This is a genomic window from Thermosporothrix hazakensis (assembly GCF_003253565.1).
GTDB lineage: Bacteria > Chloroflexota > Ktedonobacteria > Ktedonobacterales > Ktedonobacteraceae > Thermosporothrix > Thermosporothrix hazakensis.
On record NZ_QKUF01000006.1, the window covers coordinates 1 to 57,195 of the forward strand.

53 protein-coding genes and 1 pseudogene (1 of these 54 only partly in view) are annotated in these 57,195 nt (G+C 50.7%); 25 read left to right on the plus strand and 29 right to left on the minus strand.

What is annotated here, in order from left to right:
- Positions 1–317 precede the first annotated feature (317 nt).
- The 3 genes from EI42_RS10695 to EI42_RS10705 form a co-directional block, all read right to left on the minus strand.
- Positions 318–1,163 (minus strand): cytochrome c oxidase assembly protein, encoded by an 846-nt coding sequence (locus EI42_RS10695; protein ID WP_170142533.1) that lies wholly within the window; start codon positions 1,161–1,163, stop codon positions 318–320.
- A gap of 175 nt (positions 1,164–1,338) precedes the next feature.
- On the minus strand, positions 1,339–2,025 hold the full coding sequence (locus EI42_RS10700; RefSeq protein ID WP_170142534.1) for a class I SAM-dependent methyltransferase: 687 nt from the start codon (positions 2,023–2,025) through the stop codon (positions 1,339–1,341).
- 150 nt (positions 2,026–2,175) lie between these two features.
- A complete protein-coding gene (locus tag EI42_RS10705; protein ID WP_111321704.1) occupies positions 2,176–2,988 on the minus strand; it encodes a leucine-rich repeat domain-containing protein in 813 nt (270 codons plus the stop codon).
- A gap of 515 nt (positions 2,989–3,503) precedes the next feature.
- Between EI42_RS10705 and EI42_RS10715 the strand changes: the two genes are divergently transcribed.
- The gene (locus tag EI42_RS10715; RefSeq protein WP_111321708.1) at positions 3,504–3,896 is read left to right on the plus strand and encodes an HAD family hydrolase; all 393 of its coding nucleotides are present in this window, start codon (positions 3,504–3,506) and stop codon (positions 3,894–3,896) included.
- An 81-nt stretch (positions 3,897–3,977) separates the two neighbouring features.
- Entirely contained in the window at positions 3,978–4,175 is a 198-nt protein-coding gene (locus EI42_RS10720) for a hypothetical protein (RefSeq protein ID WP_111321710.1), read from the plus strand.
- A gap of 159 nt (positions 4,176–4,334) precedes the next feature.
- Here the strand turns inward: EI42_RS10720 and EI42_RS10725 are convergent, their stop codons facing one another.
- The 4 genes from EI42_RS10725 to EI42_RS34305 all read right to left on the minus strand — a co-directional run bounded on the left by EI42_RS10725 (position 4,335) and on the right by EI42_RS34305 (position 7,700).
- Entirely contained in the window at positions 4,335–5,183 is an 849-nt protein-coding gene (locus EI42_RS10725) for a GNAT family N-acetyltransferase (RefSeq protein ID WP_111321712.1), read from the minus strand.
- A gap of 176 nt (positions 5,184–5,359) precedes the next feature.
- Positions 5,360–6,385, minus strand: a complete 1,026-nt coding sequence (locus EI42_RS10730) for a PP2C family protein-serine/threonine phosphatase (protein ID WP_111321714.1) — start codon at positions 6,383–6,385, stop codon at positions 5,360–5,362.
- A gap of 99 nt (positions 6,386–6,484) precedes the next feature.
- Complete coding sequence (locus EI42_RS34300; protein ID WP_281279030.1) at positions 6,485–6,904, minus strand: PadR family transcriptional regulator; 420 nt, start codon at positions 6,902–6,904, stop codon at positions 6,485–6,487.
- Positions 6,905–7,565: 661 nt separating this feature from the next.
- Complete coding sequence (locus EI42_RS34305) at positions 7,566–7,700, minus strand: hypothetical protein (RefSeq protein WP_282957317.1); 135 nt, start codon at positions 7,698–7,700, stop codon at positions 7,566–7,568.
- 898 nt (positions 7,701–8,598) lie between these two features.
- Here EI42_RS34305 and EI42_RS10745 point away from each other — a divergent pair.
- The 3 genes from EI42_RS10745 to EI42_RS10755 all read left to right on the plus strand — a co-directional run bounded on the left by EI42_RS10745 (position 8,599) and on the right by EI42_RS10755 (position 10,918).
- Entirely contained in the window at positions 8,599–9,558 is a 960-nt protein-coding gene (locus EI42_RS10745; RefSeq protein WP_111321718.1) for a zinc-binding dehydrogenase, read from the plus strand.
- A gap of 228 nt (positions 9,559–9,786) precedes the next feature.
- Positions 9,787–10,377, plus strand: coding sequence for a GNAT family N-acetyltransferase (locus tag EI42_RS10750; protein ID WP_111321720.1), 591 nt, complete (start codon positions 9,787–9,789; stop codon positions 10,375–10,377).
- 145 nt (positions 10,378–10,522) lie between these two features.
- Entirely contained in the window at positions 10,523–10,918 is a 396-nt protein-coding gene (locus EI42_RS10755) for a VOC family protein (protein WP_111321722.1), read from the plus strand.
- A 159-nt stretch (positions 10,919–11,077) separates the two neighbouring features.
- Here EI42_RS10755 and EI42_RS10760 read toward each other — a convergent pair whose 3' ends face one another.
- The 4 genes and pseudogenes from EI42_RS10760 to EI42_RS10770 all read right to left on the minus strand — a co-directional run bounded on the left by EI42_RS10760 (position 11,078) and on the right by EI42_RS10770 (position 15,090).
- Entirely contained in the window at positions 11,078–12,103 is a 1,026-nt protein-coding gene (locus EI42_RS10760) for a ParB/RepB/Spo0J family partition protein (protein WP_111321724.1), read from the minus strand.
- Between the two features lie 3 nt (positions 12,104–12,106).
- Positions 12,107–13,048, minus strand: a complete 942-nt coding sequence (locus EI42_RS10765) for a ParA family protein (protein WP_246046565.1) — start codon at positions 13,046–13,048, stop codon at positions 12,107–12,109.
- 96 nt (positions 13,049–13,144) lie between these two features.
- A pseudogene (locus EI42_RS33840) lies at positions 13,145–13,306 on the minus strand (MerR family transcriptional regulator); the annotation flags it as partial.
- Positions 13,307–14,202: 896 nt separating this feature from the next.
- Entirely contained in the window at positions 14,203–15,090 is an 888-nt protein-coding gene (locus tag EI42_RS10770) for a Vgb family protein (RefSeq protein ID WP_346268190.1), read from the minus strand.
- 329 nt (positions 15,091–15,419) lie between these two features.
- On the opposite strand from EI42_RS10770, the gene EI42_RS10775 reads away from it, so the two are divergent.
- On the plus strand, positions 15,420–16,181 hold the full coding sequence (locus EI42_RS10775) for a glucose 1-dehydrogenase (RefSeq protein WP_111321730.1): 762 nt from the start codon (positions 15,420–15,422) through the stop codon (positions 16,179–16,181).
- Between the two features lie 53 nt (positions 16,182–16,234).
- Here the strand turns inward: EI42_RS10775 and EI42_RS10780 are convergent, their stop codons facing one another.
- Both EI42_RS10780 and EI42_RS10785 read right to left on the minus strand, forming a co-directional pair.
- Positions 16,235–16,954: a CPCC family cysteine-rich protein gene (locus EI42_RS10780; protein WP_111321732.1), complete on the minus strand. Its 720-nt coding sequence runs from the start codon at positions 16,952–16,954 to the stop codon at positions 16,235–16,237.
- Positions 16,955–17,133: 179 nt separating this feature from the next.
- Positions 17,134–18,027 (minus strand): LysR family transcriptional regulator, encoded by an 894-nt coding sequence (locus tag EI42_RS10785; RefSeq protein WP_111321734.1) that lies wholly within the window; start codon positions 18,025–18,027, stop codon positions 17,134–17,136.
- Between the two features lie 165 nt (positions 18,028–18,192).
- Here EI42_RS10785 and EI42_RS10790 point away from each other — a divergent pair, with 165 nt between their 5' ends.
- Complete coding sequence (locus tag EI42_RS10790) at positions 18,193–19,431, plus strand: MFS transporter (RefSeq protein ID WP_111321736.1); 1,239 nt, start codon at positions 18,193–18,195, stop codon at positions 19,429–19,431.
- A 290-nt stretch (positions 19,432–19,721) separates the two neighbouring features.
- Here the strand turns inward: EI42_RS10790 and EI42_RS10795 are convergent, their stop codons facing one another.
- From EI42_RS10795 to EI42_RS10810, 4 genes are all read right to left on the minus strand, one after another.
- Positions 19,722–20,573, minus strand: a complete 852-nt coding sequence (locus tag EI42_RS10795; RefSeq protein ID WP_137686400.1) for a hypothetical protein — start codon at positions 20,571–20,573, stop codon at positions 19,722–19,724.
- Between the two features lie 237 nt (positions 20,574–20,810).
- Positions 20,811–21,932: a winged helix DNA-binding domain-containing protein gene (locus EI42_RS10800; RefSeq protein WP_111321740.1), complete on the minus strand. Its 1,122-nt coding sequence runs from the start codon at positions 21,930–21,932 to the stop codon at positions 20,811–20,813.
- A gap of 99 nt (positions 21,933–22,031) precedes the next feature.
- Positions 22,032–22,454, minus strand: a complete 423-nt coding sequence (locus EI42_RS10805; RefSeq protein WP_111321742.1) for a hypothetical protein — start codon at positions 22,452–22,454, stop codon at positions 22,032–22,034.
- Between the two features lie 184 nt (positions 22,455–22,638).
- The gene (locus tag EI42_RS10810; RefSeq protein WP_111321744.1) at positions 22,639–23,088 is read right to left on the minus strand and encodes an HIT family protein; all 450 of its coding nucleotides are present in this window, start codon (positions 23,086–23,088) and stop codon (positions 22,639–22,641) included.
- A gap of 155 nt (positions 23,089–23,243) precedes the next feature.
- On the opposite strand from EI42_RS10810, the gene EI42_RS10815 reads away from it, so the two are divergent.
- Together EI42_RS10815 and EI42_RS10820 are read left to right on the plus strand one after the other, a co-directional pair.
- Positions 23,244–23,963 carry a class I SAM-dependent methyltransferase gene (locus EI42_RS10815; protein WP_111321746.1) on the plus strand — a complete coding sequence of 240 codons (720 nt, stop codon included), beginning with the start codon at positions 23,244–23,246 and terminating at the stop codon, positions 23,961–23,963.
- A 604-nt stretch (positions 23,964–24,567) separates the two neighbouring features.
- Positions 24,568–25,086 (plus strand): DinB family protein, encoded by a 519-nt coding sequence (locus EI42_RS10820; RefSeq protein ID WP_170142535.1) that lies wholly within the window; start codon positions 24,568–24,570, stop codon positions 25,084–25,086.
- 45 nt (positions 25,087–25,131) lie between these two features.
- On the opposite strand, the gene EI42_RS10825 is transcribed toward EI42_RS10820, so the two are convergent.
- From EI42_RS10825 to EI42_RS10840, 4 genes are all read right to left on the minus strand, one after another.
- On the minus strand, positions 25,132–26,439 hold the full coding sequence (locus EI42_RS10825) for a glutathionylspermidine synthase family protein (protein WP_170142536.1): 1,308 nt from the start codon (positions 26,437–26,439) through the stop codon (positions 25,132–25,134).
- Between the two features lie 5 nt (positions 26,440–26,444).
- Positions 26,445–26,921 carry a hypothetical protein gene (locus EI42_RS10830; RefSeq protein ID WP_111321752.1) on the minus strand — a complete coding sequence of 159 codons (477 nt, stop codon included), beginning with the start codon at positions 26,919–26,921 and terminating at the stop codon, positions 26,445–26,447.
- Between the two features lie 576 nt (positions 26,922–27,497).
- Positions 27,498–27,977 (minus strand): ABC transporter permease, encoded by a 480-nt coding sequence (locus EI42_RS10835; RefSeq protein ID WP_170142537.1) that lies wholly within the window; start codon positions 27,975–27,977, stop codon positions 27,498–27,500.
- A 79-nt stretch (positions 27,978–28,056) separates the two neighbouring features.
- Entirely contained in the window at positions 28,057–28,920 is an 864-nt protein-coding gene (locus tag EI42_RS10840) for a class I SAM-dependent methyltransferase (protein WP_111321756.1), read from the minus strand.
- Between the two features lie 458 nt (positions 28,921–29,378).
- Between EI42_RS10840 and EI42_RS10845 the strand changes: the two genes are divergently transcribed.
- The 3 genes from EI42_RS10845 (at position 29,379) to EI42_RS10855 (ending at position 30,705) form a co-directional block, all read left to right on the plus strand.
- Positions 29,379–29,900 (plus strand): helix-turn-helix domain-containing protein, encoded by a 522-nt coding sequence (locus tag EI42_RS10845; RefSeq protein WP_111321758.1) that lies wholly within the window; start codon positions 29,379–29,381, stop codon positions 29,898–29,900.
- 13 nt (positions 29,901–29,913) lie between these two features.
- The gene (locus EI42_RS10850; protein WP_111321760.1) at positions 29,914–30,330 is read left to right on the plus strand and encodes a VOC family protein; all 417 of its coding nucleotides are present in this window, start codon (positions 29,914–29,916) and stop codon (positions 30,328–30,330) included.
- 165 nt (positions 30,331–30,495) lie between these two features.
- Positions 30,496–30,705: a hypothetical protein gene (locus EI42_RS10855; RefSeq protein ID WP_111321762.1), complete on the plus strand. Its 210-nt coding sequence runs from the start codon at positions 30,496–30,498 to the stop codon at positions 30,703–30,705.
- An 84-nt stretch (positions 30,706–30,789) separates the two neighbouring features.
- On the opposite strand, the gene EI42_RS10860 is transcribed toward EI42_RS10855, so the two are convergent.
- Both EI42_RS10860 and EI42_RS10865 read right to left on the minus strand, forming a co-directional pair.
- Positions 30,790–32,544: an ATP-binding cassette domain-containing protein gene (locus EI42_RS10860; RefSeq protein WP_111321764.1), complete on the minus strand. Its 1,755-nt coding sequence runs from the start codon at positions 32,542–32,544 to the stop codon at positions 30,790–30,792.
- Entirely contained in the window at positions 32,541–34,268 is a 1,728-nt protein-coding gene (locus EI42_RS10865) for an ABC transporter ATP-binding protein (protein ID WP_111321766.1), read from the minus strand. The genes EI42_RS10860 and EI42_RS10865 overlap by 4 nt, the downstream gene beginning before the upstream one ends.
- Positions 34,269–34,710: 442 nt before the next feature.
- On the opposite strand from EI42_RS10865, the gene cofH reads away from it, so the two are divergent.
- From cofH to EI42_RS32440, 7 genes are all read left to right on the plus strand, one after another.
- A complete protein-coding gene (gene cofH / locus EI42_RS10870) occupies positions 34,711–37,170 on the plus strand; it encodes a 5-amino-6-(D-ribitylamino)uracil--L-tyrosine 4-hydroxyphenyl transferase CofH (protein ID WP_111321768.1) in 2,460 nt (819 codons plus the stop codon).
- A 58-nt stretch (positions 37,171–37,228) separates the two neighbouring features.
- Positions 37,229–38,374 (plus strand): bifunctional diaminohydroxyphosphoribosylaminopyrimidine deaminase/5-amino-6-(5-phosphoribosylamino)uracil reductase RibD, encoded by a 1,146-nt coding sequence (gene ribD / locus EI42_RS10875; protein WP_246046535.1) that lies wholly within the window; start codon positions 37,229–37,231, stop codon positions 38,372–38,374.
- Positions 38,352–39,464, plus strand: a complete 1,113-nt coding sequence (gene ribA / locus EI42_RS33845) for a GTP cyclohydrolase II (protein WP_246046533.1) — start codon at positions 38,352–38,354, stop codon at positions 39,462–39,464. Before ribD ends, ribA begins: the two co-directional genes overlap by 23 nt.
- 633 nt (positions 39,465–40,097) lie before the next feature.
- The gene (locus tag EI42_RS10885; protein ID WP_111321770.1) at positions 40,098–40,715 is read left to right on the plus strand and encodes a metallophosphoesterase family protein; all 618 of its coding nucleotides are present in this window, start codon (positions 40,098–40,100) and stop codon (positions 40,713–40,715) included.
- A gap of 215 nt (positions 40,716–40,930) precedes the next feature.
- Positions 40,931–41,344: a nitroreductase family deazaflavin-dependent oxidoreductase gene (locus EI42_RS10890; RefSeq protein WP_111321772.1), complete on the plus strand. Its 414-nt coding sequence runs from the start codon at positions 40,931–40,933 to the stop codon at positions 41,342–41,344.
- A gap of 513 nt (positions 41,345–41,857) precedes the next feature.
- A complete protein-coding gene (locus EI42_RS10895; RefSeq protein WP_111321774.1) occupies positions 41,858–42,832 on the plus strand; it encodes a universal stress protein in 975 nt (324 codons plus the stop codon).
- Between the two features lie 142 nt (positions 42,833–42,974).
- Positions 42,975–43,142, plus strand: a complete 168-nt coding sequence (locus tag EI42_RS32440) for a hypothetical protein (RefSeq protein WP_170142538.1) — start codon at positions 42,975–42,977, stop codon at positions 43,140–43,142.
- Between the two features lie 32 nt (positions 43,143–43,174).
- Here the strand turns inward: EI42_RS32440 and EI42_RS10900 are convergent, their stop codons facing one another.
- The 3 genes from EI42_RS10900 to EI42_RS10910 form a co-directional block, all read right to left on the minus strand.
- Positions 43,175–44,968 (minus strand): serine/threonine-protein kinase, encoded by a 1,794-nt coding sequence (locus EI42_RS10900; RefSeq protein ID WP_111321776.1) that lies wholly within the window; start codon positions 44,966–44,968, stop codon positions 43,175–43,177.
- A gap of 418 nt (positions 44,969–45,386) precedes the next feature.
- The gene (locus EI42_RS10905) at positions 45,387–48,752 is read right to left on the minus strand and encodes a glycosyltransferase (RefSeq protein WP_111321778.1); all 3,366 of its coding nucleotides are present in this window, start codon (positions 48,750–48,752) and stop codon (positions 45,387–45,389) included.
- A 196-nt stretch (positions 48,753–48,948) separates the two neighbouring features.
- Positions 48,949–49,431 carry an aminoacyl-tRNA deacylase gene (locus EI42_RS10910; protein ID WP_111322153.1) on the minus strand — a complete coding sequence of 161 codons (483 nt, stop codon included), beginning with the start codon at positions 49,429–49,431 and terminating at the stop codon, positions 48,949–48,951.
- Positions 49,432–49,728: 297 nt separating this feature from the next.
- Between EI42_RS10910 and EI42_RS10915 the strand changes: the two genes are divergently transcribed.
- The 5 genes from EI42_RS10915 to EI42_RS10935 all read left to right on the plus strand — a co-directional run bounded on the left by EI42_RS10915 (position 49,729) and on the right by EI42_RS10935 (position 53,239).
- On the plus strand, positions 49,729–50,190 hold the full coding sequence (locus tag EI42_RS10915; protein ID WP_111321780.1) for a hypothetical protein: 462 nt from the start codon (positions 49,729–49,731) through the stop codon (positions 50,188–50,190).
- A 66-nt stretch (positions 50,191–50,256) separates the two neighbouring features.
- Positions 50,257–51,213: a GNAT family N-acetyltransferase gene (locus EI42_RS10920; RefSeq protein WP_111321782.1), complete on the plus strand. Its 957-nt coding sequence runs from the start codon at positions 50,257–50,259 to the stop codon at positions 51,211–51,213.
- A gap of 195 nt (positions 51,214–51,408) precedes the next feature.
- A complete protein-coding gene (locus EI42_RS10925) occupies positions 51,409–51,609 on the plus strand; it encodes a YHS domain-containing protein (protein ID WP_111321784.1) in 201 nt (66 codons plus the stop codon).
- A 145-nt stretch (positions 51,610–51,754) separates the two neighbouring features.
- Positions 51,755–52,846, plus strand: coding sequence for a hypothetical protein (locus EI42_RS10930; RefSeq protein ID WP_137686399.1), 1,092 nt, complete (start codon positions 51,755–51,757; stop codon positions 52,844–52,846).
- 69 nt (positions 52,847–52,915) lie between these two features.
- Complete coding sequence (locus EI42_RS10935; RefSeq protein ID WP_170142539.1) at positions 52,916–53,239, plus strand: ArsR/SmtB family transcription factor; 324 nt, start codon at positions 52,916–52,918, stop codon at positions 53,237–53,239.
- A 68-nt stretch (positions 53,240–53,307) separates the two neighbouring features.
- Here the strand turns inward: EI42_RS10935 and EI42_RS10940 are convergent, their stop codons facing one another.
- Entirely contained in the window at positions 53,308–54,705 is a 1,398-nt protein-coding gene (locus EI42_RS10940; protein ID WP_111321790.1) for an MFS transporter, read from the minus strand.
- Positions 54,706–54,858: 153 nt separating this feature from the next.
- Here EI42_RS10940 and EI42_RS10945 point away from each other — a divergent pair, with 153 nt between their 5' ends.
- Positions 54,859–55,812, plus strand: a complete 954-nt coding sequence (locus tag EI42_RS10945; protein WP_111321792.1) for a LysR family transcriptional regulator — start codon at positions 54,859–54,861, stop codon at positions 55,810–55,812.
- On the opposite strand, the gene EI42_RS10950 is transcribed toward EI42_RS10945, so the two are convergent.
- Both EI42_RS10950 and EI42_RS10955 read right to left on the minus strand, forming a co-directional pair.
- Entirely contained in the window at positions 55,778–56,353 is a 576-nt protein-coding gene (locus EI42_RS10950) for a GNAT family N-acetyltransferase (protein WP_111321794.1), read from the minus strand. The genes EI42_RS10945 and EI42_RS10950 overlap by 35 nt on opposite strands.
- 22 nt (positions 56,354–56,375) lie before the next feature.
- Positions 56,376–57,195: the 3' portion of an RNA polymerase sigma factor gene (locus EI42_RS10955; protein WP_346268189.1), read on the minus strand. 77 nt of this gene lie beyond the right edge of the window; the window shows 820 of its 897 coding nt (coding positions 78–897); the start codon falls outside the window, past its right edge; it ends in the stop codon at positions 56,376–56,378.

Here is a 57,195-nt window from a genome sequence, read left to right on the forward strand (position 1 = left end):
TCCGAGCCAAGTGAGTGAGAAGTTTCAGAGAGCTGTTCCCGGGCGAAACGGAGCGATTTCTGATAGTCTGGCGTCGACGTTGAACGAGTCGTATGGCTGAAGGATGCATGCGAAACGAACGGCAGGTGATGGTGATAAACGGTTTTCATCCTGGACAATCCACAATGCCAAAAATAAAGAAGCAGCCAGGGGAGGGACCGCCTGGACTGCTTCTCGACGTCAGCCTTCTGAGGCATGACAGTGAACGACAAAGAACCCTGTTCGTACCGAAAACAGGGACCTGCTCTATGAGAAACTATCTGTCTGCTAAGAGTTCCTCACGAGAGCTCAGTTGCCCGATAGAGTTCTGCCATACGTGCCGCTTCTGCTCGCTCTTTCTTTTCAAGATCGAGAATCCAGCGCAGAAAAATGATGCTGGCAATCACGATAAAAAGAATGCTACCTGGTATCCACATCAACGCCCCGCCCAGATGCTGATCTACAGCGGGATCAAGCAGCTTCGTAGGATTGTTGATATAGACTGAATACAGCGGCGGCATCAGTGTAAGTCCAGCGCTCAACAGGACCATTGGCATATCATTTGAAAAGATATAGAGCAGTTTTGCTGCAATATTGAGTGATGGCAAGGCTTTTGTTGCTGGCGTCAGGAGTGGCCACCAGAACAGAGCGCCTGTTATCAGGAACAGGAATTGCGCTAGAAGGTGCAAGTACGTGTTTTGCATCATCGCGTTAAGAATTGGCTGTGCGTGCCAGAGCCAGAGGTTCCCGTTGAACAGGAACGTAGTCACAAAGATATTCGTCAGCCCTTTCATGACAACGCGTATAGAACGGACTTCCAACGCAGCCTCAATCAGCCATGCAGGCAAACCAAGCACAAGCAGTGGAGCCGCGACAAGTGCCAGTAAAAGGTGTTGTGCCATATGCCCGGTAAAAAGCATATGCGAAAAGCTATTCAAGGGCGAAACAAGCGCAATAAAGATCACAAGCAGCCCGAGTAAAAAAGAAATGAAGCGCCCTTCTGGCATTCGAGCCGCGAGTTGTCGCCGCTGTCGCCACGGCCCTATCATGTAGAGATATGAGCCAAGCAAGAGCAACAACCCGAGGATAAGAAGCGGGTGCCAGTTCCATTGCAAAGCGAGTGTTCCGTGCTCATGGGTTGGCATTGACATTCTCACTTTCTATGTCGGAATAGGACATGCGATCGTGCAACGAAGAAATCATAGAAAGTTTTCACTTTTTTGTCTATTGGGATGAATACCTATTTTTTACCTGATCCCGATCCTGAACATTGGAGCGTGCCAGGAGTGGAGACGCACCAGAGAAAGTAAGCTGGCGTGCTTATTGGGCGGGCTTGATACCGGCAACAAAGGCACGATGCAGGTAAAGATGCAAACAACTTGTCTGGAAGCCTGCTTCCTGGAGGCCCTTGAGAAGCTGTTCGAGTGGCATCGGGTGATCTTCTTTTTGCCGAAGCTCTTCAAAAAAGGCATTTTCGGTATCCTGGGAAGCAGTCAGGTGATTCCACATTGAAAGATAGAGCGCTCCAAATGGCTCAGGCTTTATCTCAACGCGATCGATCAGCAGAAAGATACCACCAGGGGCGAGCGTTTGTGCAACAAAACGAAACACTGCTTGCTGTTCTTCGTATGTCAGATGATGCAGAGTTTGTACGCTGAATGCAAGCTGATAGGTCGCTGTCGGTAGCGTACATTCCTGAAGCGTAGCAAGATCATGTTGTATAAGCGTACATTGGGCTTTGTAAGATGTAAGGCGTTCTTGTGCGAGATCGAGCATTGCACGCGATGCATCGATCCCTACAACCACGCTCTCCGGACGGCGTGCGAAAAGTAGTTCCTCAATCTGGCCTGAGCCGATGCCCAGATCAAGGATATGTGTCCCTTTTTGGTACAGATCGGCGATAAGCGAAACCAGGATCTCAATTTGTTCTGCCCGTATCGGGTTTCGGATAAGCGCTGCCTGGTCCCAATAGCGCGCAAATTCGGGATTGTCCCACTGATCCTGCATCGTTAAAAATCCTTTCCTTGACTCTATTTCAATTCTGAGAAGTAGTATGGATGGTAAGAGGTGTGCAAAGCGTTTGCGCCCGACGTTTTGTCTGAGCGCAAACGGAACGACAGTATAGCAAAAAGTCATGCAAGCTGCAAAGAGCCTTTTTTATCGCTGACGTGGGCGCTTCCCGAAGCCGCGAATCTCTGTAAAGCGCAAGAGTATGCCTCGCTGACGAAACTGAGCGATTTCCGGTGCTGTCCGCAGATGAGGTGGTAATTCCAGATGCCGCAGGGATGGTAAATGCAGGAGCGGCGTTATTGTTGTCAGCTTCGGGCTGGCAAGGATTGCGAGACTCCTTAGTGCTGGAAGGGAGGCGAGCGGCTGAATGTCTGTTAGTTCTATCAAGCCAGTGAGCGTGAGAATGCTTAATTGTGAGAGGGTAGTTAGTGGTGCCAGATCAGTGATAAGTGGTGTACCCGTGAGGGAAAGCTGTGCCAGTCGAGTAAGCCCGGCAAGCGGTGTCAAATCTCTTATATGCTTGCTTAAAAGAGCAAGGCCAGTGAGTGCTGATAGATGTGTAAGGGGAGTGAGATCACGGAATGTGCCTTTCAGGACAAGCCGCTGTGGAAAATGCGGAATCAATTCCAGCACATGGATCTTTTTCAGCGAGCGAATCTGATGTACAAAGAGCGCAGGGCGTCCATCCCAGCTTATCATGCGGACACGGGGTTGCAGCGCGTTGAGCGCCTCTCGACTGTGCAGCCATGCATATTCCTGCTGTATTTCCGGTCGCTTGTCTGCTTGATACGCTTGCAAGGAGTGAGTATCATGCATCACAGCAAGCGCACGCATACAAGCAAGCGTCGTTTGCACATCTTGCGTAGGATTATAGAGCAGCAGAGCTTTCAAAGGTGCTCCGACTGCCGCAAACAGGTATGCTTCGTCGAGTGTTTCAGGCAGTATGACTCTCTCTTCCAAATGGTACTCTCCCTTTCAAAAATGTGTGGCTTTTGCCTTCCTGTTCTTCTGTCAGCGAGCCAAAACGGATAAAAGCGGTAAACCGCTCGCTTGCTTCTCTATGGGCAAACTTTCTTTGCTCTCTCATAGAGAGATATGCTAGCGAGACATGAGAGAGCTATACATGTGGGGTGCTGTATTTCCAGAAACCTCGATGCCTGGGAGAATAGAATGAACGCGCTTTGTATTCTGGTTTTCCGAAACCGGAGGATCTGGCTGAAGTTTGTCTTTTGCTGAGCTGAGACTATATAAGAAGTGTTCTATGTGTGAGAAATGGAGAAAATTCGTGATGAGAAGCCTGATACAGGCTATTGTGATAGATCTGGGTAGCGTATTGTTGCAGATTGTAGACTGGCGGAAATGGGAGTGTCTTTTACAGCTTCCTGGCGGTGAACTATCTCGCTTGCAAATCAGCTTGAAGAGGCACTTGGGCGCTCCCTTACTACTGTGTCTGTGCCGTTCAGAAGCAGTACGGGTTGAGTGGAGCGCAATGGGATGAATGGTTGCACGATATCGGCGATGATGAGCATTTGAACGAGGGACTAGCTCCTTATTTCCGTACACTGCGCTCTCGATATACGCTTGTTGTACTTTCAAATAGCGATTTGCATGCGATGGTTACGCGAAAGTTCGGCCTGCATACCCTGGTGCATCAGATATTCTTTTCGGTTGAAGAGGGACTTGAGAAGCTGGATGCGCGGCTGTATCAACGCATGCTTGATCGTTTGCCACTGGCTCCCGAGGCGACTGTTGTGCTGGATGATCAGAAAAGACACCTCGCAACAGCACGGAACCTCAGGATGCATACGCTTCTCTTTCGTGAGACAAAACAGGCAATTGCTGAACTGAAAAGTGCGCTCCAGGCGTGAACCACATTTTTCTGGAAAAGATGTCAAGTTTTGGGAGCAAGCTGCGATATACAGAGAGGAACAAAAAGGAGTCTGAAGTAGATGTTGAGCGAGGCTGTTGTCAGTTTGCCGCCGACGCGTCACTATACTCTGGATATGTTGTTAACGGGCGAGAGAGCCTGGTTTGTGTTCTGGCACGCAGGATCAGAGCGTGAGCATGAGGGACTGCCTGTATTGCTCAGCCGTTTCCAGAGTAAAACGAGTGCGGAAACACCTGATATTCTGTGCACTACGATGTGATTAAGGTGATTGTTGTTTATTAGAGTGGATAGCGCCTCAATGAGGCAGGGAATGAGTGGCCTGAAGTTGCTCTATTCCCTGCTCTGATGCGATCTGGTCATTGTGCAATTTGGAAGGGTATATATATGAATAGTTTCCCTATAGAGATCGAGAGTTGCTCTATGCCAGGACTGTGCGTTTGTAGTTCAGGTAGGAGTTGATTACCTGAAAGCCCGCTTTCTCAAAAAGCTGATGTGCATTCGTCTGGCTGTTGCTATCAACATTCAGACGCACAGTGGAGATACCGCGTTGATAGAATGCCGAAAGTGTATGTTGCAAAAGCTGCATTCCAATGCCTCGCCGACGCCAGGGACGCCGAACACCAAGATGCATGATTTCGCCAACATTATTCACGATTTCGCCCAGACAACAGCCTGCAATAGTAAGGTGTTCCCATGCAACAAGCCACAGCGATGCATTAAAGTGAGGCTCATTCATATGGAAGCGCCGACACCACTGTTCGTATGTACGGGGTTCCTTACCCCGCTCATCTAAAAATGCCTCCTCATCAGCTTCGTAGACGGCCTGTTCATCCCAACCTACTACAAATGGGCGAATATCGATATCTGGTATAGGTTCAGCAAGCGTTGGCGGCCCGTTCAAGTCCAGTTCTCTAACCTGAAAAATGGAGCTAAGCTCATAGCCTGCCTTTTCCAGCATCCGTTGAGCTGCTTTTTCATGCTCCCAAACCTGGGCGAGAAGCGTCCCGGGGTGTATTTCCAGAGCACGTAGCAGTCGTGTGCCGATACCGCGTCCCTGCATATCCGGACGAACCCAGATTTTCGGGACAAATTGCTGTAGAACAGGAAAGCTTTGTAGTTCTGCGTACCCGATGGGCTGTCCATCGAAAGAAAGAGCAACCCACGCCTCTCCATTTGCTGGGATTGCCCATTGACGCACTAACTCTCGGTCTATCATGGTTGCAGGCCGAATAGTGAGTGCATCATATAAAGGCTCATCTGTTTGCATCGATTAATTTTACTCCTTTTGACTGCTGGCCGGCATTGGTTTCAATCTTACCTCTGTTTTGCAGAATATATGATGGAAAGCCTTTTGTCTACTAAGATGACCAAGAGGTAGGAATGGAGAGGTGAGAATATGGGAGAAGCTGCCTGTGGAGCGAACCGACAGGCAGCCTTTCTCTTTTAGTCGATTCGTACCACGATGGCTGTACTATTATCCGGGCCGCCATTCTCATTTGCACGCTCAATCAAGTATCGGCTGCTTTCCTGTGGAGGATATTGAGTTACGATAGTATATATTTCTTCTTCACTGACCTGTGTATGCACACCATCAGTACAGAGGATCAGTGTATCACCGCTTTGAAGATCAACCGTTGTTGCATACACATCGACATCGGCCTGAGTACCCAGGGCACGGATGATCATATTCCGATTTTTGGTACTCTTTTTGGCTTCCTCGGCTGTCATTCTGCCCTGACGAACCTGTTCTGCAAGCCAGCTATGATCTTCTGCTATTTGATGTACCTGCTGGTCTCGAATGAGGTAGGCAAGGCTATCTCCGACATTAGCTAATATGAGGGAATTATCCTTGATGACTGCTGCAACGCAGGTAGTCCCCATACTTTTGGGCAGTGTTCTGGTATCTTTCTGGCGTTCAACCTCATTGACCTGGAAGATTTTCTGATTTGCGAGCTTGATGGCGTGGACGAGCGAGTCTGCAATATTCTGATTGGTATTATAATAAACTTCTTTGATTGTTGTAACAGCTAAATCACTTGCTCTCGCTCCAGCATTATCATCACCCATACCATCAGCGACTACGACAAGGCTTCCTTTTTTCTCTCGCAGGTTACTTTCTTCCGGGATAACGGAGAGCATCTTATCTTCGTTCACCTGGCGTTTTAACCCGATATCTGTGTTCGATGCGATCTGGACCTGGAAGGGGCTATATGTCTGTTCCTTTGACCACAACTGTTTGAGTAATTGTGCATATTCAACCGTGATACTTTTGGCAAAATCATAGAAGACCAGGCACCAGAAACGGAAAAACGTACCAGATTCATCGCTTTGGAGCGCTTCCAGGCAACAATCACGAAACGTAAGCTGCATTTCGGCGCCATACTCCTGCCGAAATGAGCTTGGATAAGCGAAGAGCAGTAGCTGATAGAGTTTCTGAGACCAATTGAGCAATTGGAGAGATGTTTGCATGCTTTGAGGTTCCCTTCATGGTATGTGATACGCTGTTTTGCTCAACGATGTAGTTGTACAATTGAGAGCATTGGAGTGTTGATAAATGGCTGACTCTGCTCAACCGAGAACGTGTTTTAGCTGTGCAATGGAAACGAGTTGTGCGAGCCGCTCTGCTTCAGCATGAAGCACTCGTTGTCCAAAGCCTGTAAGCCGATAGTAGCGACGGCGTTCATTCCCGTGTTGAGGGTCTGCTTTCTCTCCTGTTTCCTCAATTAGCCCGCTCGATAGCATCCGTTTTAGTGATCCGTAGAGTGTTCCTGGACCCATATGAACTGTGCCCTTGGTTCTCTCTGCAATTTCTTGCATAATCCCGTACCCATGTCGTTCGCCATCGCTGAGAGCCAGAAGGATATGGAAGACAGCTGGCGTAAGAGGTAAAAGGCTTTCGGGATCTTTTTTTCGGCTATGAATAGTATGACCTCCTTTCGTTGTATCGGACTCCTCGCAGATAAGCGTATGTGCCAGAGTTTGTTGCACTTGCTATATTAAAGCTGTATATATCCGCAATGGATATATCTGTACTCGATAGTATAGCTTTGTATTTGATAGTTTGTCAAGTTCTCAATGAGAATGCTGTCCAGGACCAGAATATTTGTCCAATGTCACAAAGAGAACCCTGGTTTCGCGAAACCATTTTTATATCTATTATTTGTCTGTGACATAGAAGTATTTCGTTCTAGTCTGATTTTATCAGATAGTAATCCCATTCTATAAAGTCAGTAATATATACGTTATTCAAAATGGGTTAAGAGGCGCCAGTCGTTAGAGCAATCTTTTATAGTGACATATAGTGACATCTGATTTCGCGAAACCACCGCAACCACCTCGTTTCCGATAGTTACTCTTGATAGTTACGCTTACCAAAACGATGAAGCTTTGGTTTCGCGAAACCGGTAGCGGACAGGAGCATTTAAGCTTCTTTTCGTTTTCTATCTCTGGCAGTTCTTGACCCTGTTTTTGTATACTACAATAGTTTTTTTAACAGAAGAACATGTGGATCTGCTATGTCTATAAGTGAGGAAATATTCTATCTGTAAGAATTCATGTAAAGATTTATAGAAGAGAAGCTAGAGAACAGTGGTTTCGCGAAACCAACAATTGAAAGAGACAGCTGTAGAGTTGCTTCCCCATACCTACTTCAAATGCATCCGGCCAGGCAGGCGGTACGGATGAGCCAGTTGAGGTGCAGTGGTGTGATGTCGTTGGGCTGGTTGGACGCTGCTACTGTATAGTGAAGCGGAAACTGTCCCGTTTGGATTAGAAGTAGTACCACAGGCTCACAAGGACTAACGTGAACTCTTCCGCACGCAAAAGGTGTGATCTGTGCCTGAGCTTCACAGGCGTATCTGGCAAAGAGATGTGATAATGTTTATTAATTATCACAGGCTGTATTGTGATGAAGATATTTGCGTCGTATATTGCAAGTTCCTTTTGGTCATGTTCTTTCTTAGAACGCATTGAAGATGCTGAATGCCTTTTTACTTCCTCTGCCATTCACAACAAGCTTTTAAGATATTAGATGTATCCAGGCCACCCTGCAAATTCTAATAAGATTTAAGACGCGTAGTGGTTTCGCGAAACCAGAAACTGGAATTCTGGGGTTGGAGCGATTTAATATTATGTAGTGTTTATAGTCTGCTATCGATGGAGCCGAGATGGGACTGGCTTCTAACTTCATGGCACAATATTTGTTTCTTATCTTTTGTCCTACCGAGTAATGAAACAAGCTATAGTTTCGCGAAACCATAGCTGTAGGGTTCAGACTAACGTAATCTTGATCTAATTTGCAAAGATCTTGGTTTCGCGAAACCAGAAAGTCTCGGGTATATCTAGAAACGCAAATTAGCAGTATTCGCTATAGAGAATAGCGGTTTCGCGAAACCAGAGTTTAAACTTTTAAGAGGACTGGAAGCGGCGATAATCAAGCATTATGCCCATACTCACCCTTCTCCTTTGTCCTTTATATTCCTTAGTCTGAACCCCACAGCTATGGTTTCGCGAAATTATAGCTTGTTTCATTTCTGACGTACATCCATTTACTTTACTGCTGACTCTAGTTGGCTGAGTTCGATGTTGACCCATGCGTTGGTAATAAAGCACGAAATAACGAGTAGCTTCCAGATGTTATTACTTTAGTAATAACACTATCTTTTTGTAAGGAGATCTGAAAGATGAAGGCTGTAGTGTATGTGGGTTCTGGCCAGATAGATGGGCTCCATTTACAGGAGGTAGAAGAGCAGAAGCCACTCACCGGAGAAGTGCAGGTGCGCTTAAAAGTAGCGGGTATCAATCATCGGGATCTATTTCTCTTAGAATCGAAGAAAGAAGCTTTCTTTCCAGGGTCAGATGGTGCAGGTGTTGTTATAGCAGTTGGGGAAGGAGTGACAAATATACATGTGGGGGATGAAGTAGTGTTAAATCCCAGTTTGCGCTGGGAAAAAGCATCCGAGGTGCCAGCTGTACCTGAGATTCTGGATGGGACCTTTGCTGAAACAATCGTTGTTCCAGCAGAAAACGTTGAACTCAAACCGAAGCATCTTTCCTGGGAAGAGGCAGGTGTATTGCCACTCGCAACATTAACTGCATATAGAGCTCTGTTTACCCGTGCTCGCGTGAAACCAGGTGAGCATGTCTTAATTCCTGGCATTGGGAGTGGCGTGGCAACTATCACTCTGCTTCTTGCAAAGGCTGCTGGAGCATATGTAACCGTGACCTCGCGAAGTGCTGAAAAACGAGAGCAAGCTTTGAGGTTAGGGGCGGATTCTGCCTTTGATAGTAGCGGGAAATGGGACTTGAGTAGAAAAGTGGATGTCATTATTGAGAGTATTGGTTCCGCCATTTTTGAACGATACTTCTCTGTCTTACGTGAGGGGGGCCGCATTGTCTCGTTTGGGGCAACAACTGGTGATAGAGTAGAGATACCTTTGCGTACATTCTTCTTCCAACAGTGGAGTATGCTTTCTACTTCAATGGGAAGTCGGGAAGAGTTTCAGGATTTGCTTCGCTTCGTTACTCAGCATCGATTGCGTCCAATTGTTGATCGAGCTTATAAACTTGAGGAGGTCAGGCAGGCCTTTCAGCGAATGCAAGCAGGTGAACAATTTGGCAAAATCGCTTTTCTGATCGAATGAGATCTGCGTAGGAACTATTGTAGAAAGCCGCTTATCCTTCTATCTCTTTTCCTATAGATAAGATGAGCGGCTTTTCTTTGCATCTTGAAATTCGTTTGTTTCTCTTCTTCTGATTGGTCTGCATGCTTAAAAGGGAATTGGCTCTTTATAGAACAGTCTTGCGCTATTACAATGCTAAACACGTACTTTCGATGGAGCGTATGGCTTTTCGTATTGACGAAGGAGAATATGATGAATATTACCCCTATCACTTTATCTGGAACGTATGCTCGCTTGGAGCCCCTTCATCTGGATCACGTAGAGGCATTGTTTGACGCAGCTCAGCATGAAGCTATTTGGACATTTTTACCTGAGAAGGCGGGTCAATCTCTTGAGAATATGCAAGCATGGGTGAAACAAGCTCTACGAGAGCAGGAAGAAGGGACCAGTTTGCCCTTTGTTATTGTCAGCCTGCAACATGATTGTATAGTTGGTTCTACCAGATACTTGGATATTGATCGCGTGAATCGAGGGCTGGAAATTGGTTGGACCTGGCTGAATCCTCTCGCGCAACGCACCTCTATTAATACAGAGTGCAAATATACCTTGCTTCGACATGCGTTTGAGACGCTTGGCTGCATCCGAGTGCAGTTGAAGACAGATGTACGTAATCTTCAATCGCAACGAGCCATTGAGCGTATCGGTGGGATAAAAGAGGGGATCCTGCGTCAGCATCGTATTCTCTCAGATGGCTATAGACGAGATAGTGTGTTGTATAGCATTCTCGATACAGAATGGCCCCATGTAAAGGTAAAACTTGAAGCAAAGTTGTCTAAATAATATTGCTCCAAGTTACCTGGCTTGTATGTATTTTTTAACTTAATTTAGGATCATTGCTCACCTATATAGCAGATACAATACGGGAAGACTTGATTGTATATTGTGGAAAAGACGAATAGATTTCCTATATCAGGAAGGATTGGGAATGCAGTTCATTAATATTCGCTTGCTGATCAACGATTATAAGGAGTCTGTTCAGTTCTGGAAATATGCACTGAAAGCCTCCCCTGACTACGAGCTTGAAGAGATGGGCTACGCATACTTTAGAACAGACAGCGCTGGAATTGAACTTTACAAGCGAGACAAATTTGCTGCAACTATGGGTGATCCTCTGCTTGCGCGACAAGCTCAGGAGCTTCAAGCCGTTCTTGTTTTTCTTGTAGACAATGTTGATGCGACGTATGAGCAGTTCGTCCGAGAGGGGTTGAACGTAGTGGCGAAACCTCAAGATAGGCCGGAGTGGAATGCTCGCTCTGCCCATGTCTATGATCCGAAGGGCTATTTGATCGAGTTCTATAGCCCTTTGTCCTCTGAAATATAAAATGAGCGGAGAAACCTCCGCTACATGTTTGCCTGCTAAGGAATGAAGGGATCATGTGTCATTGAGGGAACAATAGCTCAAAGAAGGCCGAGGCGATCATTATGTTCCGCACCGGCATCGCTTCGGCCTTTTGTACTCTCTGGCTGCGATACGATATGCTTACTCGGTTGAGGGATCCTCACCGAGAAGCTCTTGTATCGCTTGCGCCATGTTTTGCAGAAGGACCCGTTCTTCCTCTGTGAGGAGATGGTGTATCGCAATTTTTCGATAAGCATGGAAGCGCCTCTCGACCGAATGGAGCTTACCAATTCGTTCTGCTGCAAGCGAATGCTGTTCAGGTGAAGCTGGTACAGTTTTTTCAGTAAGCGGTTTTTCAGGTTCCTTTTTGCTTTCGACCTCAGCTTCTGGCGTCGGCTTCGTTTGGGGGCTATGAGTCGAGGCCTCTGCGACTGCGGTTATTTGCTGCTGTCTCGTAAGCACGACTTCAACGGCAGCCCGAACTCCATCCGTAGTCAGCTCGCCAGCGAGGAACTTTTGCATGATCGGAGCCCGATCTTCCTTGCTTTCTAGCCGACGGAAATACGTCATCGCGCGCAGGCTATCCGGCTTACGTCTCAACATCTCTTGAATATCCTCAGGTGAGCGGGCAGCCATCAGACATAATTTCACATGGTTTCGATCTTTATGGACCATCTGGGCTACCTGATCCTGAGTCATGTGAAATTCATCCATAATGTGTTGATAGAGATGACCCAGGTTGACCGGAGAGGTATTTACCCGCGCTCCATTTTCACGCGCAGCCCGAAAAGCCTGTTTGAGTCGGGAGGGTGGTGGATCTTCAACAAACACCGGTACTTTTGTTAGACCCGCCTCACGTGCTGCATCACGCCTCTGATGTCCGCCACCTGTCAGAAAGTAATGGCCTTCTTTTTCTGCTAATGGGCTGACATTTAATGCTCCCTGAAACCCATCTGCTTTAATTGAAGCAACAAGGCTTTGAAAGTCTGCCGGGTTTATTTCTTCTGCGTGCTGAAAAGGGTTATCGTGAATGCGATCAATCTCAATCCAGATAACACCAGGATCAGAGGGCGCGCGCACCTCTTCGTCATCATCAACATATCCGATGAAGCCCGATACCGCTATTTGCTGCAATGGGTCTAGAGCAGGTCGTCCCTTTTTTGGCATATGTTAAACCTCCACTACCTCTGCTTGCTGTGCAAGCTCGCGAGCATGTGCACAGTGTTTACAGTCATCGAAACCTACGATTTTGCCTTGATATCCAGCGATACGCAGTGCCAAAGCAAACAGTTCTTTTGCACCGCGGCTGGAGCGGTCTTCCTCAAAGCTTGTTTTTTGATACGCTTGTGCGTTTGGGATAGTCTTGTCCGTATGAATGCTGAATGTAGTCAGGGTGGGAAATGCGCGCCAGACGCTTGAGAGATAGTCAACCGTGAGAGCGCCTGTATGGTTGACTTTAAAAGGCACAATACCGGTGATCTTCAGTTTCTGTTGACGGCGCCGGAATTTGCGCTGAATATCCTCAAACATCTGGGCCAGTCCCTGGTAAGCATACTCTTCTAGCTCAACAGGAATGAGCACTTCCTGACTGGCATAGAGCATCGCTGTTGTGAGCGCGTTAGGATTAGGGGGATTATCAAAAATGAGGAAGTCAAGATAATCTGGATGGGTATGAAACTCTTCTTGAGTTGTTGGCTCTATCTTGAAGTCGCGCGGTCGTACTTCTGGCTTGTTCCACCAGGGAAGCTCTTCACTGGCTGATTCTTCAAGATCAGCCTGTAGGTCATCAACACGGTCACAGAGAACATCAAAATCCTGTTGCCCATGAATATACTCTACAGCACGAGTGAGATGCATATCAGCTGGAACGATCCATAAATTACGGCGCGCCTGATACATTGCGTCGAGCAGTGGCACATTCTCGCTGACTACATGAGTAAGAGTAGGACGTTGATATCGATGTGGAAGCGTGAGCATACTTGCATTTGCCTGCTCGTCCCCATCGAGCAATGCAACCTTGAAACCAAGAGCAGCCAGATTCGCAGCCAGGTTAGTCGCGCAACTGGTTTTTCCTGTTCCCCCTTTTTTGTTGTAGATGGTGATAATTCTCATCTGTTTCCTCCTTTGAAATGTGTGATAGTGAGAGGTTTGTGCTGTATATGCACTTTCCTCCAGGTGGGGATCTTCGCTGTGCGGGTATGCCTCGCGCTTTCCAAGAAAATCTAAATATTGCTGATGCGTATAGTATCGCCGATTTGTTGGGCTTCGTTTCGCCTTGAGTATTCCCAGGCGGTCCCAACGTTGCAGGGTGAAGACTGAATGTCCAATTAAGCGAGCGAATTCCCTGGGCTTGTAGATCTTCTCTTCCATGCTTACCATTGTACACTGTTTGATTATGTTTGACTACATTTTGTAGGGATTTTTTTGGATTTTTGCTCTCCTTGAATTCGAGAATCCGCTTCTATAGCAGTTTTATACCTGACGAGCAAGGAAAAATTTACCAGTCCTATTTCAAGTGAAAAATGTCCTATAGTTTCTTTCCAGGGATATGAAGAATATGCATCTTTGCAGTTTTCTATGACAAATTGAAAGGTTAAGCGGATTGCCAATTATGATGGCTGTGCTCCTGGATTTTATATGCGGTAGCCTGTGATCTGATTGCTTTCCACTAACCTGGTGCTGTACTACTGGCTGTTTGTTGCTTGCTTCTAATGTTGCGAAACCGGTTTTATTGGTGCTGACTCGCAAGTGCCTACCATTCCTCTATCTGGTTTCGCGAAACCATTCCCATCGTTGCCTTTTCTCGTGCTTTTGTACATCTCTGTCAAGCGACAATTGGCTGTCATTTTTCTACACGACGATAGATAGGAGAGGACGAGTTATGTAATGAAAAACTCAACAAGTGATAGGCGATTTTACTGATGAGAATAGAAGGGCTGTGTATAGTGCGGCAGAAATGCGCCCGACCGTTATCAAGGGGTGTGCAGAGATGCCGGACGCCGCCAGATTCTCTCGCTTATATGGCATCTTTCGGGTCTGCTAAAGAGGTTCCGAGGAATACATGCTGACGCTATGAATATGAAAAGCGATGTCAGCGAAGAAGCTTTCCCTTATGCCAAATTATTTCAGTTTAGAACCCTATCGTAGAAATAAAATGGTGACATGGGAAGGGGAGATAGACGCAATCATAGGGAGCTTGTAGCGGGCTATCTGGGAAGGCGAACCTGTACACGTCACACGATAAAACATGTACAGGTTCATCGCTTTTATGAGAGAGCGAGTTTTCCGATATAGTTCTTTTCTTCTGCGAACCACAGTGCTCCATCAGGTCCCGCTACAATGCCATGCGGTTCCGCTTCGGGAGTCAACAGCGGGTAGCTGGTTATGTCACCATGTACAGTGATTTGTCCGATGCTGTTGTTCTTCCACTCAGTGAACCAGAGTGACTCATCAGGACCAGGTGTAATCGCGTGTGGGCGAGCTTCAGGAACAAGTAACGGGAACTCGGTAATGTCTCCATCAGGTGTAATTCGCCCGATGCGATTGCCAATAATTTCAACGAACCAGAGAGCCTTATCTGGGCCCACAGCTATGCCAACTGGTCCCGCATCAGGGGATGGAAGTGGGAATTCGGTGATATCTCCATTGACGGTGATGCGCCCGATTTTGTTTGCCTGATTCTCAGTAAACCAGAGGGCTCCATCTGGTCCTGTCACTATATAGGCCGGAAACGCTCCGGCTGATGGAATGGCGAACTCAGTGATATCTCCATTGAGGGTGATGCGCCCGATTTTATTTGCCTGATTCTCAGTAAACCAGAGAGCATTGTCGGGTCCAACTGTGATCCCATATGGTCCTGCGTTGGGTGTAGGTAGAGCAAATGCGCTGACCTCTCCACTCATTGTGAGGCGACCGATGCAGTTTGCCTGGATCGGGGTAAACCAGAGAGCATTGTCTGGCCCTGGAGTAAGCAGCAGGCTGCCTGAAGCGCTGGCAAGGCCTGCATATTCGGTGATGGTTCCATCCAGTGTGATTCTTCCGATGCTATTATGACGCGCTTTACTGAACCATATGGCCCGGTCCGGCCCTACTGTAACGCCATATGGCCCGGTATCGGGAGTGGGAACTATATATTCTGTAATATGTGCTTTCAATGACACGTTTTGCTCCATCTTTGTGTGTATATGACGGTTTGCTCAGGAGGGAAGTAAGCCCAACAACGTTTTCTGGCCCTTACGGATCAGACGGAAGGGACTTTTCTGAGAGAAGTTAAAGGAAGGGCTATTTCTACATAGAAAGGGTTTTCTCGCTTTCGTGTCAGGCTATTGCTATCCTAGCATACGCTGTCAAACATGCTCTATGAAGCATACAGGATGCACTGCAGACGGAATCTCTGCTTGACAGTCCAATTTAATTTGTATTATAATCAGGACAGAAAAAATTGGAATATTCCTTATCCTATGAGAGAAAGGCCAATAGAGAATTGCAAAGATTTGTTGATAAAATCGTACTTGTAACGGGCGGTGGTTCGGGAATCGGTCAGGTGGCAGCACGTGCTTTTGCCCGTGAGGGAGCCTCGGTCGTTGTCGCAGGACGAAGGGCAAGCGAAGGGGAAAAGACGGTTGCTCTGATTCAGGCAGATGGTGGAACGGCTTCCTATATCCCGGTTGATGTTAGGAACGAAGCTGATGTTGCGCGCTTGATTGAGGAAATTGTTGCTCGTTATGGCCGGCTGGATATCGCGTTAAACAACGCCGGGGTTTTCTCCTTGGGACCGCTCGCAGAGGCAACCGAGCAGACGTGGGATACAATAATAGATGTGAATCTGAAGGGCACATGGTTGAGTATGAAATATGAGATTCAGCAGATGTTAAAGCAGCCCGAAAGAGGAACTATTGTCAATATTGGATCGAATATCGGAGTGCCTGGAGTAAAGCCAGGAATCGCTATTTATGCTGCCTCAAAGGCTGGCGTACAGGTACTAACGAAAGCGGCTGCGCTGGAATATATCAAGCATGGGATTCGTATTAACTCGGTCAGCCCGGGGCCAACAAAAACCAATATGTCGAAGCGCCCATCTGAAACAGACGAAGAGCAGGCGCGTCGCATTGCAGAGAGTGTGCCCCTTGGACGTATCGGTTTACCGGAAGAGATTGCCAGTGCGATTCTCTGGCTGAGTTCGCCTGAAGCTTCTTTTGCTGTAGGCCATGATATCGTGCTGGATGGTGGGACTACTCTGCAATAAGAAAGTATCGCCATTGTTTGAAAAGAGCCGCCCGGTACGACGGCTCTTTTCCTTTATTTTGAGTGCGGTGGAGTATGTGCTTCCGGGTCGTCCGTGGGGGTTACGGAGGCTGGCAATCCTTGAGCAATAAAGGTCGGAGGGGTTTCTGAACGGTAACGGCGTACTACTTCTTGTAGAATCTCACGCAAGCGTGTCTCGCTAGAGTATTCTGTATGAAGGGCGATAAAGAGCGAGTCGAGAAGTTCCTGCGTTGTATATCTTGAGCAGTGCTGCTCAAACTCTGCATCTTCAAGTGGTCGAGTGAGCTGGCCGGGTTCGTATCGTGCATATCCATTGACATAGGTAGCGAGGAGACGAAATTCCATAGCGTGCGTTTTCTCGGTCTCGTTTTTCTCGTTCAACCAGGGTTCGGGAGTGTCAAGAAGCCAGAGCGCGAGAGAAAGGGGCCAGTAGTTTGTGCGTCGCTCTGGACCGTCAAGCTGGACGATATCTTTGGCTTGCTCAAGATTGATTTTCCAGACAGGGACTTCTTCAGGGCGAGGCGCACGGACATATCGTCGCCAGCCGGGCATTGCCACACCTGTCAGGATAAAGTTTCGTTGCGCTTCTCTCAGGCTGACCTGATTGGCGCCTCCCGGACGGTCAGGAGCAAGTGGGCCCGGTATACTATCTTCCCAGTAACAAACTGCACAAATATCGTAACCCCCCGGGGGCGGTTCTCTCAGAGTTAGAAAGCCACAACAAGGACAGGAGAATCTCCGTGTTTTGGTCATGCTGCTTCTCTTTTCTCTTATAATGAAAGTATTTTCGTTCTTCTCGAATTATACGATAAAAAGGAAGAAATTTCTATATCTATAGAACCAAAGTCGTAATAACGGTGGTATCAGTACTCCTCGGGCGTTCTTTCTATTGATGTGGATTTTGCTGCGTATTTCCTATATACACGTCCTTTTTAAGGACGAATGTGCTCAAAGTAGGAGATGACGAAATCGTGAAAGATACGCATTGCGGTTGTCTGATAGCGATCTTGCATCCAGGCCAGACCGATTGTGCGCTGACAGGGAATATCACTGATATGCAGCGGGATCATTGCTGGTTCTGGAATGCCGCGGAGTGCCAGGGCGGGAATCATTGCGATGCCCAATCCTGCTGCAACGAGACCGCGCACTATAGCAAGTTCATCTCCTTCAAAGGTGATGCGTGGTTGAAAGCCTGCTTGACGGCAAAACTGATCGGTCATCTCGCGCAACCCGTGACTTCGCTTCATGGCTATAAAATCCTCCCCTGAAACCTCGTGCAAGCCGACACTCTCTCGATTGGCAAGTCTGTGATCTGGCGGTACTATCAGCACTATTTCCTCCGTCATGAGTGGCGTCCAGGCAATGTCCGATCTCTCAGGACGCGGTGAGGTGATACACATATCGATTTCGCCCTGTTCAAGTTGACCGGCCATGATATGCGCGGCATTCTGGTAGAGCTGGAAACGCACTCCCGGGTGTTCTTTGCGAAAAGCGTGAAGGAGTTCGGGTAACAGTTGGGCTCCGACCGTGTAAAGTACTGCAACCCCGATCTGCCCTCGTTCGATCCCGGCCAGGTCGGCCACTTCTCGTTGTCCCTTTTCCAGTTCAGCGAAGGCCTTTTCTACATGTTGCAGGAACGTCTTTCCCAGAATGTTGAGTCGAATGTGTCGTCCCTGGCGATCGAAAAGGGGAGCACCTAATTCTTCTTCAAGTCGCGCTATTGCTCGGCTCAGGGATGGTTGTGCAACATAGAGCTCCTGTGCCGCTCGTGTCATGTGTTCCAGACGTGCAACGCTTTGAAAGTATTTGAGTTGCTGAAAATCCATAGCCGTTCTCCTGAATTGATAGCTGTGAGGTATAGAAATTATAGCAAAATATATATTGAACATCATAAATAGGAGGGGATACGATACATGATGTGAGTACCTGATATCGCGGCGTTCATGAGAGGGAACGCGTGGAACTTATTCTGTGTTGTGAAGGGAATGTGAATGGAGTACATTGAAAAAGGAACTTCGGCTTTTCGACGTGTGAATGTCTGCTTTTTCATTGGTGGACTGGTGACGTTTGCTGTATTGTATTGTACACAGCCGCTGTTACCGCGATATACCCAGGAGTTTGGAATTCCACCTGCGACAGCCAGTCTGGCAGTCTCGGTAACGACGGCGATGCTGGCAATTATGCTAACGTTTGCCGCAGCATTCTCGAATGCTCTTGGTCGAAAGCGAATCATGACTATTTCGCTCTTCGCGGCTGCTGTAGTGACCATTGCCTGTGCATTCAGTCCGAACTTTGCCTATCTGCTGTTCTTTCGAGCACTTGCGGGTATTGTGCTTGCTGGTTTGCCTGCGATCGCTATGGCATATCTGGGAGAAGAGATACACCCGCGGCACCTTGGTTCTGCAATGGGAATCTATATAGGAGGGAATGCGGTTGGAGGGATGTCGGGGCGCATTGTTGTCTCCCTGATTACGGATGTTTCTTCATGGCGTGTGGCGTTGTTCTGTGTGGGTGTACTGGGTTTGTTATGTGCATGGTGGTTTGTGAAACAACTACCGGAATCGCGGCATTTTGTCGCCAGGCCATTTATTGTGCGCGAGCATTTCCGCGGTCTAGCAAGCCAGTTGCGCAACCCGAGTGTTCTCTGCCTGTATGGTATTGCGTTCCTTTTGATGGGATGTTTCGTGACGCTGTATAGCTATCTGGGCTATCAGCTTGAAGAGGCCCCATATCATTTGAGTCAGGGCGCTATCGGCTGGCTGTTCAGCATTTATATCGTTGGTTCGTTCGGGTCGTCGTGGTTGGGCAGCCTGGCCGATCGCTGGTCAAAACTGGGCGTACTGGTGCTGAGTGTTGCGTTCGTCGGTATTGGAGCGCTTATTACGCTGGAAATGAACCTCTGGCTGAAACTGCTTGGTGTGGCGATACTGACGTTCGGCTTCTTCGGTGGTCATGCGATCGCAAGTAGTTGGGTGAGTGAACGCGCTGGAAGCGGCAAGGCATATGCTTCGGCCTTATACCTGTTCTTTTATTATGTTGGTTCCAGCGTTGGTAATACTGGTGGTGGTTTTTTCTGGAGCTCGTTCGGCTGGAATGGTGTGATCAGCGAGATAGGCCTGTTCGCGCTGGTCTGCCTGATACTGACACTGGTATTGCCCTTTGTGATGAGTGCCCGATCACTGGAACGGCATGCGGCTCCGGTTGGCCTGCCACGTCCGCGAAACCGATAGCAGAAAGCGTAATCGGGGAAGACGTAGAAGCGCCGTGTGAGGGGGGAATCTCGATCGAGGTTGCAGCGGAGAGACTCCCGAGGTAGAAAAAGAAGCGGTCATTCGTTTCTGCTGTTCCTGGCAAGAACGCGAGGGACCACTTCTTTTTTTCGCGTCGACTTTGCTTGCTTTTCAGCTCTTGTGTATTGATCTCACTTCTATCAGGTTGACATAGCGTGTCTTTTTATAAGCTCATAGCGGAAGGAGGATGATCTATTCCGGTTTCGCGAAACCATTCCAGTCTTTCGATGTTATTGTGTGGTTTTGACGGCAAAGTAGCTTCTCTGGGCGAGTTTTCCGTTCCAGTATACTTCGACCTGTCCGGATAGCGGTGTATCGAAGATGAGCGGGAGCACGATATTCTGTCGATCTCCGTCTTTTGTGGTTTTTGTCTGGCGAGTCTCTTCGTTAAAGATCTCTCCATCTGTGTACACTTTGATGGTGATGGTTGCAGGGTTTTTGTCCAGTTTAATTCCTGTAACGAAGTAGAACTTGGTTCCAGGGGCAAAGGTATCGCCGACAACGCCGGGGTTGCCGTTTTCGGTGGTTGTTGAGGCAAAGACGGCAAGGTCGACCATGTTCGCTGCTGGTCCTGGCTCACGCTTTTTAGGATCAGGAATATTTTTCTGTGCTGATGCTGGCTGAATTGGTGGAGGCGAAGAGATGCCAATGAAGCGCTGAATGTTATCCAGCATGCCGCTGACCTTTGCATAGTAGCCTGCACCACCACACAGAAGCAGCGTGACGATCAGCATGCTAAGGAACCCGCTGATAATGCGACGTCGGGGAATAACCGGGCGCGGCTTCGTATACATCTGAGGAATGTAGACAGATCCCTCTTCCTCTGGCAGCGCCGGTAATATCTCTTCGACGCGCTGTACCGGTACCATCGATACAGGACCACCATTCGCCACCGCGATTGGAAGTTGTGAAGGAGCCTGAGGTTGCTCCGGCTCAACACTCCAATAACTTTGTGCGTTTGGCGCTGGCTGTGCATTCCAGGAACCGGGTTGTGCAGTTGCTGCTGGCTGTTGCGAAAAAGCGAAATTGTTCGATGCATTGCCTGCGTTCCATTGGCTTGCCTGATTATTTCCATATGCCATTGAAGAGGCGCCACAGTGTGGGCAGATAACCTCATGTGTTTCTTTAGGGAAATTGCAGTTCGGACAGATCATCAACCTTTTACCTCATAAGCAGATAACATCTCTATTTGTTACAATCAACAGTATCACTGTAGAGAGGAAGTAGCAAATAGAGTGTCCTTCTTTAGACCATAATGGCTAGAACTTCCTTTCTATCCCCATAGAAACAGGTATACAAGCAATGTGCTGCAAGAAGCATCAGGAATGAAAGGTGACCTCTACTGTTGTGCAATCCCGATAAGGAGCAAGCTGGCTGGCTTCGGCTTCAATCTCTGCCTGTGTCTCAAGGGAAAGCACCCAGAGTGGTTCGACGGTAACAAGCAGACGTTTTCCCTTCTTCTGACCGCGCCATGTCGCAACAATTTCGCCGTCGGCTAACACAACCCCGGGATTGCCAAGCGCTTTCCAGATTCGTTTCTGGTGAGCGAGCTCAGGAACTAATGTTGAGCGATCGGGCTGGTCAAGATAGATATCATAAGCAGGCAACAGGCGAACCCCTTCGGGTTGTGTCGGGTGCTCAAAAGCGGCTCTATCGTCAGCATGCAGCCAGGTGCGGCGCCCATCTAGAGCAACTTCAATAAGTTGCTCTGCCAGACGTTGAAATGATGCCTCCGCGTCAGCAACGGAGATACCAACCCAGCGGGCAAACTCGCTGCTTGTTGACGGACCAAAGGCACGCAGGTATCGACGAAGGAGTTCCTGGCGTGCAGCTACACGATCTCGCTCTGTGTCTGGTTCAAGGTGCTGAAAGGCCATGCTCCGACCTGCCCGGGGGGCGATAACATAAGCTCCATTGACGCCAGCCAGACGAAAGAGCGTTTCGTTCACATGAAAGGCGTTGCAGGGCCGACACCAGGGCGAAAGCGTTTCAGGAATGCGGCGCGTGATCGCCTGACTGAGCGCTGCTTTTGAGAGAGTTTCCGTTCCAAGAGCCTCTATAGCTGCCTGAGTCGCCATTTCAAGTGCCGCTGTCGCCGGTATTCTGGCTTCCTGAAGCGCTGGTGCAAGGCTTACAAGCTGTGTGAGCAATGAAGCGTCGTCTGCCGGGAGCGCGCCCAGCGTAAAGATGAGCATATCTTGCGCTGGCACAATGAAGGGTGAGCTGCGCACGCTGTACACTTCAAGGAGCCCATGCTGAAGAGCATCTGGCGAAAACGCTTCAAGACGCGCATGGAAGGCTAAGAGCGCCGAGCCCGGTGGCGTGTTGCGAATGCCACACACTGCCGCGACATCGAGCAAGCTATCTACCGGTTTCCGTTGCAAGAGATTCTGGCTGCTCAAGCGAAATGCGAGTGCCTGTGTACGTGTTGCCTGGATCATCGTTTAACACCGTCTTTCCCTGTTAGAGAAGCTATTTTCTACACAGAATACCACCCAATCCGGTCAAAAGCCGTCCTGATCCTGGCTTATTTGAAGGCGTCAATCCGCTACCATGCCTTCAATGGCTGTTTCCGTATCTCCGGTAAAGAGCAGGAAGTAATTGGTTTCATCGCGCACCGATGTTGCCAGCACATACCAGTGATCCTCTTCGGTTATATGGGTTGCGTCGGTACACTCGTTGGTGCGCTTAAAACAGACCCGCACATGAAAAGGATGAGCAAATTTCGAGAGCTTGAGATTAATGTCTTTGCAATAGGGAGAGGTGTTTAGCCACTTTTCCGCGTTATCTGGATACGCAAAAACAATTGCCGCGTTATGGCTGAATGTCTCCGCTTGACCGTAGCAATCGGCGGCAGGCCGAGCTTCCCGCGCTGAGGTAGAAGAGACAGGCAAGAAGAGAAACATGCAACAGAGGAGTATGCTGATCAGGATACCACGAACCACACGTACATTGCACTGCATTGTCTATCCTCCACTCCTTTTCACGAATCACCTGAAGACCATTTTCAGTCTGCTGTATCTGCAATATTCATCATTATAATAGCATAAATATGCAACTGCATCACCAGGAATAGCCCGAAAGTTTCTCACCAGTTTTGAAACGATGCTCCTGTGCTGCCACTTTTCTATCAAAAGGCTGGTACGGTTACGCGAGCCCTTGCAGCCTGCGGGCGAAGATCTCACAGTACGCTTGCAGGGCCTCGATAGGAAGCGCCTCTGCTCTATCGACTTGCTGTTGCATAAACAGGTGTGGACCTCGGAGCTCTTCCGGAAGATCGCGCGGACGAGCGAGCATATGAAAGTGGACATGCGCGAATCCCTTTTTCTCGCCAAAACATACGAGGTACTCTTTTTGTATGGAACTATCCTGGCCCATAGCATGTGCAAGTGTATATTGGATGTCTGCCAACTCATGGAACTCTTCTCGGGTTAGCTCGTGAAGCGCTTCGACATGGCGAAAGGGCAGGATAACAAACCAGCCGAGGCTTGCACAGGGATAGCCATGCTCGACTTGCCAGCAGGTACCGCGATACACGGGAGGAACCGGCGTGATAGGCCGTTCGCCACTCAAATTCAGGCAGGTAAGACATTCCATACACTTTTCATCTTTCCTTGAAGCTTTTTTCTGAGTATACTATGCTGAACAGCAAAAAGGAAGGCTTGTCTTAAAGAGCGTACCTTTTGTATTACCATCTTTTCCGCGAAAAGTGAGTGAACAGGTAACAAATGCCAGTATAAGGAGAAAATGATATGGAGAATGCAGCATATAACGAAATCGTCACATGGTATGATCAATATATACAGGAAAATCCGTTCTATTCTGATATGCTTCTTCCATCATTGCTGGAATGTACCGGTGATGTGCAGGGACAGCATGTTTGTGATCTAGCTTGCGGGCAGGGCTGGTTTGCCCGAATGCTGGCGAACAGGGGCGCTCGGGTTACAGGGATCGATTATGCTGAGGGCCAGCTTGCTCGGGCACGAGAGTATAAAGAGCCTGAGGGCATTGTATATCTACACGATGACGCTCAGGAAGCTCGTTCACTGCCGGATCATACCTTTGATGGATGCGTCTGCATTCTGGCTCTGATGGATATCCCTGACCATCGGGCAGTCTTTCACACGGCGCGGCGCGTGCTCAAAGCCGGTGGCTGGCTGGTTTTTGCGATTATGCATCCCTGTTTTGAGGCTCCTGAGGCAGGCTGGATAGCAAACGAGCAGGGAAAGCCAGCCCGTGTGATCAGCCGCTATACCCGAGAAGGGTTCTGGAAATCGACTTCAGGCGGCGTGAGAAGCCGTGTGGGAGCCTACCACCGCACACTGAGCTCATATACGAACGCGTTAATTGATGCGCGGTTTGCGCTTACCCGAATGCTTGAACCGCGTGCCGGTGACAGGCGCCTGAAACAGGTACCCGGCAATCAGGAAATTCCCTCGCTGTTGATTGTACGTGCAGTCGCGATGGAATAATTGCTGAAATACTGAAGAATGGATTACCTCTTCATGAGTGAGGTATTCATCAGGCACTGATTAGGCTTCCTGGGCGGTGCGAGACTCTCCCTATATAGTGGCTATCCGGATATCGTGCCATGCTCGGAACAGCATTTCGCGAAGCTCCCCTTCTTGATGGAAGCCCGGGCGCTTGGGGGGCTGGCTGACTTGCGTATTGAAAGGGAAAACGCCCGGAGAGACACGATGCAAGCCAGGCCTTTGCAACACATGGGCTAAGAGCGCCCGTTGCGCCTTACGAACGTATCCATTTCCTCAACAATCCTCTCTCGAAGAGAGAATAATGCACTCCGTTTTTCTATTCCACTAATCATAGAGACTAATGCTGACATGTCAATAAATTGACGAACTGCATTTCTACAGAGAAAAACATGTAGAAAAAGAAGAAGTCGCGATATCGGCTTTCTCTCTTTATCGAAATGAGTCAGAAGCGATGCAAAATCGGGAAATTGGCAGTAGCTGGCAGCGCTTTTGCTGGAAATGGCAGTGTGCCGGGCCGTATGATCAGAGCAACGCGGACCCTTTGAGGGGTCTTGCAACAGCCAAAAGCAAGAAAGGACTTCGAATGATGAAAGCAATAACACTTCTGCGCGAACAGGTACAACAGGCACATGATTTTCTTGAGGCAACAATGACCGATGTAACGAGTGAGCAGGCGCATTGGACACCTCCCGGAACCGCGAACCCGCTTGCCGCGACATATGTCCATGCGATCGTGAGCGAAGATGTGGCGATTCAGATGGCGCTGCGCGGTGAGGCCCCGCTATATGCCAGTGCGTGGGAAGGAAAAACGGGTATCAGCGAGATACAACCGCTTTCTACAGCAGAATGGGCGCGTCGAGTGAAGGTCGATCTTCCCGCTTTGAGGGCCTATGCACAGGCCGTTCATGCTGCGACTGATGCCTATCTGGCCTCATTGCTTGAGCCAGAATTGGAACGCGTGGTTGATCTTTCCAGCTTTGGTCTGGGTCAAATGACGGTGGTCTCTATTCTCAATCGACTGGTTCTCGGCCATATCGATAATATGTGTGGTGAAATTTCAGTCTTGAAGGGGCTGCAAGGTGGCCGCGGCTATCCTATGTAGGACAAAAAATGGGACTGCACGCTTGTCCGTCGCAGTCCCATACTTCTATTTCTGCACTGGCTGATCCGGATAGCAAACAGGCAGGAAATATGAGAAGTCGTCAAAGATCAGCTTACGCGCTGCCCGTACACCTACTGCCGAGGGCTCTCCGGCGACAACGAAGCAGTTATGCACAAGGTTGACTTCGGTGCGCCCGTCTTCTGTCTGGATTGTGGTTGTAGGCGGCTCCGTATACTGTTGATACACCATGACCTGATCACTGTAAAAATTCAGGTCACTCTGCTCAACCACTTCACCGCGATGACACACGGTGATCGAGATACCTTCACGCCCGTATACAGGCTTGATGACGTGCCTTCCCTGAATGAATGGCTGTCCCTGGGCATCGTGTGGCGCGAGATATGTTGGAAGAAGATACTGCTCAATCCATCTGTGCTCTTCATGCGTGAAAAGATCGCTTTGCGCAAGATGCAGGGCCCAGAGGACCGCGACCAGTGCTTTGTTCTGTAGCACAAAAGCGGTCGGCGGATTGATAATGGCGAGCTGCCGCCTGCGAACCAGTTCCAACAATGCCAGCCCGATCGGTGTCCCGTCGGATGACTCATCCTTGATCAGGTATTCAGTTGGATAGAGCTTGTAGAGCACGTCAACGCGTTTTCCCTCGGCAGTGAGCAGGGCATCATCGGTCACACGAAGCGCCTCAAGGCTCTGATAGGCGGTTTGATAGGGCAGAGGCCCCCGGCTTTCAAGCAGGTGCCGGTAAAACTCGGTTGTGCCACGCTCTTCCTTGTCTGTTGACGAACTGAAAATGATCGTCGCCTGTTCCGGGCGCTGCTTAAGCCAGCGGAGAGCCCCTTCAATGCTGGACTGAATTGCCTGTGCCAGTTGCGTTTCACAATGTACATTGGGATCGCGTAGCCCAAAATCAGTACATACCTGACTGTTCATATGGAAGAGCTCAACCACAACCGTCGGTGTTTCGGCATTAAATTCAAGGAGTTTTGGTCCAGCAGCCGTCATTAAAAACTCGTAGCGTCCGCACATGACCGCTGGCATTTCTGGAATAACAATATGTGCGTAGGGAATAGCTGCCTCTGGAATACCGATATCTCGTAATGTCTGATCGTCGGCCTGTTGGAGGACCTGAGCAAGGCGCGTCATCAGACGATAGAGCCGGCTTGCAGCCATGCGGAGCGCCTGAACATGTTCGGGTGGAAGAACAAGCGCTCCATATAATGCGTACTCTTCCACTTTCAGACCAGGCAGCGTACCCCAGAATTCAGGAAAGCGATTATAGTACGCACGTCGCCATTCTCGGTATTGACTGGTAAAATCTGCGGAGAGGCTGGTCACTACAATTACCCCCCATTGTAACAATCGGTACCGATACCTGCTGCTCCGCTGGTGCCGACGGTGAGCTTGCCGGGATTCGGGTGAATCCCGTCGTCACTGGGCACCCAACCGCCGAGCGCCGGTATCCAGAGGAAATAAGCTCCATTACTGGCCATATATTTGATCGGCGTGGTGCCGTTTACCTGTGGCTTTGCGGTGGCTTCAGGAGGGCAATCCTCGTTTGGACGACCGCATGAGCTCAACGGCATAAGCAGGGCTGCACCCAGACCAACCGCTGAAACGATCCGTGCCACACTGGAAGGAAGGTACCAGGCTTTGCGTTCCGCAGGTGGCTGAAACGGCTTATACTCGACGTTTGTAGCAACCGGAAAAAAGGTCGTTCCCTGTACGCTCGTTTGCTCTGCTTTGCTATTGTGCGTTCCTTGTGTCTCTACAACTGGTCCCTCGTTCGTCTGTAGATCCTTCTTTATTTCTTCTTGCATATATTGCTTCTTCCCTTGCTCCCTTCTTCTCTGGAGTTCTGGCACAGGATACCGCTTGCGAAAAGGGACTGATATAGAATGGATACGAGAAATGAGTACTTCAATCAAATCACGAGGGTATTTTTCCTGTCAAAGGGAGTGTAGCAGAAAAGTGAGGGCTGCGCTATGATGTACCTCTCTTTTTTGAGAAGGTCAGATCTGGCAGCTGCGAGGTATGGGGGTACTGGTAACAGAGGGGCTCTTGCAGAAAATGGTATGAAATAGCGTAATTTTTATATTTTTTTAACACAAACGGGTATTGTTTTTGCTATACTGGTTGCACGTTGAGTTGATGAGTCGTTATTAGTACGTCAACTACCCCTGAACTCACTGGAAGCCGCCCGATGAGATACGGGCGGTTTTTTTCTGCTCAAAAGAGGTGCCTTGCCCCGGGAGACAGGGCAAAGACACTTGAGCGGTTCCGTTCATTACGCACAAACAGGTAGGTCTCGGCCACCATAAAAATGACGAAGAGCACGCCGATAATCAGCAGCTGGATCACCTATATAGATGATATAGATGATGCCGCGAAGGGGATCAACCACATAGCGGAGAGGCGTGAGTTAGAATGTCCAGGTACCAGGGAAGCACACGTATGGGTGTGAATACGCCTGATAGCAGAAATTGCGGCATAATAAGGAAAGGGATGAGCTGAGATGCGACACGAGCGCTGCTGGCGAGCGACGCAACCAATGTGCCGAATGCGCCACCAAACAGGCAGGTAGCCAGAGTCGCTGGAATGAGCAAGAGCGCGGCTGTGAGCGAAAGATGCAGGCCGAAGAGCAACAGTCCTGAAAGAATGATCTCAATGCATTGGACAAGCGTGACTGTTGTTTCGCCAGGAATCTTGCCGAAAATGATTGCGTAACGCGAGACCGGCGCAATAAAGAGCTCCTGAGAGAAATCGGTTTCTCTTTCCTCGACCAGAGAGGTAATGCCCGTCATCGGCGTTTGAAACAGGTTCATTGCCAGCATCACATAACCCGGCTTCAGGTAATAGCAGGAATGATTCCTCACTATTTCTGGTATTTCTGCCGGTGTACGGGTGAAAAAAGGGCATGCACTTAATGGCATACCCTCAACGACACTCGTTATTTTAGCGTACAGCTTTTTGTGCCACTATTGAGTACATCAGCGGCAAATTCGGCTGTTCTGGCGGGAGTTGCCAGCGCTGGTCAGGCAATTCCTGCATATTCTGGAATGGCTTGAACCCATTAGAGTATGGATACTCCTTGAACTCAGTGAGGGTCAGGCCGCTTCCGAGCAGGGCGCCGAGGATCTCGGAGATGTTCCACGAATAGAGGTGGCTCCGATGCGGGTTCTTGAAATCCTTCACGCCTTCTTCGCCCGATGTGCCGAACAGCAGCCCTGTGTCTGAGAGCGCGACGTAATCGCTCACGCCGCTTTCTTCGGTGAACGCGCGGCCCTCCGTAAAGTAGGGATAGCGGCGCTCCATGTCCCATTCATAGAGCATGCAGACCGGGTGAAAATCGATGACGATAAAGCGGCCTCCCGGCTTGAGAACGGCGGCGATGCCTTGTGCCCAGAGAGGCAGGTCAGAAAGCCAGCATAAAGCGCCATACGAGCAAAAGACGATGTCAAAGCGTTGTGAGTCGTGAGCCGCCTCTGCAAGCCAGTCGTAAACATCCATGCGGTGGAACGTGGCGGGAATGCCGCTCTCCTGTGAGAGGCTCCGGGCAAAATCAATCGCTGTGTCGCTGATATCGACTCCGGTGACAGATGCGCCCAGGCGGGCAATGCTCAGGCTATCCTGGCCAGAATTGCATTGCAGGTGAACGACAGAGAGACCATTCACGTCGCCCAGGAGCTCGCGTTCTTCCGGGAACAGGGTTGAGCCGCCCCGTCGAAAGAAAGCAGCTTGATCGCCTTTGTGGCTGTTGTGTGCAACCGTTGCTGCATTCCAGGAAAGCCTATTCTCTTCGTGTATTTTCTTATCCATACAGTGCATTTATTCCTTTCTACTGCGCTAAAACATGCTATGCCGATCCCTCGTGGAGGTAAGAGAGCTCATTCGGGTGTTGAAGGTCAAAAAGTGTCCATGATGTGACGTAATGGCTGATGCGAGGTGTAGTGCGGGAAGGCAGAAGAAAGGAACGATCAGAGCAGCAGAGAAAACCGTACTCCAAGCGTATGATATATCTGTTGCGTCTTTCCCGCTGCTTACCATCGACGCGAGGAACCGGTAAGCAGCGAATTATCCGTTTTTGCGTAAAACCGTTAAAAACCAGGCGCTTTGTGAATCGCGACCCATCTGTTTGCTTTCTCCTATGTAATCTAGCTACCAGTATACAGGAAAATGTTACCGAAATCAAGGATCAGTATGTATAAAATGACGTTTTTTAACAATACTGCGTACGTACTTTATGGTATGCTGCGTAGGAAGAATGGAGGGCGAACATGTTTCATAGTACCTGTCTGCGGACCAGATTTGCTGAACCCGGAATCTGGGCGCACTTTGCTCGCACGCTTGAGACAACGGTTATGCGTAGTTGCTATGCTCGAACGGTGCATGAGGCGCTTGGAAACTTGCGGCAATGGTCTCGAGCTGATCGAGAGCTGATACAAAGAGCGCTGGAACGGCTCTATGAGACGCATGGTCATGTACGTATGGAAGAGTTGGCCGCTCATTGTGGCCTCTCGCTGCGTCAGTTTGAGCGGCGTTTCAAGCGACGAATGGGCCTCGCTCCGAAAGTTTTTGCTCGCCTGTTGCGCTTCGAGGCTGCACGTGATGCCCTGTTGCAGGGACAGGAGGCGGATGCTATTCGGTTCGGATATCAGGATCAGGCGCACCTGATTCGTGAATTCTCGTTTTGGTCGGGAATGACACCCGGAGCATTTGTAGAACGAGCGCGTCAGCGAGCAGCGCAAACCCAACGCCCTCAACGACAACATACGTTTATTGCTCTCTTTTTAGTATAAAGGAAAATACAGAATGAGTATGTGGAATGGAATTCATCATATTGCACTGGCAACCGCGAATCTGGATGCAACCATCCAGTTTTATCGCGATATCCTACAGATGACTATAAGTGCTGTTGCTCCCTCAAAAGAGGGACGAGGACGACATTGCTTGATCCTGGTCAAGGAAAATGATGAGGACACGTGGGGCTTCCACTTTTTCGAGCGACCAACCGTCGGCAAGGGGGCTCAGACGCTTGCTGAGGTCGATCCGACGGCATTCCTGATGCATATTGCGGTTCGCCTGAGAGATGAAGCAGCCGCCAGAGCACTGCGAGAGCGCCTGGAGCGGGTTGGCACGCCCATTACAGATATCCCTGAGCTGGGAACGTTTGTCTTCCCTGATAACAACGGCATCATCTTAGAAGCAACCTGGCCGCGAACGGCTTAACCCTCAAAGGGTCGTGGTGTGTTCTTGCTTGTCTGCTATGAAGCGAGGCGAATGGTGCGATCTCCTCATGCATCATGTTTGCGACAACTTTGTGACAAATAGATGATATGCTTGCGACAACTTCCGCCTATACTTCATAGCAACAACACAAAAGGAGAACACACCATGACCATTGCTCAACATATTACCAGTACCGTTTCAGCTATTCTGCATTCGCATCCAGCGATCGAGCAGCATGTGCAGGGGTGGCTTGAGCATGACGAGCTTCCGATTGAGGATCAGAAAACGCGCACACTCGAAGAACTTGAGCAGGAAGAGGATGCTATCTTTACCCTGCTGGCGAACTCGCTCTTTGACACTTCCAGCATAAACTAGAATGCGCTTATCCTCTATTTGTAGAGCCAGTTGATGCCCCGGCAGGGAGGGAAGGCTGTCGGGGAAGCTGTGATTTGCTGAACTTCAACTTTCAATCGTTCCATTCCAGAGAGAACACATTGCTTCGCTGGTCTCAAGCAATTGCTCAAGCGGTCCAGCGGCCACAAGACGTCCATCCTGTAGCACAAGGATCTGATCAGCCTGTTGCAGCGCGAAATGCCGATGTGATACAAGCAAGCAGGTATGTGCTCGATTGGTGAAAAGGCGTTCCCAGAGCTGTCGTTCAGTCTCTACGTCGAGAGCGCTGGAAAGATCATCAAAAACAAGTAGATCAGGCTCGCGTAGGAACATTCGAGCCGCCGCCGTTCGCTGAATCTGTCCTCCTGAAAGTTTGGTTCCCTTCGGCCCGACAACCGTTTCTAGCCCTTTCTCAAGCATCTGAATATCTCGCTCCATCACAGCGGCATGAATGGCAGCATGCAAGCGCTCTGGCTCGTCAGGAAGCCCCATCAGCATGTTCTGCCTGAGCGTCTCACTGCATAGACGGGGCACCTGTGGCGTGTAGGCGCTCTGTGGGGGGACGAAGAAGCTGGCCGGGTTCGTGATCTGTTGACCGTTCCAGTAGATCGCTCCACTTGCGGGAAGCAGCCCCAGGAGCGAGCGCAACAGCGTTGATTTCCCCGAACCAATCCGCCCTGTGACAACCGTGCAGGTGCCCCGAAGCAGCAGAAAGCTGATATCCTCGATCCCCTTTTTGCTTTGCGGGTGCAGGTACGTCAGGTTGCGCACCTCCAGACGCGTAAGCGGTTCAGCCTGCCTCTGAGGCTGTGGCAAGGCGGGATATGTGCCACGAAGATGAAGCGGACTCTGATCTACAACGGCATTCTCAGGCACATCTGCGGGCAAGATTGTCTGTAATCGCTGTAAAGAAACGCCTGCCTGTTTCCTTTTTGCCAGCCCGATGCTGAACTGAGCAATGAACGCGGTGATCTGGTCCAGGTACAGGAGAAAGAAGGCAAGTTCTCCAACAGTAAACGAACCCTGTTGCATTGCCTGAGCCGCCAGAAGCAGGATGATCCCGAACGCAATATTCGTAGTATTGCGAGAGACAGAAACAAGTACAACATTCGTAAAAAAGAGGCTTTTGAGTGTGGTCTGACGGCGCTTCTCATTCAAATGGCGTAGATGTGCGATCACATACTGCTGTGCCCCTGTAAGCTGAATCGCCTGCGTATTTTTCAGTACTTCTCCGAGAAAGGAACTGACAGCTCCTGCTGCCTGTCTGCTCTCCCGATGGTAGGCGCGAATGCGAGTTGTCATGCACTCTATCAGGATATTTGAACCTATCATCGGAATAAGTGCAACAATGGTGATAAGCGGATGAATTGATAACAGCGTAATGATGGCGATCAGTGCCTGTATACCTGCACCGAAGGCCATAAGGTTATAGACAATCGGCTCTGAAACCTGATGTGCATCCTCTCTGAAGCGGTTCAACATGTCTCCGGAAGAGGCTGGAAGCGTCCGGGCTCCTGTTTTCATGATGATCTGCTGGAAGACATTGCGCCGCAAAAGCGTCTTCCCTGTTTCAACGCACGTTGTGTCTGTGGCAACGCTGCTCAACATAGCAAGCACTCTGGCGATGCCAGCACCCACCAGGAGCGCCCCGAGCGTCCAGAGATTCCAGCCCGATTGGTGCTGATGACTGATTGAATCGAAAAACGCCGCGATGATCGGGCCAGGTAGAAGAAGAAAAATGCTGCGAAAGATCTGCAAAAGGGCATTCAGCAGATAGAGCTGTGGAGCGTACATCATGATTTTGAAGAGCCCGTTTTTCATGCGATAACCTCCGTCAGGCCGCTCTGGATGAGCTGTGAGAAGCGTGATGTGGGATCAGAAGCAAGCAGGTGACGCTCGCCATGTTCGCGGATGTGGCCACCCTCAAGGATCAGGATGTCATCGACGCGTTGAATGGTGTCCAAGTGGTGCGCGATGATGATCCCCGTTCGGCCCTGAAGCAAGCGCCCAATTGCCTGTTGAAGCAGTCTTTCTGTCGCTGGATCGAGTCGAGATGAGGCTTCATCGAGGATGACGATATCAGGATTGTGCAGAAACACGCGCGCAAAAGCCAGCAACTGAGCCTCTCCTGATGAGAGCATTCCGCCGCCTTCTGTCAGCACAGTATCCAGGCCATGCGGCTGCTCTGCAAGCCATTGCGTCAGATGAAGCTCAGCGAGCGCGTGCATGATTTCTGTGTCTGAGATGTTCGGATTGAAGAGCGTCAGATTTTCTCGGATGCTTGCTTGAAAAAGCTGGACATCCTGCGTGACGACGCCAATGCGGGCACATAGTTCCGCACGGGTTGTCCTCCGTATATCCGTGTTGCCAAGCAGAATCGCTCCCTGCTGCACGTCATAGCCCCGATAGAGCAGGCGCGTAAGGGTGGTTTTGCCACTTCCAGTTCTCCCGAGTATCCCGAGTGTACGGCCTGATCGTAGCTCAAATGAGATATCATGAAGTACCAGTTTTTCTGGAGCGTACCCAAAAGTGACATGCTCAAAACGAAGGGCAAGCGGTCCATCTGGTAAGAGGCCTCCTTCTCCATCGACGATAGCGCTTGTGGCGCTGTGGAGCTCCGTAACGCGTTGGATGCTTGCCAGTGCCTTCTGAAATCCATCAAGATGGAAGGTGATCTCGATCAGGCTATTCGTCAGCAAATTTGTGTAGAAAAAAGTGGCGTATATTGTGCCGAGGCTCATCTGTCCATGTCGCGACAGGGAGGCTCCGAGCGTAAGAATTGCAGCCATCAGCGCCTTTGCCCCGATTTCAAGCGCCCCCGAGAATAGACGGCCATAGACGCTACTCAAGCGGGCTGTGTGCAGAATGCGTCGGGAGAGCCTGTTCAGCCGCTCCATAACGTAGGGCTGTGCGCCGTTCCCACTGATATCCTCAAGGCTGGAAAGCCGTTCTTCAAAGAAACTGGCAAGCTCTGCATCGGCCTGTCGAGCTGCCTGAAACATTGGTACACCTCTTTTTTGAATTGGCTTGAAGAGCGAGAACAGGAAAATGGTGAATATGAGAAAAAGCAGCCCGGCACGCCAATCAGCCATAAACGCAATTACGATGATGCCAAGCAAGAGCAGAAAGCGACCAAGCATGACGAACACGAAGTTGGAAAAGAAGTCTGAGAGCGTGGCGATATCCCCGTCAACGCGCTCAAGAAGCACGCCTGGCGTGTGCGCTTTATGGAAATGCATATCCAGATTGAGACAGTGGAGTGTCAGGTCAACGCGCAGCTCGTTCGTCGCTCGCCAGCCAACAGCCTCGCTCAGGTAGCTTGCAAAGGTAGTGCACAGTTGATTGAAAATGGTAAAGCAGAAGAAAAGGAGTACTGGAATAAAGAAAGAACTACCTGGATATTGAAGTGTATCTATAAAATTTTGCAGAAGAAGCGGGCTGAGCAGTTCAAGGCCGATGCCTCCCAGGAGTAAGAGAGCAAGCATACAGACATTGAAGCGCTGCGAAAAAAGGTAGGTCCGCAACAGGATCAGGTAGCGTTTCATTCTATCCCCTTTTTAGTGAGAGTAGTGGTATTGGAGTAGCACATTTTAGTATCCATATTCGATGTATCGGCTATCGTTATATCCGCTATAGATATATCTATGTTCGATATAGTAACCGCTGCATCGGGTGTCTGTCAAGCCATGCATGCTGCAAAGTGGCTGGTCTTCGGTTATCTGAGCAGATCAACTGAGAATCGGTCTACTTTCTCTAAAGAGTTTGTGGGAAAAGGTAAGAGGTAGAGAAAGAGAAGAATACTTGAAAAAGGGATGGAAAAGAATGTAGGATAGAGATGTATTATGCTGTGCTATCGTGCCGGGGGACACGGTCAGCACATCGAGGTCTTGCACATGGAGATAAAGCGTGAGGCTGCTTCCCGAGCTAATTGAATGGTATGTCCCTGCTCAGAGAGACAAACTGTTTTTCAGAAAGGAACACGTTTGCATGCATCAAGCCGTAGAGAACTTGCTTCAGAGTGTCTTACAAGGATCTGAACTCTCCGCTACTGAAGCGCTGGAACTGGCAACTTTTGATGATATGCCTACGCTATTAGGTGTAGCATCACAATTGCGAGATCAAGGCCATCATCAGCGTATTTCCTATTCGCGTAAAGTGTTCATACCGCTTACACAGCTTTGTCGCGATGTTTGTCACTATTGCACGTTTACAAAGCCTCCGGTGCGGGGGAAGCGCTCCTATCTAACGCCAGATGAGGTGCTTGAGATCGCCAGAGCAGGTGTTCAGGCAGGCTGTAAAGAAGCGCTCTTCACGCTTGGCGACAAGCCGGAACTGCGTTATAAGGTGGTCGCGCAGGAGCTGGCTGACCTGGGTCACGAAACGACGATCTCATATCTGGTCGAGATGGCCGGGCTGGTTCTGAAGGAGACCGGGCTGTTGCCCCATGCGAACCCGGGCGTGTTGAGTGCTGCTGAGCTGGCTGCTCTGCGCACGGTGACGGCTTCGCAAGGCATAATGCTTGAAAGTGCGTCCAGGCGGCTTTCTGAGCGCGGTGGGCCCCATTATGGCTCGCCGGACAAGGAGCCGTCGGTGCGTCTGGAAACGATTCGGCAAGCGGGCGAGCTGCGTATCCCCTTTACTACTGGCATACTGATCGGTATCGGTGAGACGCGCCTTGAGCGTATCGAGTCGCTTCTAGCGCTGCGTGAGCTGCATCGTCAGTATGGGCACATTCAAGAATTGATCATTCAAAACTTCCGTGCCAAACCGGGAACACGCATGGAGAAAGCGCCTGAACCCGCGTTGGAAGAGTTGTTATGGACCATTGCTGTTGCACGGCTGCTTTTTGGTCCTCGGATGAATATTGAAGCGCCTCCCAACCTGAGCCCTGGTGTCTATGAACGGCTGGTGGGCGCAGGGCTGAACGATTGGGGTGGCATCTCGCCTGTGACGCCCGATCACGTGAATCCCGAGGCGCGATGGCCGCATCTCGACGAGCTGGCAGAGCGCACCAATAGTGTGGGTAAGGAGCTGGTTGAGCGCCTGACAATCTACCCGGAATATGCATTGAAGCCGCATGAGTGGCTCGATCCAAAGGTTGCGCCGCTGGTCTTGCAGCAGCTCGACAGTGATGGTCTGGCTCGGGTTGATACGTGGTCACCGGGAACAAGCGTGCAACTTCCCCTTGAAAAGGATCTCGTGCTGCATCGGAGGCCTCCTGAGCGCTCTACCGCGGAGGTGCGTGAGTTGATTGCACGGGCGACGGAGGGGGAGGATCTCAATGAGCACGAGATTGTGCGCCTTTTTGAGGCAAGGGGCGACGATTTTGCAGCAATCTGCCAGGCAGCGGACGAGCTTCGCAAGCGAGTGTGCGGTGACACGGTCACCTACGTGGTCAATCGCAATATCAACTATACCAACATTTGTTACTTCCGTTGTCAGTTTTGTGCCTTTTCGAAAGGAAAATTGAGCGAAAACCTGCGTGGAACGCCTTATGATCTTGCTCTGGAAGAGGTGGTTCGGCGGGCAAAAGAGGCGTGGGAGCGTGGCGCAACCGAGGTCTGTATGCAAGGCGGCATTCATCCTGAGTACACGGGTCAGACGTACCTCAACATGTGTCGAGCAATCAAGGAAGCGGTGCCGGAGATCCATATTCACGCCTTCTCACCGCTTGAGGTCTGGCAGGGAGCGCAAACGCTTGGGCTCAGCGTACGCGAGTTCTTGCGGCAATTGAAGGATGCCGGGCTCGGGACGCTTCCCGGGACTGCTGCTGAGATCCTGGACGACGAGATTCGAGCGCTGATCTGTCCCGATAAGCTCAACACGGAACAGTGGCTCTCGGTTATTGAGGAGGCGCATGGGATCGGCCTTCGCACGACCGCGACGATCATGTATGGTCATGTTGAGCGGCCAGTCCATTGGGCGCGGCACCTGTTGCGGATTCGCAATCTCCAAAAGCGAACAGGCGGCTTTACGGAATTTGTCCCGCTCCCATTTGTGCATATGGAGGCTCCACTGTACTGGAAGGGGCGCGCGCGTAAGGGACCGACCTTCCGCGAGGCCGTATTGATGCACGCTGTGTCTCGTCTGGTGCTACACCCATATATTACAAGCATCCAGGTGTCGTGGGTCAAGATGAGCCCCGAGGGGGTGCAGGTGTGTTTGCAAGCGGGTGCGAACGACATGGGTGGAACTTTGATGAATGAGAGTATTACACGAGCGGCTGGCGGAGAGCTCGGCCAGGAGCTTCCCCCGGCATGGATGGAGCAACTGATTAGTTTGATTAAACGAGTTCCACGGCAGCGTACGACGCTCTATGGCGATGTGCCCGAGGAGCGCTATCGGGCTTCCCTGGCCGCTCCAGAGCTGCAGCCAATTGTTTTGACTCCTGTCAAACGCTACATGCGTAGCAAGCGCCCGACTTCAAATGCTCAAACTACAAACTAGTTTGGATGAGATCAGTTTGTGCAAACCAGTTTGCATAAAGGTGAAAGATTGGTGGTATATGATGGTTCTGGATGATGCGGCAGCGATGCGCCAGGCACTGGCCTGTGCACGAAGTGTCGAGGGGCGCACCAGCCCTCGACCACCGGTAGGTGCTGTTGTGGTGCGTGATGGCGAGGTCATCGGGCAGGGGGCAACCGCTCCCCCCTATGGCCCGCATGCCGAAGTGTTCGCGTTACGTGAGGCCGGAGAACGGGCAAGAGGGGCGACGCTCTATGTCACGCTGGAGCCTTGTTGTATTACCCGGCACACACCTCCATGCACGGAAGCGGTGATTGCAGCGGGGATTCGCCGTGTTGTTGTGGCGATCTGTGATCCCAACCCCCACGTGTGTGAGCAAGGGATTGCGCAATTACGCGCTGCTGGAATTGAGGTGACAGTAGGTGTTGGTGAAGAGGAAGCTCGCGAAATAATTCAGCCGTTTCTCTTCTATATCTCGAAAGGCAGGCCCTATGTAACGGCAAAGTGGGCCATGACGCTTGATGGCAAGCTGGCGACACGCACAGGAGACTCGCGCTGGATCAGTGGTCCGCGGTCGCGTTTGCGGGTGCATCAGCTTCGTGACCGGGTTGATGCGATTCTGGTTGGCGCAGGGACGCTTCGCCAGGATGACCCACAATTAACGGTTCGCTTGCCTGAAGAGCTGCGTGGTAAGCCGCGTCAGGGGCCACTGCGCGTTGTGATATCCGCTTCGGGCAATGTACCGCAACAGAGTCGGCTCTTCTCATCCGAGCTGGCTGAGGGAACCTGCCTGATCGTTGGCGAAGGAAGTGAGCGCCGTGAGCTCCTTCAGCGCCTGCGTGAGCGTGGTGTCTCTGTGCTTGCCGCACCGCTTGACGCGCGTAATCAGGTGGACCTGGATGCTGCATTGCGGTTGTTGGCTCAGGAAAAAGATTGTATGCACGTGTTGCTTGAAGGGGGAAGTCACCTGCTGGGGAGTGCCCTTGATTGTCGGCTGGTCGATCATGTGCAGGTCTTTATTGCACCAAAAGTGGTAGGCGGCTCCACTGCCAGTTCACCGGTCGCAGGCGTCGGTCTGGCTCTGATGTCCGATGCATTTCAGCTACAGCATATGTATACAGAGATAGTCGAGCATGATATGTTGATAGAGGGAGATATATACTATGGTCCGGGAGATGGGAACTGAGGCCAATCAGTTTTCGGTGCTGCATGCTGCTCGTATGTTGCAGGAAGGGCGCCCGGTGCTGTTGTATGCTGGCCTGTGCGATGATCCGCCGGTACTCTGTCAGGCCGGGCAATTTGTCACTGCTGAAACGGTTACTCGCTTGCTGTTGATTGCGGGTGGTGAACTGCGCGTCCTGTTGCGTCATGCCCGGCTGGATGCTTGCCGGCTGACGCCTCGCGCTCGGGCTGGTGAACCTGCCAGCCTGGTACAAGAGATTCGCAGGCTGGTTTTTCCATCTGCCTGTACTGACGATCAGGAACCGCTTCTCACGCGGGTTGATGCTGCTGGCTATGAGGAAGCGGCGCTTGATCTCCTGCGCATTGCTGGTCTGGAAGAGGTTGCGGTGCTCTACGAGGTGCGGAGTGTGGTCGATGATATCGCGTTGCTGGAACTGGTAATGCATCTGGATTGCGGTATTACTTCTATCGAGGCAATCAGGCAATACCGAAAGGCCCGCCGTGTCAGCCTGATTACAGAAATACAGCTACCGACTAGCTATGCTCCATTCCGTTTGCAGCATTATCAGGAGCATGAGACGGGGCTCCCCTATCTTGTGCTCCTGCTCGGGGATCTAACAGGCGATCCTCCTCCGCTTGTGCGCCTGCATTCTGAATGTAAAACCGGCGACGTATTTGGCTCATTGCGTTGCGATTGTCGTGCGCAGCTTCAAGCCGCGCTCAAAGAGATTGCGCAGGAGGGATGCGGTATGATAATCTACTTACCGCAAGAGGGGCGGGGAATTGGCTTGAGCGGCAAATTACAGGCGTATCGTTTGCAGGAGCGCGGCCTTAACACGATTGAAGCAAACGTACAACTGGGATATCCGGTCGATGCACGCGACTATACCAGCGCTATAGAGATTCTACGTCATCTGAAATTGCGCTCGCTTCGCCTGCTGACGAACAATCCGAAAAAGCTACAGGTGGTGCAGGAAAGCGGTTTTCAGGTTGAACGAGTGCCGCTGGAGATCATGCCTGACAGCGCGAATAGAGCCTATTTACAAACGAAGTATCAGCATATGGGCCATCTCTTGAGCCTGTTTGCGGAGTAGCAACTGATTGCAGGAGCATATGGGAAAGAGCAGCAGGAAGGGGGGATCTTCCCGCTGCTCCCGTGCTACCTCTTCTACACTCAATCTATTCTACTAAGAGATAGCTATGAGATACCTTAACAAAGTGAAAAGCCGTCTTCCCGCCTACGAAGCCGCTCTACTCGACTGATGTTGTTTCTTTTAAAGATGAAGGATATTAACCTTGATCCACTGCTGAAGCCGCCTCGTGTCTGAGAAGATGTATGACTCAGGGAGTATAAGTGGATACCAATTGTCTTTGTAGACAAGCCCGTACACTGGTTGTTCATATCCCCTGACACATCCACATCCTTCTACACGACACTCAAGGCGGGCCCCGATTTTTTTTGCTTCCCGTTCAATTGCCGCTAACTTTGCCTGTGGACTGAGCTCCAAAATGTGTACCTCTCACAAAAACATCTACGAGCGAATAAGAGGTAGCACATATTTTATATACCATTACTTCTATCCAGGAGTAAAGATATATAAGAGAAATTATGTACTTTGTTGAAAGGAAAGGATACAGGTGAAATAAGCAGGGATCAGAAGTATCACTTTTGCTATCTGCAACAAGAGCAAACAGGCAGAAAAAAGAGAAGAGGGAAGGTGTAACGTATGAAAATAGGGATTTTTTCAGATGTACACGGAAATTTTGTTGCCCTGCAAACTGTTCTGGCCGAACTGGAACAGGTTGACCGCTTGCTATGCCTCGGCGATATATGTGCACTGGGGCCACAGCCTGCGGAAGTAATTGAGCGTCTCAGGCAGCTCCAGTGTCCGGTTATTTTAGGGAATACCGATGCATGGTTAGAAGACCCGTTACTCGCTCGTGAGAGTGAGGCCGAGCGGCATTGTATCTTCTATGAGCTGGCGTTATGGAGTGCCGAACAGCTTTCGGAGAGTGATCACGCCTTTATTCGGTCCCTCCCGTCGACGCTGCATGTGCCGCTTCAGCAGGAAAACTCGCTGCTCTGCTTTCATGGCTCTCCGCGCTCATTTGATGATGTCATTGCGGCGGTCACGCCTGACGATGAGGTTGCACGTATGCTACAAGGGCAGACGGCGACGGTCATGGCGGGTGGTCACACACATATTCAGATGGTGCGTCGCTATCAGGACTCATGGATTCTCAATTGTGGTGCCGTTGGCCTGCCGGGTGTTCATGCAGGGAGTCCCGAACTGCCGCAGAACCCAGAATGTTTGTTGGGCCGAGTACGCAATTCTGCGTGTTGAGCAGGGACGGATCTCGCTTGAGCTTCGCCGCTCGATGGCAGGCAGCTCGTTCAGGCGCTTGAGCGCTCTTCGATGCCCCATAAAGCATGGTGGTTGCAAAAGTGGCGTATCGATTGATGCTCGATGTGCGTACACAAAAATGCGTATAGAGGACGTGCTACTTCCTGAACAGGTGCTATACTAAAGCAAGGTTCCGGAAAGGAAGGAGGATGTACATGAACGACTACAATCGCAAGGTTATTGAGGAGTTCCGGGCGAATCGGGGAAAAGTCGGCGGCCCATTCGCGAATACGCCGCTGCTGCTTCTGACCACAAAGGGAGCACGTAGCGGAAAGCCGCATACCACGCCGCTTGGCTACCTGTCTGAAGGCGAACAGATGCTGATATTTGCCTCGTATCTCGGAGCTCCGAAGCACCCGGCCTGGTATCATAACCTCGTTGCCCACCCTGAAGTGACGGTTGAGCGAGGTGACGAGACCTTTGAGGCGCGTGCAACCGTGCTCGAAGGTGAGGAGCGGGAACGCATGTGGCAGAAAGCCGTGACAGCCTTTCCCTTCCTGCTTGAGCATCAGGCGAAAACGTCGCGCCAGATCCCACTTATTGTCCTGACGCCCCGGGAGCGCTTGTAGCGAGGAAGCACGCATCCGAGTGTTTGCCTGCCTGTCTGGTTCTCGTGAGGGAGCCGTCAGGCAGGCATTTCTGTGTCCCTGAGAGATTCCAGTTGTATCTGGCTGATTGCTGCATCTATGTAGCTGCTGAGCCATGCGAAATCGCTCCAGGAGCAGGCGGCACAACAGAAGCACGCGTTCAACTAGCCAAAGAACAAATGCAGAACCAGCAGAATACATACTCACCCCTTCAGAACATACTTACTCTGCAAAAGAGTATCTCACATGGTGAAAGTAGTTGCAAGCAAAACAGCCAAAATGGCTAGCAGCTCTGCACTTTTCTCATAGAAAAGATCTTCAGCTCCCTCCATAGAACTATTCGGGATATTTTATGCATTTTTGCTGTATATATAATTCCACTTAAACTGTTCCTTCCTCTGAGAAATCTCCTTATTGTTCAGTGACTCCTCTTGTTTGTGGCATACGTATTCTAGAGTAGGGGAATGAAAAATAGGTAAGAAAGAGAGTAAAGGTATGTTCAAGCGTATCCTTGTGCCGCTGGATCGCTCAGAAGTTGCCGAGAAGGCGCTTCCTGTCGCATTTCGCATTGCCCAAACCACAGGAGCCTCAGTTCTTGTGTTGAATGTCCTTTCATCGGGCACTGATTATGCATGGACTATGTTACAGGCTCCAATGGTGATAGGGGAATATGTTGAGCAGGAGCAGCAAGATGCGCAGGAATACATGCAGAAAATAGAAGCGCTTGGCCAGAAAGAGCAAGTGTCGCTGAGCTCGCTGCTGGCGCGTGGCAATGCCCCTGATACCATTATGGAAGTAGCGACCGAGCAGAAGTGTGACCTCATTGTACTGTGTAGTCATGGCGCAAGTGGCTTGCAGCGCTGGGTGATGGGAAGCGTTGCTGCTCGGGTGGCTCGTCATAGCACGGTACCGACCCTGATTCTCCAGGAAAAGGCCGAACAGAGCATCGTGCAGCGCATTCAGGCGGGGCAGCAGATCAGTGCTCTGGTGGCGCTTGACGGCGGTCCGGGAGCCGAAACGCTGCTAAAACCGGCGGTCTATCTTTCGTCTCTCCTCTCCTCACCGAAGCCCGGCAAAGTACGATTGATCCACGTTGTATCGCAGAGTACCTTGAGGGGAAGAGATGAGAGCGGGAGACATGAGAAGCAGATGAAGGAATTCGCGAAAATGGGTGCGGAAAAGTATCTGAATGAAGTAAAGCAGCGAATAGAGAAAGAAGTAGGCGCGCAACTTTCCTGTCAGATCGAGACCGTAGTTTTGAGCGGGAGTGATGTCGCATCGGTCTTGCTCGATACCGCAAAGTCCTGTGAGCAAGCTGGCGAAGGGGCTATTCTGGCACTGGCAACACATGGGCGCAGTGCCCTGTCTCGCTGGATTATTGGGAGCGCTGCTGATCGGGTGCTCTCGACCTCGCAACATCCACTGTTGATCTATCGCCCGGAAGAGATACAAAAACAGCCTCAAGCATAGAAGAAAAGGGCTACGCATCAGTGGACGTAGCCCTTTTCTATGATTTTAAGATTCCGTTTTTCCGCTTTGTTCAACGACAGGGGTATCTCTCATAACAGGGGCGATCTTTTCGCCTTGAATACCTGTTTGGAGGAGAGCACTGTTGCTGGAAATACTGCTGCTGCTTGTGTGCTTTCTCCCGGCCTTCCCTGCAATCGGCTTGCCGAGCGCTTGTGTCTACCCGGGTGAGAGCCTGCTTCCAGCATTGCCCACCCTGAGACCTCTGATGGTGCGGGTATTGCCACGGGGCCGCTGCTTGCATCCGCCTTGATGGCCGTTTGAAAGCAGACAACCGAATACAGCTTACACCTTCCAGAAGCGGATAGTACCATCAGTGCCAGCAGATGCGATTCTGGTTCCGTCAGGTGACCAGTCGAGCGCTGTAACCTCGCCTTCGTGTGCCTGATAGAGCGTCTCACGTTCACCTTTTGCGCTGTTCCAGATATGGACAGTGCGCGTGCCGGCAGAGGCGACTTTTTCCCCGTCAGGTGACCATGCAAGCGCGTTGATGGCCTCCTGATGGCCCTGATAGGTCGCAAGCGGAATACCGGTCGCGGGATTCCAGATCTCAATATTGCCGTCGGCGCTGCCATAAGCCAGAATGTTTTTCTTCGGCGACCAGCGAAGAGCCTTAATTGCGCTTTTCGTCACGCCTCGGTAGACCCGGCTATGCTCACGGAACGTGTGATTTTCTCCTTGCACCTCCATAAACCAGAGCTGGAAAGCGCCATCCGAACTGGCGGCAACGATATACATGCCATCAGCCGACCAGTCAAGTACTTGCACGTCTTGCAGCTTGATCGGATAGCTGACGAGCACTTTTCTGGCTTTGATATCCCAGATATTCACGTTCGTCCCGGCAACGCTGGCAATCAGCCTACCATCCGAAGACCAGGCAAAATATTGGATAGGCACCGTCTCCTGACAGATCTGGAGCAGCGTGCCAGATTTCGCGCTCCAGACCTGGATGATGCCATCATTGCTTGCAGAGGCGATCATTGTCGACATGCCGTGTGGGCCCCAGGCTGCCTTTTTGACCCTCGTGCGGTGTCGTTGATAGACCTGAAGTACTTTCCGGTTGGCGACGTCCCAGACATAGATATGTTTCTCGTTGCTCCGCCCAAGCAACTGCTCGCTATCAAGCGACCAGTCAACCATAGTGACTGGCTCGTTCTGCCGCCAGAACAGCTCAGCCTGGGGAAGCTGCTGTTGCTGCTGGACAAAGAGCGGAGTGGGTGGTGTTAGTGAAAAGCTGGAAGGGCGTCGCAGGGCTCCCGTGGCGCTTGTAGATAGGGCGGCCTGTTCCAGTGCCATTGCAAACGCCTGGATGTTACGAAAGCGCTCGTTCGGGTTCTTTGCCAGAGCGGTAGTCACAACCTGCTCGACGACCGGGGAAACCTCCTGCGCCCTGCTGCGAAGCGACGGCGGTGAAAATGCGAGGTGCTGGGCGATGACCTCCCTCGGGGTTCCTTGAAACGGCAGGTCGCCGCTGAGCCAGAGATAGACGGCGAGCGCCAGCGCATATTGGTCGCTTGCTGGTTGGGGCTTCCCTTGAATCTGTTCGGGAGCCAGAAAGGAGACCGTGCCTCGCGCAGCCTGCATATTGAGCGAAGAGCCTGAATTGGGAATCGCCGTAATGCCGAAATCACTCAGTAAAATCTCTCCCTGAGCATTCAGAAGCATATTTTCTGGCTTCAGATTACGGTGAAGCAATCCATGCTCGTGTGCGTATTGAAGGGCGCTTGCAATCTGTTTGACGTAGCGTACCACCTGCGCCAGCGGAAGCCGCGTTCCCTTTGGAATATGCTGCTGAAGCGATCCCCCTGATGCATATTCCTGCACCAGAAAGGGCTTGCCTGCCTGAATGCCAAAGTCAAGCAGACGAGCAATGTGGGGATGCCGAAGGCTTGCGATTGCCCTGATTTCCTGATTCGCTTCTCCTGCCTCTCTCTCTGTAAGTGTAGTATGTAGAATTTTTATTGCTACTTTTATCTGCAATTGCTGGTGTTCACCTAAATACACCTCAGCAAACCCGCCTTCTCCCAGAAAGCGAGTCAGCCTGTACTTACCCCAGCTTTGCCCGATTACCTGCTTCATGCGTTCTATACCTCACCTGATGAGAAATAATAAGTCCCTTAATGCGTAAAACAACGTACCCTTTACTCTCTGAAACTCTACCGAGAAAAGATATCGTTTGTCAATGAATTCATAACAAATAAGCATACGACAAAAACAGTGGAATCTGTCACGCGTGCTATTTGCTGACTATTTATGTCATACATGCTTCTGGGTAGTGTTACTGACAAATAAAGGGCGGAAATGGATGCAGCAAAGCGCTGCACATAAGCATAAATGGGACGCAGAGAAATTGCCATACCTATTTCTAAGGAATCACTGTATGTCTCACCCATTGGTTTCACGCTGGTCAAGAGAAGGGGAGTGTGCGGGCCGCCAAAGTGCACCCGACTGTAGTGGGGATGTGCATACATGCGATCTGTTCTATCGAAGTCGTATGTCACCTGCTCTTGTCATTGTACCATATTGGCGAAGAGGCTAATTGCAGGTTGATGGTGCAGCGCTTATAAGGTGCAAGCAGCATATCAACATCTCGTGGCGCCTGATGAAGCGCAATTGCATTATTATGATAGAGCTGAAGTCCGTTTTCGTCATGTAATAGTGTAAATTTTTTGTGGAATGCTGCATCTCGCCAAAAGCGCCTGGCAACGCGATCCTGTGGACGACGAGAAAGGAGCACCCACGTAACCTGCTTCTCTGGCTTGAGGAGCGCTCTTTCCCAGTAATGTCTGTTTCCCTCTCCGACAAAGTTGCGGAGGGCTATAGACAAATCCGGGAGAAAGACTGCACCCTCATCCAGAAGAATACGTTCTCCCTGCTGGTAATAGCGCAATAGCGTTCGTACGGCTGGCTGTGCGGCCTGACATGAATAGCCATATTGTCCATCATAGAGAGTGATCACACCCTGAGAAATGAGCAGGAGCGGCTGACTGAGCACGATAACGATGCACAGAGCGATTCTGAATGTAGATACAGGAAAGTGAATGGCGCTGATGCGATCGATAAAGAGTGCAAGAGCAAGAGCGACAGGCACAACCATTGCTGCACCATAGCGTACATTATAGATCGTGGTTGGTCCTGTTCCAGGAATGTAGATGACCGCCTGGCCATTATAGAGAGCAAGAGTGTAAAACGGGAGCGGTGCAAAGAAGGGGAGAAGGGCCCAGATGGTGAGCTCCCGCCGATGTTGAATACAGTAAAAGAGGATCGCTATTCCTGCAAGAAGCAGCGGAACGGGACCGATAGTTGCAATTATAGTAGAGAGATAGGTCTGTAGGGCGATAGACAGGTTATGAAAGGTTGAGACAACGCCCTCCTGAATCAAGCCTGCATGTTGTGTTTGGGCTGAAAAAGCGCCATGCTGGAACTCAAGCGGATCGCCGAAGAGGGCAGCGTTCCAGAGAAACCAGAGGAGAATGCTGAAGCCGCCCGCGAACAGGAAGAGCGTCATATGACCTATCAGTTTGCTGAGAGAATAGCGCTTCTTCCAGCATATGAGAGCGATAAGTGGTAGAAGGAGTATAAAGAGGAACCAACCATCATAGCGTGAAGCGGTGGCTGTATTGGTCGCAAGTGCGCAGAGGAGAAACGTGCGGGTGCGCCCGCTCTGAATCCAGGCAAGAAAGCAAGCACAGGCAATGGTTGACGTGCAGATACAGACCAGCTCTGATAGCGGAGTCGTCTGAAGATAGAGAATGTTCGGATTCAGCAGAAAGCAGAGCGTCCCGAGACAGCTAGCAGGTTGGTTTCCTGTCAGGCGGTGGGCGCTGTGATAGAGCGCGAGTGCCGTTGCCACATAGCAACACATGGAAACAAGGCTTCCTGCTAGTCCGGTGTGCCAGAGGGTGTCATTCCAGATAAATGGAAACATCAATATATGATGAAATGGGAGCCAGACTGTACCAAGTTGTGCCAACCCCGGGGTGAGGCTATCAAAGACCTTTCGTGCTATCCGAAGATGGGAAAGGGCGTCGGCATACAGAAGTGTTTCCTGTCGAGCCAGAAAGAATAGCAATGCACCTGAACTGCAAATGATTGCACTTATAAGCGTAAGGCGGAGCCAGAGATGTGATTTGCTCTCTTGCTTTGAAAGTGCAATCTCAGGTAGGCGATGTAAGAAAGGGGGTGCGGGAACATAGGGCACAATATCCCTCTGCCTGATGTTCAGGAGTGATGTTTTGAGTGCACTCCTCTGTTTTGAGGCGTGCCTGTGCCTTTGGTTTCCCTGTTTTTGTGAGGAAGAGACAAGGTGAAATCCATGTGCGGTCTTCTGCCAGTAATGTGGTTCCCGTAACAGCTCGTAGAGTGCGATGAAAGCTGCAAGCCAGGTGAGCGCCCAGTAACAGAGGATACCCAATGTCCAGGGAATAAGCTGGTAGTGTTCCTTGCGCATGCATCCATACATATAAAGAAGTACATAATAAAAGTTACCGAACACAAAGCAAAGAAAAGCCGGATAGAAAATCGGCGCGGGAAAAAGTTGCTGATAGAACCACTCGACCGATGGACGTGCCAGAAAGTAGATGCAGGAAAGGATCCACATAAGTGGAGTAAAAAAGAGAAGTGTTACACTACTTCCAAGCAGAATATTGAGCACGAGCAGGTATCTCGGATTCGTTTCTCGTAAAAGGTTGCCTGGCTGTCGGATATGTACAAAATAGGTTTGCATATATCCCTTTATCCAGCGGGAACGTTGCCGTAGCCAGAAGAGCAGCTTCGAAGTTGCCTCTTCTTCTGTTGTCGAGTCGATCATAACTGTTCTGAGGCCACGACGCGCGAGCCGCAGGCCAACATCACAATCCTCAGTCACGTTATAGGCATCCCAACCACCAAGCGAGCGTAGATCAGCAGTGCGAAAGTGGTTGGAAGTGCCTCCAAGCGGAACGGGAAGTCCCAGGCGCTGCAAGCCTGGCAATACCAGATGAAACCACATGGCATATTCGGCGGCGTACCAGCGCGTAAGCAGGTTTTGTGAGGCGTTATAGCAACTGAGCTTCGCCTGCACACATGCGACTTCAGGCGCCTGCACAGCAAAGGTAAGAGCTGCCTTTTTTAACTGAAGTGGGTCAGGAATATCTTCCGCATCATAAATAACAATATAGTGACCTCTTGCCCACATTAACCCGTAGTTGCATGCCCGTGGCTTGGTGCGTGGGCGCCCGGCAGGAACCACAAGTACCTCGAAATGCTCAGGAAGGTGTATTCTTTTCAAGGCTTCACGTGTCTCTCGATCCTTTTTCTCAACAAGAAGGAGAATCTGGAGCTTATCAACCGGGTAATCCAGCTTCAGCAGTGCCTGAACTAACTGAGGCAAGACGGCTGATTCTCTGTATAATGGACATAAAATAGTATAGGAAGGCCACGGAGCATCCTGTAACCTCTGTAGTAATGCTTCATCGATCGAAAATGTATCGGATCGAAGCGCTGTTTGGAATGACAGGCTCAGGCTGAGCGCCAGGGTCAATATATAGAGGAGAGTAATAAGACCCATTACGAGCGTCAAGAAGCTCCACTGAAACATACATACTGCAAGCAGACACGTACAGAGTAGAAAACCAAGTATCACGCGTTGTGCTCTGGTCAGGGTCTTGTGTGCTGAATGTTCGGGTCGACAAAGCGAAAATGATCCTGGAAGAGCGCTATACCGCTTGATATGCTTTCGATAACCAAAGCATTCTTTGTACCTATCTATCTGTAGTTCATGCTGTTCATGTTGTAAGAGCCAGGCTCTAAAGTGATGTTCCTGGGCCAGACGGCCTGATGTAGACGGGCGAAGGTGAGCCGGTGATTGTGTGCTCTGTTCCATATCATCACTCTCCTGCTCTCTTCTGTATAGGCTTTCAAATCGATAGGTTTATTTTTAGCATAACCATATGGGGCAAGGCTTTATCAGGACAGGAAGATGAGCAGGGTGTAAAGGAAGAGGAGAATGAAAAAATCCCCGCTGCTTGAAAGCGGGGATATCTGTTCTACTGATAAGCGAAAGTGACGTTGACTGATACTCATCTGACCCGCACCGGCACCTGGGCGAATGAACAGATGGTTGGTCGGACCAGGCGCTCAAAGTCCGCAAAGCGAAGCTTCATGGTCTCGGTATGTGTGCCAATCGGGAAAACAATATTCTCCTGACGCTTTAGGCTTGAATCTACAAAAACTGGAAGATGGTACAGATTCCCGAACGGTGGCATAGAGCCAACCTCGCAATTAGGGAAAAGCGTTCGCAGGTCATCTTCTGTGGCAAGACGGACATCCGTTGCTTGTAGTTCGTGCCGCACTTTGTCAAAGTCGACGCGAGCAGAAGCGGGTAGGACAAGCATGCAGATTTTGTTGTCTGCGTACACAATGACGCTTTTCGCGACCATTTTGCCCGAAACGCGCTCATATTCGGCAAGCTGCTGAGCAGTATACGCGACGGGGTGATGCTGAATGGTGTAGTCTACTCGCTCGCTATTAAGATATTCTTCCAATACTTTCTGGCATTGCATGGTAAGCACCTCACACATGACGACGAGGCATCCTGCCGAGTGCCGTATCTCCCAGTTATGATACGTCTGAGGGCTCCTCTACGTGTCAGTGTATAGCTTGCTGGTGCCTTTTCTGCTCCTGTTGCATGAATTGCAAAAACGATCGATCAAGGCGACTGGCCGCTTTGTACCCGTTTTGAGTATATAGCTGTTGAACAAGCTGTGATATGCTGCTGTCTGTTCTTGTTTCACCAGGAAAAGGGTGATATACTAGAACTATACCCCTACCCGGGGGGTCTGCACGTGAGAGGAACTGCTATGAGTGATGAGAGACAGCAGGCACCCTGCTTGCCTGTTTCGATCAGTGAGAAGGCTGAGCAAGCAGAGAGGCGGAAGAACCCGCTTTTTGAGCGCCTCTCTTGCGCTATGCCCTCGACTGGCCGAATAGAAAATATAGGAGCAATCATCGGGGCACTGGTTCAGTTGCTTACCGCCTCTCGGCAGTTTGTGCAATCGCTGAGCTGGCTCGGAGACGCCATACAAGCCCTGCCGACAAAGGTCGTTGTTGTGGAGCGTGTGCGTGATCCGGTATGCGGCAAGCGCGTTGATCCACATACCACCCGGCTGACAATCGAGCATCAGGGCGAATCGAGTTTTTCTGTTCAGAACAGTGTCGCGATCTATTCACAGAAAGGGCTCCACAGGCGGAATGATTGCGTGAGTCAGCTCGGTTCGCTGCATCTTTGCGACAGACTGAGGTGTGGCATACAGTATCTCTGATATGCTTTACTAAAAATAGATTCTCATCTGTTCTGTGAATCTCTAGAAAGTGTATAGTGTTGTATCATGGAGAAGAAAAAGTATACAGTTCGTAAAGGAGAACCACACGATCTGGTAACGATTGAAGCGCTCTGGTCGGCTTCTCAGGACGCTGATACCGCTGCATTTCGGCCTTCATCCGGTTGGTGGTCGCTTGTGGCATGGGCCGATGAGACACGGCTGTTGCTGGCGGATCACGAGCCGATCGGCGTTGTTGCGGTCGTCTTTGATGAGAGAGGGTACGTCGAGGCACGTCTGGCCCTGGCTCCTGTTCATCGAGAGAAAGAGGCTGCTGATCTTCTGATTGAACAAGTAACTGCATTAGCCGCAGAAGCGGGAAGAGCGCAGATTCGGCTCTCCATTCCCTCGCTTGCTCAATGGGCGTTGGAGGCTGCTCGCCGTCATGGGTATACGCCATTGCGAGCCATTCATATGATGCTTCGTCCCGCTCTGGAAGGTCGTTTGCCGGTAGCAACGCTGGAAGACGTGCAGATTCGGCGTATACGTCCAGATGAAGACTTAGCAGTTCTGAATGCATTGAACCGTGCCTGGTCGACAACCTGGAACTTCCGTCCGATCAAGCTGGAGTCGCTTGAGGCCGACTTGCGCGGGCAGCGAGATGGCTTCTTTGTCGCCACGCCGAAAACGGATGAGGCGCAGATTGTGGGCACGGTACATGCGCTCTTTGATCCGACTGCACAGAATCCTGATCAGCAGCCGTATGCCTGGATCTCGAACCTGACCGTTGATCAGTCGCAGCGGGGCAAGGGGCTCGGGCGTATTCTGCTGGCGACCGGTATCAACTACTTGAAAGAGAAAGGGGCCGGTTCGATTGCATTGGGTGTTGATGGTGGTTCAATTGCGCCTATGAAGCTCTATCGTTCGGTCCATTTTGAAGTGATCCGCACGGTCGATATTCTCCAATATGTGTTGACGTCGGATGAAATGGCGACCGATAGAAGGGGCTCGACTGCGCTGGCGTAGGATGCTATTCAGGGCAGAGCGCAATGAATCGAGGATAGATGCGCATGCCCTGAATAACATCCCTTGCTCTTCAGAAAAATGTATGGTATGCTAAGAATGTACCCCCTGGCAGGGGGTAAGGGTAAAATCCCCTTCTTTTTTGTACACCTGTAACCCCATCCCACTGGGTATGGGAGATCATAAAGGAGAAAAACAATGGCACAAGTTATTGATCCCGTTTGTGGAATGACTGTTGATCCAAATACCGCCCGCTTCTCAAGCGAGTATCAGGGCAAGACCTTTTACTTCTGCGCCCCCGGGTGCAAAAAGACGTTTGAGCAGAACCCTGCATCCTTCCTTCAGCAGGGTGAGACGGAGCAGCAAGGGCATACCTGTACCTGTGGCCACTGCTCGTAAAGCCTCTTCATAGGGAAATCGTGCTCTGGAAAAGATGCCTGCTTTTTCTGGAGCACGTTTCATTTTTCCTCTGTATTTGTTTGCCGGAAAACGCGCTGCCAGAAAGAAAAGAACTGAAAAACCGAACAGGGTGGAGGTCTTTTCGATGCAGCTTTTACGATCAGTTGATCGTTTTATACAGCTTGCCTATTCTCCGTCTGCTCCCTTGCCTGGTGTTCTTCCTCCGGCTGCTCAGGCCATTATCCGCAATGCGCAGCTTACGACTGCCGAGGAAGTGGATGCGGCGCTTCAACGTCTCCGAGAGCCTGTAGAGTGTGCTGAGCTGCTCCCGGCCGCCGTTGCATCGTTGGTATGTGGCACGCTGGTTGAGCAGGGCGCAACGCCCGAATGTGCGGGCGAAGCCATTCTTCGGCGTACACAGAAAACACTTGCACTTGCAACATCCTTTATTCAGGGATGTATGCGTGAGGCCGCTGGTGAGCTTCCAGCAGAGGTTTGTGTTACCCGCTATCGTGAGGTTGTAAGCAAGCAGCTCCCACAAGAAGCGCAGGCGTTTGCCCGTCAGGATATGTTCCTCTCCGCTGCTACAGCGATTCTCTTGCGCAGTGGTGCTTTGCGTGCCCTTTTTCAGCGTGATGATGCATTTCTCGCTTTGCTCAAGCACTATCCTCTTGACGAAAAACTCTACTATCTTGAGCGGCTGATGAGCATGCTTGATGGCGAAGAGATGCTTGTGATCCATCCAGAACTCAAGCGCGGATATCGCATTCGGATTGATGGCATCGCCGACAATTTTCAACTGCATACGCTGCTTGCCGATACACTGATCGGTGATCCCGATGAAGGTTGGCTGCCCGGTACGCGCCCTGATCCCCTGGCCGCAGAAGCCTGCCGAGATGGCTATTTTCCGCAAGAGGACGATCCTGAAGCGGCACACTTTCCGCTGGTCGAAGGGGCATTCAACCTGTGGAACTGGACAGCATTGCGCCCGGATGGCACGCTTCCTGAGCGCCCTTTTGATGCATCTTCACACTGGATCTGGAATGAGGGGACGCCGGCTGATATTCAGTTGTTTGAGGGAATTCGGGTGATTCTGTTAGGGCCACCTCCTTATCAGCGTACCTGGAATGCCGGTCGCTTCTTTCCCTTGATGAAGGGTGAGCTGACCGTCTGCGAGGTGCTCTCTTCCGCCCGGGTCGAGCACTGGCTGACTCGCATGGCCCGAGCCCCACGCTAGACTATTAATCCAGTTTTTTTTGCATTGTCCGAACATATATGCTATACTATTGGCATGGAACAGATAGAGTTGGCAAAGATTGCAGCGGCATTCAGTGATCCAATCCGGGTACGCATCATGGATATTCTGATGCAGGGTCGAGATGAAAATTGTGTCTCGACGCCACATCCTGAGCTGCCGCATGCTATATGTCCATATGTGGATGTGCTCCCGAAGCTCGGGAACATTGCTCGCTCAAAACTGTCATACCATCTGAAAGAGCTGCGTGATGCCGAACTTGTCGAAGAACGCAGGATGGGCAAGCAGGTCTTTTACCTGGTCAATCAGCAAACAATCGAGCAATTTCTACACATGCTGGAACAGCGGTACCTGAGGCAGGGAAGGAAAGCGTAGGTCTGACAGAGAAGAGGCGCAGAACCGGTGTTATGGCGGTCTGCGTGTCTTCCCTGCTGTTCCCTGTCTTAGAGTTCCACTACCTTGATACGTTTCCTCTCTAATCCACTGGTTCTCATCGAGAGAAGGCAAAGGATGACTCCGAGCAGGCAGGCGCTCGCCATAATCATCACATCAATCTCGATACCGCTCTTGATTGTCTCCTTCCCGAGCTGTGATCCCAGAATGGCCACGCTCAGCAGGCCACCGATCTGACGTGCCGCGTTAAGCGCTGCCGATGCAACCCCCGAGAGCTCTTTTGGCACATTTTCCAGCACGACCGCTGTCATTGGCGACGCGACGAAACCCGCGAGCGCGCCGATCAGCAATTCACCAAGCAGAATCACAGGCAATGAGGTGTGTAATCCAAGCAGGACGACCAGCATTCCAGTCATACCCAGGAGAAGCCCGATTGCAAGCGCTTTCTCAGGCCGCAGCAGGCGCATGATGTGCTTGGTCATAAAGAGCAACAGAAACGAGCCGAACGCTGTTTGTGGCAGGAAGGCAAGTCCCGTCTCGAAGGCTCCGTAGCCATATGCATGCTGGAAGTAGATCGCGAAGGCAAAGAGCATGCCGAAGAAGCTAAATTGATAGGCAAGCGCGACAAAAAGCGTGGTTGAGACTTTGCGCGAACGGAACAAAGCCAGTGGAAGCATTGGCTGAGAGCTATGAGCCTCAATCCGGATGAAGAGCAGAGTACAGAGGATTGCGAGCGCCAGCATACCGATTCTGAGAGCTGGCGGGAGATGTTGCCACTCGATCAGCCCATAGCTTAGAAATAGGCAGGCCAGGATTGCAAACACCTGCCCGGCCAGATCTAGCTTTTTGCCGGATTGGGCTGGTATTGGCTGGATCGTCAAGAGCATCAGGACAAGTGCCAGCAAACCAGCGGGAATGTTAATGAGAAAGATGGAAGGCCAGCCGAAGCTATCTACCAGGATTCCCCCCAGAAGCGGACCACTGGCAACTGCGAGCGAGCTGATGCCGCCCCAGGCCGCGACCGCTCGGTTACGCTCCTGTGGATCCTCGAAAAGGTGAGCGACCAGGGAAAGGGAGTTCGGTAGGAGTACTGCCGCCCCTGCTCCCTGAAGGGCGCGAGCGATAATCAGCCATTCTACCGAGCGCACCAGGCTACAGATGAGCGAGGAACCAATAAAGATGAGCAGGCCGAGGCCAAAGACGGTACGAACGCCGAAGCGATCACCCAGGGTGCCAGCCGTCAGCAGAAAACTGACGAATATCAGTATATAGCTATCAGCGATCCATTGGATGTTCTCCAGAGAAGCGTGCAAGCTGTGCTGAAGAGCCGGGAGCGCCACATTAAGAATGGTAGTATCAAGGAGCACAATGAAGGAACCCAGGCTCAGAGCGAGGATGGCTGCCGCCTGTTTCCAGTTTTTAGTTCGTTCGATATGTTGTCTACTCATAATTTCCTCAGGACGAAGTTAGCCGCATAGGGACTCAGGGCTATGTATGCGGACGGATAGGTGTTCCTTGTCACTATAAAGTCGCTGTGTTATATTTGTCAATATAGAGATAATGAAGTTTGTGTTCAGTTTTGATAATAAGGAAAGCCTGCAATGGAACTGCGTCATCTGATTACCTTTCAAACGATTATTCAGGAAGGAAGCTTTCTTCGTGCAGCGGAGAAGCTTCAGTATGCCCAATCCACCATTACCCTGCATGTTCAGCAGCTTGAAGCCGACCTGGGGGCGAATTTGTTTGCCCGGCGAGGCAAGCGTGTGCAACTGACCGAGGCCGGTCGCGCTCTCCTTGAGCAGGCGGACGCGCTGATTCTCCGGGCGAAAGCCTTGCAGCAGACAATGAAAGATATCGTGCTTGGCAATGCCGGTCACATCCATATAGGTACTGTCACCTCTGGTGTCTGTTGTTGGCTCCCCTCGCTCCTTACCACCTTTTTAGAGGAGAGGCCGAATGTGCATGTGACCGTCGAAACTGGAACATCGCATCACCTCAACCAGCGGGTCGCCGCAGGCCTGCTAGACGTAGCCATCTGTTCATCACCAGAGGCTCACTTGAACCTCCTCTTTGAGCCCATGTTTACCGAATCGATGCTGCTGTTGTTGCCTGAGCAGCACCCGCTTGCGGCAAAAGAAGCGATCATGGTGCGAGATCTTGCGAATATGCGCCTTTTATTGAGCGGTCATGGGTGCTCGTATCGTCGTTTGATCGAGACAACGCTGATCCAGCGCGGGCTGAATCCTTTCGCGAAGATCGAGTTTGCAAGCTGGGAAATGCTCAAACAGGCTGTGTTGAGCGGGCTTGGGCTTGCGATTGTGCCAGCCAGTGCCATGAATTCCCTGCCTGCTGGACTCGTTCTACGCGAATTGGATAACGTCACGATGCAGCTTCCTATCGGGCTGGTCTACACGGCTGAGAAAAGCGAGCCCGTGGGGGCCCTACAGGCGTTCATGCACCTGCTACGCTCCTACCTGAAAAAGGATCAGGAAGCGCTTGAGGAGCTACGGTCGTCAACGCTCAAGCCTGATTCCGGGCAAGCCATTCCCGTTTAAGCAGGCCATAATAGGTCTCGTCCAGAAGCTCGCCTTCCTGGTCGTAGCGTTCGCGCAAGGTACCCTCATAGGTAAAGCCGAGCTTTTCAAGCAGCGTTTTTGAGGCAATGTTCTCGATGTCAATGATAGCTTCTACGCGGTGCAAGTTGAGCTCGGTAAAGCCAAAACTCAGCATAGCGGTCATTGCCTCAAACATGATGCCCTTTCGCCAGTGAGCTTGTGCGAGTTCGTAGCCAGTTTCCGCGACGCGATGTTCAGCCCTGAAGTGGTGAAAGCCACATATACCAATCAGCGTATCGTCGTTTTTCAAAGTGATGGCCCATCCAATTGCCTCGCGTTGTGTGTAGCTTTGCCGTGCCTGCTCTAGCTGGTCTCTGGCCTCATCCAGAGAGCGAAGAGGCGGGTGGCCGGAGTATTTCATCACCTCCTCATCTGATCGAATCGCGAAAAACTCCTTCAGGTCCTCAGGGCGAACTGCTCGCAGGCGAAGCCGCTCTGTTGTCAAGCTCGGGAACTGAGTAAAGGCCGTATCAATAGACATGAAACATCCTCCATTGTGCTTTTCAAGAAGGTCTGCGAGAGCTTAAAAGAAGCATACATTTCTGCTCAGGATAGCCCGTCTGCTTCGACGGTTGCGTACGGGCTTGCCTCTGCCGGGGAGCCGATTGCGACGTCTCCTCGGGTGATGGGCGCTGCTGCAAGCGAACCGGGAGAGGTTGGCTATAGATGTGAAAGAGCGTTCCGGCGATAGGTGGCATTGCCAGTTCATCCATCTCATGACGCCTATCCTGCAAGATACAATACTGGCACTGCTGTTGTAGCCGGCTCAGGATTCGACTGAGTTGTCGCTTGGTCGCGGCCTCACTTTTGCCAACAATCCGAGCAATTTCCGCGCTGGGCAGCCGAGCAGCAAAACGAAGAATCAGCATCTCGCGATCGGTCGGGGCAAGAGACTCGATCATCGTACGGATCTGTTGAAAGGTCTCGCGATGGATCAAGGCCTCTTCTGGCGTTTGCTCAGGCGCAATATTGTCGCCCATCTGTTCCCAGGAGACCGCTGGATGGGTAGTACGATGGAAATCGATCAGGCGATACTGCGCGATCCCGAAGAGCCAGGTGGCGGGTGTGCCTCGTTGCGCATTATATGTATGTCGCTGTTTCCATGCTTGCAAAAAGACCTGTTGTGTTAAATCGGCAGCATCGTCTTCATGCTTGAGATGCGCAAAGAAATAGCGATAGATATGCGTCGAATATTGCGCATAGAGTGTATCGAAAGAAGGGAGTCCCTTCTGAGTCTGTGGTGCTGGACTATCTGAGAGAACGATAGCTCTGATCCTCCTTTTTTGTCTTATCTTTATATACGAAGCTCTGGGGAAATGGGGA

What these genes read in the sequence shown, in the direction of transcription:
- EI42_RS10695 (WP_170142533.1), bottom strand. Translation starts at nt 1,163, where the DNA reads ATGCCAACCCATGAGCACGGAACACTCGCTTTGCAATGGAACTGGCAC.
- EI42_RS10700 (WP_170142534.1), bottom strand. Translation starts at nt 2,025, where the DNA reads ATGCAGGATCAGTGGGACAATCCCGAATTTGCGCGCTATTGGGACCAG.
- EI42_RS10720 (WP_111321710.1), top strand. Translation starts at nt 3,978, where the DNA reads ATGTTGAGCGAGGCTGTTGTCAGTTTGCCGCCGACGCGTCACTATACT.
- EI42_RS10725 (WP_111321712.1), bottom strand. Translation starts at nt 5,183, where the DNA reads ATGCAAACAGATGAGCCTTTATATGATGCACTCACTATTCGGCCTGCA.
- EI42_RS10730 (WP_111321714.1), bottom strand. Translation starts at nt 6,385, where the DNA reads ATGCAAACATCTCTCCAATTGCTCAATTGGTCTCAGAAACTCTATCAG.
- EI42_RS10745 (WP_111321718.1), top strand. Translation starts at nt 8,599, where the DNA reads ATGAAGGCTGTAGTGTATGTGGGTTCTGGCCAGATAGATGGGCTCCAT.
- EI42_RS10750 (WP_111321720.1), top strand. Translation starts at nt 9,787, where the DNA reads ATGATGAATATTACCCCTATCACTTTATCTGGAACGTATGCTCGCTTG.
- EI42_RS10755 (WP_111321722.1), top strand. Translation starts at nt 10,523, where the DNA reads ATGCAGTTCATTAATATTCGCTTGCTGATCAACGATTATAAGGAGTCT.
- EI42_RS10760 (WP_111321724.1), bottom strand. Translation starts at nt 12,103, where the DNA reads ATGCCAAAAAAGGGACGACCTGCTCTAGACCCATTGCAGCAAATAGCG.
- EI42_RS10765 (WP_246046565.1), bottom strand. Translation starts at nt 13,048, where the DNA reads ATGAGAATTATCACCATCTACAACAAAAAAGGGGGAACAGGAAAAACC.
- EI42_RS10780 (WP_111321732.1), bottom strand. Translation starts at nt 16,954, where the DNA reads ATGACCAAAACACGGAGATTCTCCTGTCCTTGTTGTGGCTTTCTAACT.
- EI42_RS10785 (WP_111321734.1), bottom strand. Translation starts at nt 18,027, where the DNA reads ATGGATTTTCAGCAACTCAAATACTTTCAAAGCGTTGCACGTCTGGAA.
- EI42_RS10790 (WP_111321736.1), top strand. Translation starts at nt 18,193, where the DNA reads ATGGAGTACATTGAAAAAGGAACTTCGGCTTTTCGACGTGTGAATGTC.
- EI42_RS10795 (WP_137686400.1), bottom strand. Translation starts at nt 20,573, where the DNA reads ATGGCATATGGAAATAATCAGGCAAGCCAATGGAACGCAGGCAATGCA.
- EI42_RS10800 (WP_111321740.1), bottom strand. Translation starts at nt 21,932, where the DNA reads ATGATCCAGGCAACACGTACACAGGCACTCGCATTTCGCTTGAGCAGC.
- EI42_RS10805 (WP_111321742.1), bottom strand. Translation starts at nt 22,454, where the DNA reads ATGCAGTGCAATGTACGTGTGGTTCGTGGTATCCTGATCAGCATACTC.
- EI42_RS10810 (WP_111321744.1), bottom strand. Translation starts at nt 23,088, where the DNA reads ATGGAATGTCTTACCTGCCTGAATTTGAGTGGCGAACGGCCTATCACG.
- EI42_RS10815 (WP_111321746.1), top strand. Translation starts at nt 23,244, where the DNA reads ATGGAGAATGCAGCATATAACGAAATCGTCACATGGTATGATCAATAT.
- EI42_RS10820 (WP_170142535.1), top strand. Translation starts at nt 24,568, where the DNA reads ATGATGAAAGCAATAACACTTCTGCGCGAACAGGTACAACAGGCACAT.
- EI42_RS10830 (WP_111321752.1), bottom strand. Translation starts at nt 26,921, where the DNA reads ATGCAAGAAGAAATAAAGAAGGATCTACAGACGAACGAGGGACCAGTT.
- EI42_RS10840 (WP_111321756.1), bottom strand. Translation starts at nt 28,920, where the DNA reads ATGGATAAGAAAATACACGAAGAGAATAGGCTTTCCTGGAATGCAGCA.
- EI42_RS10845 (WP_111321758.1), top strand. Translation starts at nt 29,379, where the DNA reads ATGTTTCATAGTACCTGTCTGCGGACCAGATTTGCTGAACCCGGAATC.
- EI42_RS10850 (WP_111321760.1), top strand. Translation starts at nt 29,914, where the DNA reads ATGAGTATGTGGAATGGAATTCATCATATTGCACTGGCAACCGCGAAT.
- EI42_RS10855 (WP_111321762.1), top strand. Translation starts at nt 30,496, where the DNA reads ATGACCATTGCTCAACATATTACCAGTACCGTTTCAGCTATTCTGCAT.
- EI42_RS10860 (WP_111321764.1), bottom strand. Translation starts at nt 32,544, where the DNA reads ATGAAAAACGGGCTCTTCAAAATCATGATGTACGCTCCACAGCTCTAT.
- EI42_RS10865 (WP_111321766.1), bottom strand. Translation starts at nt 34,268, where the DNA reads ATGAAACGCTACCTGATCCTGTTGCGGACCTACCTTTTTTCGCAGCGC.
- cofH (WP_111321768.1), top strand. Translation starts at nt 34,711, where the DNA reads ATGCATCAAGCCGTAGAGAACTTGCTTCAGAGTGTCTTACAAGGATCT.
- ribD (WP_246046535.1), top strand. Translation starts at nt 37,229, where the DNA reads ATGATGGTTCTGGATGATGCGGCAGCGATGCGCCAGGCACTGGCCTGT.
- ribA (WP_246046533.1), top strand. Translation starts at nt 38,352, where the DNA reads ATGGTCCGGGAGATGGGAACTGAGGCCAATCAGTTTTCGGTGCTGCAT.
- EI42_RS10885 (WP_111321770.1), top strand. Translation starts at nt 40,098, where the DNA reads ATGAAAATAGGGATTTTTTCAGATGTACACGGAAATTTTGTTGCCCTG.
- EI42_RS10890 (WP_111321772.1), top strand. Translation starts at nt 40,931, where the DNA reads ATGAACGACTACAATCGCAAGGTTATTGAGGAGTTCCGGGCGAATCGG.
- EI42_RS10895 (WP_111321774.1), top strand. Translation starts at nt 41,858, where the DNA reads ATGTTCAAGCGTATCCTTGTGCCGCTGGATCGCTCAGAAGTTGCCGAG.
- EI42_RS10900 (WP_111321776.1), bottom strand. Translation starts at nt 44,968, where the DNA reads ATGAAGCAGGTAATCGGGCAAAGCTGGGGTAAGTACAGGCTGACTCGC.
- EI42_RS10905 (WP_111321778.1), bottom strand. Translation starts at nt 48,752, where the DNA reads ATGGAACAGAGCACACAATCACCGGCTCACCTTCGCCCGTCTACATCA.
- EI42_RS10910 (WP_111322153.1), bottom strand. Translation starts at nt 49,431, where the DNA reads ATGCAATGCCAGAAAGTATTGGAAGAATATCTTAATAGCGAGCGAGTA.
- EI42_RS10915 (WP_111321780.1), top strand. Translation starts at nt 49,729, where the DNA reads ATGAGTGATGAGAGACAGCAGGCACCCTGCTTGCCTGTTTCGATCAGT.
- EI42_RS10920 (WP_111321782.1), top strand. Translation starts at nt 50,257, where the DNA reads ATGGAGAAGAAAAAGTATACAGTTCGTAAAGGAGAACCACACGATCTG.
- EI42_RS10925 (WP_111321784.1), top strand. Translation starts at nt 51,409, where the DNA reads ATGGCACAAGTTATTGATCCCGTTTGTGGAATGACTGTTGATCCAAAT.
- EI42_RS10930 (WP_137686399.1), top strand. Translation starts at nt 51,755, where the DNA reads ATGCAGCTTTTACGATCAGTTGATCGTTTTATACAGCTTGCCTATTCT.
- EI42_RS10940 (WP_111321790.1), bottom strand. Translation starts at nt 54,705, where the DNA reads ATGAGTAGACAACATATCGAACGAACTAAAAACTGGAAACAGGCGGCA.
- EI42_RS10945 (WP_111321792.1), top strand. Translation starts at nt 54,859, where the DNA reads ATGGAACTGCGTCATCTGATTACCTTTCAAACGATTATTCAGGAAGGA.
- EI42_RS10950 (WP_111321794.1), bottom strand. Translation starts at nt 56,353, where the DNA reads ATGTCTATTGATACGGCCTTTACTCAGTTCCCGAGCTTGACAACAGAG.